Annotated in this window: 48 protein-coding genes (1 of these 48 cut by a window edge); 26 read left to right on the top strand and 22 right to left on the bottom strand. The window is 68.2% G+C overall.

Features of this window, described 5'->3' with window-relative positions; translation table 11 throughout:
- Nucleotides 1-255: 255 nt before the first annotated feature.
- The 6 genes from rpmH (at nucleotide 256) to ACUZUJ_RS22135 (ending at nucleotide 7969) form a co-directional block, all read left to right on the top strand.
- Complete coding sequence (rpmH, locus tag ACUZUJ_RS22160; RefSeq protein WP_005411729.1) at nucleotides 256-396, top strand: 50S ribosomal protein L34; 141 nt, start codon at nucleotides 256-258, stop codon at nucleotides 394-396.
- A 5-nt stretch (nucleotides 397-401) separates the two neighbouring features.
- Nucleotides 402-896 carry a ribonuclease P protein component gene (rnpA, locus tag ACUZUJ_RS22155; RefSeq protein ID WP_074725861.1) on the top strand — a complete coding sequence of 165 codons (495 nt, stop codon included), beginning with the start codon at nucleotides 402-404 and terminating at the stop codon, nucleotides 894-896.
- A complete protein-coding gene (yidC, locus tag ACUZUJ_RS22150; RefSeq protein ID WP_101766358.1) occupies nucleotides 896-2611 on the top strand; it encodes a membrane protein insertase YidC in 1716 nt (571 codons plus the stop codon). Before rnpA ends, yidC begins: the two co-directional genes overlap by 1 nt.
- A 115-nt stretch (nucleotides 2612-2726) precedes the next feature.
- Nucleotides 2727-5399, top strand: a complete 2673-nt coding sequence (locus ACUZUJ_RS22145; RefSeq protein ID WP_458220295.1) for a polysaccharide deacetylase family protein — start codon at nucleotides 2727-2729, stop codon at nucleotides 5397-5399.
- A gap of 3 nt (nucleotides 5400-5402) precedes the next feature.
- Nucleotides 5403-6752, top strand: a complete 1350-nt coding sequence (gene mnmE / locus ACUZUJ_RS22140) for a tRNA uridine-5-carboxymethylaminomethyl(34) synthesis GTPase MnmE (RefSeq protein ID WP_458220296.1) — start codon at nucleotides 5403-5405, stop codon at nucleotides 6750-6752.
- Nucleotides 6753-6853: 101 nt separating this feature from the next.
- Nucleotides 6854-7969 (top strand): glycerophosphodiester phosphodiesterase, encoded by a 1116-nt coding sequence (locus ACUZUJ_RS22135; protein WP_101766354.1) that lies wholly within the window; start codon nucleotides 6854-6856, stop codon nucleotides 7967-7969.
- A 108-nt stretch (nucleotides 7970-8077) separates the two neighbouring features.
- Here the strand turns inward: ACUZUJ_RS22135 and ACUZUJ_RS22130 are convergent, their stop codons facing one another.
- Both ACUZUJ_RS22130 and ACUZUJ_RS22125 read right to left on the bottom strand, forming a co-directional pair.
- Entirely contained in the window at nucleotides 8078-8848 is a 771-nt protein-coding gene (locus tag ACUZUJ_RS22130; RefSeq protein WP_014039034.1) for a rhomboid family intramembrane serine protease, read from the bottom strand.
- Nucleotides 8849-8955: 107 nt separating this feature from the next.
- Nucleotides 8956-9918: a TerC family protein gene (locus tag ACUZUJ_RS22125; protein ID WP_010487446.1), complete on the bottom strand. Its 963-nt coding sequence runs from the start codon at nucleotides 9916-9918 to the stop codon at nucleotides 8956-8958.
- Nucleotides 9919-10266: 348 nt separating this feature from the next.
- On the opposite strand from ACUZUJ_RS22125, the gene ACUZUJ_RS22120 reads away from it, so the two are divergent.
- Both ACUZUJ_RS22120 and ACUZUJ_RS22115 read left to right on the top strand, forming a co-directional pair.
- Nucleotides 10267-11436, top strand: a complete 1170-nt coding sequence (locus tag ACUZUJ_RS22120) for a class I SAM-dependent rRNA methyltransferase (RefSeq protein ID WP_164161470.1) — start codon at nucleotides 10267-10269, stop codon at nucleotides 11434-11436.
- A 220-nt stretch (nucleotides 11437-11656) separates the two neighbouring features.
- Complete coding sequence (locus tag ACUZUJ_RS22115) at nucleotides 11657-12898, top strand: dipeptidase (RefSeq protein ID WP_458220297.1); 1242 nt, start codon at nucleotides 11657-11659, stop codon at nucleotides 12896-12898.
- 93 nt (nucleotides 12899-12991) lie between these two features.
- Here the strand turns inward: ACUZUJ_RS22115 and ACUZUJ_RS22110 are convergent, their stop codons facing one another.
- The 5 genes from ACUZUJ_RS22110 to ACUZUJ_RS22090 form a co-directional block, all read right to left on the bottom strand.
- Nucleotides 12992-14419 carry an amino acid permease gene (locus ACUZUJ_RS22110; protein WP_049446828.1) on the bottom strand — a complete coding sequence of 476 codons (1428 nt, stop codon included), beginning with the start codon at nucleotides 14417-14419 and terminating at the stop codon, nucleotides 12992-12994.
- A gap of 177 nt (nucleotides 14420-14596) precedes the next feature.
- Nucleotides 14597-15286 carry a suppressor of fused domain protein gene (locus tag ACUZUJ_RS22105; RefSeq protein ID WP_458220298.1) on the bottom strand — a complete coding sequence of 230 codons (690 nt, stop codon included), beginning with the start codon at nucleotides 15284-15286 and terminating at the stop codon, nucleotides 14597-14599.
- Nucleotides 15287-15291: 5 nt separating this feature from the next.
- Nucleotides 15292-15720 (bottom strand): hypothetical protein, encoded by a 429-nt coding sequence (locus ACUZUJ_RS22100; RefSeq protein ID WP_432593226.1) that lies wholly within the window; start codon nucleotides 15718-15720, stop codon nucleotides 15292-15294.
- On the bottom strand, nucleotides 15717-16346 hold the full coding sequence (leuE, locus tag ACUZUJ_RS22095) for a leucine efflux protein LeuE (RefSeq protein ID WP_005411716.1): 630 nt from the start codon (nucleotides 16344-16346) through the stop codon (nucleotides 15717-15719). Before leuE ends, ACUZUJ_RS22100 begins: the two co-directional genes overlap by 4 nt.
- A gap of 15 nt (nucleotides 16347-16361) precedes the next feature.
- Nucleotides 16362-17333, bottom strand: a complete 972-nt coding sequence (locus tag ACUZUJ_RS22090; RefSeq protein ID WP_458220299.1) for a LysR family transcriptional regulator — start codon at nucleotides 17331-17333, stop codon at nucleotides 16362-16364.
- Nucleotides 17334-17424: 91 nt separating this feature from the next.
- On the opposite strand from ACUZUJ_RS22090, the gene ACUZUJ_RS22085 reads away from it, so the two are divergent.
- Nucleotides 17425-18432, top strand: coding sequence for a zinc-binding alcohol dehydrogenase family protein (locus tag ACUZUJ_RS22085; RefSeq protein WP_458220300.1), 1008 nt, complete (start codon nucleotides 17425-17427; stop codon nucleotides 18430-18432).
- Between the two features lie 67 nt (nucleotides 18433-18499).
- On the opposite strand, the gene ACUZUJ_RS22080 is transcribed toward ACUZUJ_RS22085, so the two are convergent.
- On the bottom strand, nucleotides 18500-19105 hold the full coding sequence (locus tag ACUZUJ_RS22080) for a glutathione S-transferase family protein (protein WP_458220301.1): 606 nt from the start codon (nucleotides 19103-19105) through the stop codon (nucleotides 18500-18502).
- Nucleotides 19106-19160: 55 nt separating this feature from the next.
- Between ACUZUJ_RS22080 and ACUZUJ_RS22075 the strand changes: the two genes are divergently transcribed.
- The 3 genes from ACUZUJ_RS22075 to ACUZUJ_RS22065 all read left to right on the top strand — a co-directional run bounded on the left by ACUZUJ_RS22075 (nucleotide 19161) and on the right by ACUZUJ_RS22065 (nucleotide 21863).
- The gene (locus ACUZUJ_RS22075; protein ID WP_458220302.1) at nucleotides 19161-20729 is read left to right on the top strand and encodes a DNA recombination protein RmuC; all 1569 of its coding nucleotides are present in this window, start codon (nucleotides 19161-19163) and stop codon (nucleotides 20727-20729) included.
- A gap of 61 nt (nucleotides 20730-20790) precedes the next feature.
- On the top strand, nucleotides 20791-21180 hold the full coding sequence (locus tag ACUZUJ_RS22070; RefSeq protein ID WP_458220303.1) for a hypothetical protein: 390 nt from the start codon (nucleotides 20791-20793) through the stop codon (nucleotides 21178-21180).
- A gap of 137 nt (nucleotides 21181-21317) precedes the next feature.
- Nucleotides 21318-21863 carry a glutathione peroxidase gene (locus ACUZUJ_RS22065; protein WP_014039024.1) on the top strand — a complete coding sequence of 182 codons (546 nt, stop codon included), beginning with the start codon at nucleotides 21318-21320 and terminating at the stop codon, nucleotides 21861-21863.
- 106 nt (nucleotides 21864-21969) lie between these two features.
- Here the strand turns inward: ACUZUJ_RS22065 and ACUZUJ_RS22060 are convergent, their stop codons facing one another.
- The 6 genes from ACUZUJ_RS22060 to ACUZUJ_RS22035 are packed head-to-tail and all read right to left on the bottom strand — an operon-like array spanning nucleotide 21970 to nucleotide 26069.
- Nucleotides 21970-22986 (bottom strand): MlaA family lipoprotein, encoded by a 1017-nt coding sequence (locus tag ACUZUJ_RS22060; RefSeq protein ID WP_049446845.1) that lies wholly within the window; start codon nucleotides 22984-22986, stop codon nucleotides 21970-21972.
- Between the two features lies 1 nt (nucleotide 22987).
- The gene (locus ACUZUJ_RS22055) at nucleotides 22988-23299 is read right to left on the bottom strand and encodes an STAS domain-containing protein (protein ID WP_014039022.1); all 312 of its coding nucleotides are present in this window, start codon (nucleotides 23297-23299) and stop codon (nucleotides 22988-22990) included.
- Nucleotides 23289-23951, bottom strand: a complete 663-nt coding sequence (locus ACUZUJ_RS22050; protein WP_014039021.1) for an MlaC/ttg2D family ABC transporter substrate-binding protein — start codon at nucleotides 23949-23951, stop codon at nucleotides 23289-23291. The genes ACUZUJ_RS22055 and ACUZUJ_RS22050 overlap by 11 nt, the downstream gene beginning before the upstream one ends.
- Nucleotides 23948-24472, bottom strand: a complete 525-nt coding sequence (gene mlaD / locus ACUZUJ_RS22045; RefSeq protein ID WP_014039020.1) for an outer membrane lipid asymmetry maintenance protein MlaD — start codon at nucleotides 24470-24472, stop codon at nucleotides 23948-23950. Before mlaD ends, ACUZUJ_RS22050 begins: the two co-directional genes overlap by 4 nt.
- A 59-nt stretch (nucleotides 24473-24531) precedes the next feature.
- On the bottom strand, nucleotides 24532-25281 hold the full coding sequence (locus ACUZUJ_RS22040; RefSeq protein ID WP_005414955.1) for an MlaE family lipid ABC transporter permease subunit: 750 nt from the start codon (nucleotides 25279-25281) through the stop codon (nucleotides 24532-24534).
- Nucleotides 25281-26069, bottom strand: a complete 789-nt coding sequence (locus tag ACUZUJ_RS22035; protein WP_014039019.1) for an ABC transporter ATP-binding protein — start codon at nucleotides 26067-26069, stop codon at nucleotides 25281-25283. The genes ACUZUJ_RS22040 and ACUZUJ_RS22035 overlap by 1 nt, the downstream gene beginning before the upstream one ends.
- A 189-nt stretch (nucleotides 26070-26258) precedes the next feature.
- Between ACUZUJ_RS22035 and recC the strand changes: the two genes are divergently transcribed.
- The 3 genes from recC to recD are packed head-to-tail and all read left to right on the top strand — an operon-like array spanning nucleotide 26259 to nucleotide 35160.
- A complete protein-coding gene (recC, locus tag ACUZUJ_RS22030) occupies nucleotides 26259-29606 on the top strand; it encodes an exodeoxyribonuclease V subunit gamma (RefSeq protein WP_458220304.1) in 3348 nt (1115 codons plus the stop codon).
- Nucleotides 29603-33283 carry an exodeoxyribonuclease V subunit beta gene (gene recB / locus ACUZUJ_RS22025; protein WP_458220305.1) on the top strand — a complete coding sequence of 1227 codons (3681 nt, stop codon included), beginning with the start codon at nucleotides 29603-29605 and terminating at the stop codon, nucleotides 33281-33283. Before recC ends, recB begins: the two co-directional genes overlap by 4 nt.
- Nucleotides 33280-35160 (top strand): exodeoxyribonuclease V subunit alpha, encoded by a 1881-nt coding sequence (gene recD / locus ACUZUJ_RS22020; protein WP_458220306.1) that lies wholly within the window; start codon nucleotides 33280-33282, stop codon nucleotides 35158-35160. The genes recB and recD overlap by 4 nt, the downstream gene beginning before the upstream one ends.
- Nucleotides 35161-35269: 109 nt before the next feature.
- On the opposite strand, the gene ACUZUJ_RS22015 is transcribed toward recD, so the two are convergent.
- From ACUZUJ_RS22015 to ACUZUJ_RS21990, 6 genes are all read right to left on the bottom strand, one after another.
- Nucleotides 35270-35665, bottom strand: coding sequence for a hypothetical protein (locus tag ACUZUJ_RS22015; RefSeq protein ID WP_101766341.1), 396 nt, complete (start codon nucleotides 35663-35665; stop codon nucleotides 35270-35272).
- A gap of 93 nt (nucleotides 35666-35758) precedes the next feature.
- A complete protein-coding gene (locus tag ACUZUJ_RS22010; RefSeq protein WP_101766340.1) occupies nucleotides 35759-37798 on the bottom strand; it encodes an FUSC family protein in 2040 nt (679 codons plus the stop codon).
- Nucleotides 37799-37801: 3 nt separating this feature from the next.
- A complete protein-coding gene (locus ACUZUJ_RS22005) occupies nucleotides 37802-39262 on the bottom strand; it encodes an efflux transporter outer membrane subunit (protein WP_197587444.1) in 1461 nt (486 codons plus the stop codon).
- The gene (locus ACUZUJ_RS22000; RefSeq protein WP_458220307.1) at nucleotides 39259-40176 is read right to left on the bottom strand and encodes an efflux RND transporter periplasmic adaptor subunit; all 918 of its coding nucleotides are present in this window, start codon (nucleotides 40174-40176) and stop codon (nucleotides 39259-39261) included. Before ACUZUJ_RS22000 ends, ACUZUJ_RS22005 begins: the two co-directional genes overlap by 4 nt.
- Nucleotides 40173-40382: a DUF1656 domain-containing protein gene (locus ACUZUJ_RS21995; RefSeq protein WP_010487502.1), complete on the bottom strand. Its 210-nt coding sequence runs from the start codon at nucleotides 40380-40382 to the stop codon at nucleotides 40173-40175. The genes ACUZUJ_RS22000 and ACUZUJ_RS21995 overlap by 4 nt, the downstream gene beginning before the upstream one ends.
- 109 nt (nucleotides 40383-40491) lie before the next feature.
- Entirely contained in the window at nucleotides 40492-40947 is a 456-nt protein-coding gene (locus tag ACUZUJ_RS21990; protein ID WP_012481667.1) for a MarR family winged helix-turn-helix transcriptional regulator, read from the bottom strand.
- A gap of 612 nt (nucleotides 40948-41559) precedes the next feature.
- Here ACUZUJ_RS21990 and folE point away from each other — a divergent pair.
- The 4 genes from folE to ACUZUJ_RS21970 all read left to right on the top strand — a co-directional run bounded on the left by folE (nucleotide 41560) and on the right by ACUZUJ_RS21970 (nucleotide 47838).
- Entirely contained in the window at nucleotides 41560-42171 is a 612-nt protein-coding gene (folE, locus tag ACUZUJ_RS21985) for a GTP cyclohydrolase I FolE (protein WP_004141296.1), read from the top strand.
- Nucleotides 42172-42283: 112 nt separating this feature from the next.
- Entirely contained in the window at nucleotides 42284-43753 is a 1470-nt protein-coding gene (locus ACUZUJ_RS21980; protein ID WP_014039010.1) for a DUF3375 domain-containing protein, read from the top strand.
- Nucleotides 43740-44441, top strand: a complete 702-nt coding sequence (locus ACUZUJ_RS21975; RefSeq protein ID WP_049446862.1) for a DUF4194 domain-containing protein — start codon at nucleotides 43740-43742, stop codon at nucleotides 44439-44441. The genes ACUZUJ_RS21980 and ACUZUJ_RS21975 overlap by 14 nt, the downstream gene beginning before the upstream one ends.
- Before the next feature lie 16 nt (nucleotides 44442-44457).
- On the top strand, nucleotides 44458-47838 hold the full coding sequence (locus ACUZUJ_RS21970) for an ATP-binding protein (protein ID WP_049446864.1): 3381 nt from the start codon (nucleotides 44458-44460) through the stop codon (nucleotides 47836-47838).
- A gap of 96 nt (nucleotides 47839-47934) precedes the next feature.
- On the opposite strand, the gene ACUZUJ_RS21965 is transcribed toward ACUZUJ_RS21970, so the two are convergent.
- Complete coding sequence (locus ACUZUJ_RS21965; protein ID WP_032960169.1) at nucleotides 47935-48714, bottom strand: sulfite exporter TauE/SafE family protein; 780 nt, start codon at nucleotides 48712-48714, stop codon at nucleotides 47935-47937.
- A gap of 102 nt (nucleotides 48715-48816) precedes the next feature.
- On the opposite strand from ACUZUJ_RS21965, the gene ACUZUJ_RS21960 reads away from it, so the two are divergent.
- Nucleotides 48817-49209 carry a YchJ family protein gene (locus ACUZUJ_RS21960; protein WP_075675803.1) on the top strand — a complete coding sequence of 131 codons (393 nt, stop codon included), beginning with the start codon at nucleotides 48817-48819 and terminating at the stop codon, nucleotides 49207-49209.
- 3 nt (nucleotides 49210-49212) lie between these two features.
- Here ACUZUJ_RS21960 and ACUZUJ_RS21955 read toward each other — a convergent pair whose 3' ends face one another.
- Complete coding sequence (locus ACUZUJ_RS21955) at nucleotides 49213-50493, bottom strand: GGDEF domain-containing protein (RefSeq protein WP_458220308.1); 1281 nt, start codon at nucleotides 50491-50493, stop codon at nucleotides 49213-49215.
- Nucleotides 50494-50644: 151 nt separating this feature from the next.
- On the opposite strand from ACUZUJ_RS21955, the gene egtB reads away from it, so the two are divergent.
- From egtB to ACUZUJ_RS21925, 6 genes are all read left to right on the top strand, one after another.
- Nucleotides 50645-51916, top strand: a complete 1272-nt coding sequence (gene egtB / locus ACUZUJ_RS21950; protein WP_458220312.1) for an ergothioneine biosynthesis protein EgtB — start codon at nucleotides 50645-50647, stop codon at nucleotides 51914-51916.
- Nucleotides 51913-52887, top strand: coding sequence for an L-histidine N(alpha)-methyltransferase (gene egtD / locus ACUZUJ_RS21945; protein ID WP_458220309.1), 975 nt, complete (start codon nucleotides 51913-51915; stop codon nucleotides 52885-52887). The genes egtB and egtD overlap by 4 nt, the downstream gene beginning before the upstream one ends.
- A gap of 84 nt (nucleotides 52888-52971) precedes the next feature.
- On the top strand, nucleotides 52972-54219 hold the full coding sequence (locus ACUZUJ_RS21940) for a lytic murein transglycosylase (protein ID WP_458220310.1): 1248 nt from the start codon (nucleotides 52972-52974) through the stop codon (nucleotides 54217-54219).
- 61 nt (nucleotides 54220-54280) lie between these two features.
- Complete coding sequence (locus ACUZUJ_RS21935; protein WP_049446877.1) at nucleotides 54281-55171, top strand: D-hexose-6-phosphate mutarotase; 891 nt, start codon at nucleotides 54281-54283, stop codon at nucleotides 55169-55171.
- Nucleotides 55172-55197: 26 nt separating this feature from the next.
- On the top strand, nucleotides 55198-55968 hold the full coding sequence (locus ACUZUJ_RS21930) for a GYF domain-containing protein (RefSeq protein ID WP_049447057.1): 771 nt from the start codon (nucleotides 55198-55200) through the stop codon (nucleotides 55966-55968).
- 71 nt (nucleotides 55969-56039) lie between these two features.
- On the top strand, nucleotides 56040-56331 hold the 5' portion of the coding sequence (locus ACUZUJ_RS21925; RefSeq protein WP_049446880.1) for a DUF2628 domain-containing protein. It continues 254 nt past the right edge of the window; 292 of the gene's 546 nt are visible here — the first part of the coding sequence; it begins with the start codon at nucleotides 56040-56042; its stop codon lies beyond the right edge, outside the window.

Below are 56331 nucleotides of genomic sequence, written 5' to 3'. Positions count from 1 at the left end.
CAGCAATAATCGTCCGGTGGCCGGGGCATGGACGCGACAAGGCGCCCAAACACAGGCCGGAAAGGGGGGAAATGGATGGCTCAGACTACCACCGAGCGCCCGCCTTCGGAATGCTTGTCCCCTACTTATTCACAAAAACATCCACAGCTATTGCACAGCCCAGTGAATTCGCGTAGCTGCCAGGGGTTGACGCGGGGTAGGGTACCTCTCTAGAATTTCCGGTTCTTTCCGTCCCATTCATACGAGAGGCCCCCAATGGCCACGAAGCGCACCTACCAGCCCAGCAACCTCAAGCGTAAGCGCGACCACGGCTTCCGTGCCCGTATGAAGACCGCTGACGGCCGCAAGATCCTGTCGCGTCGCCGCGCCAAGGGCCGCAAAGTCCTGAGCGCCTGATTGCCATGCCGCACCTCGCGGCAGACGCAATCCCTTCGACAGTGAATACTGCAGACCCGCGCAAGCGATTCCCTCGCTCTGCGCGGGTTCGCACGCGTGCCGAATATTCAACGGTCTTCAACGGCGCCCGCCGTGTGTCCGATCCGCTGATGACCCTGCACTGGCTGCCGGCTGACCGGCCGGCCAGGCTGGGTCTGGCGGTTTCCCGCAAGGTTGATCCGAACGCCGTTGGGCGTAACCGGATCAAGCGTGTCCTGCGCGACATCCTGCGTCAGACACGTACCGAAATCCAGCCAGGCGACTTCGTCGTCGTGGCTCGTAGTGCTGCGCGTTCCGCCAGCAACGACGAGATCCGCCAGGCCTTCCTGCGCCTGCTGCGTCGCCTGCGTGCATTGCCCGCGCCGGGCGTGGACGGCACAATGCCGCCGCCTGATGGCATCGCAACTCCTTCTTTGACCGAGCCGGCATCGCGTCCCGGCCCCGCCGAGCCTGTCCGCTGATGAACCAGACCCGCGTATTCCTCATTTTTGCCTGGCTGATGGTGGCCGTGCTGCTGTGGATGGAGTGGAGCCGTGAAAAGGCTGCTCCGCCCCCGGCACCGACGACCACGTCGGCCCCGGCTGCTGCACAGAGTGTTCCGGGCGCGACCCCGGGCAGCATCCCCAGCGCGCAGGTCCCGGGTGCCCCGGGCCAGGCCGCTGTGCAGGCCCAGGCCAGTGCCACCCCGGCCAGCCAGCGCGTGACCGTCACCACCGACGTGCTGCGCCTGGTACTGGACGGCGGCCGCGTGCTCGATGCCGAGCTGCTGCAGTTCCCGCAGACCAAGGACGAAGGCAGCCCGCCGGTACGCCTGCTGACCGAAGACCCCGCGCATCCGTACAGCGCGATCAGTGGCTGGGCCAGCGAAGACAAGAACACCCCGGTTCCCGGCGCTGACGGCTTCAAGCTGGTCGGTGACACCCGCGACTTCGTGCTGGCCAAGGGCCAGAACGAACTGCAGATCCCGTTCGTGTGGACCGCCGACAACGGCGTGACCATCAAGCGCACCCTGACCGTCTCGCGCAACGAGTACGCCGTGCGCTTCAAGGACGAAGTCAGCAATGCCGGTGCCGCACCGTGGAACGGCTACGTCTACCGCACCCTGGACCGCACCCCGACCATCCTGTCGCGGAGCATGACCAACCCGGATTCGTTCAGCTTCAACGGCGCCACCTGGTACGACAACGACAAGAAGTACCAGCGTCGTGCGTTCAAGGACTACCTGGACGACGGCACGCTGAACCAGAACATCACCGGCGGCTGGCTGGCGATGCTGCAGCACCACTTCTTCACCGCCTGGATCCCGCAGAAGGACCAGACCGCGCACTACGTGCTGTCGCAGGTAGCCGGTCGTGACCTGATCGAAGCGCGTGGCCCGGCCTTCACCGTGGCCCCGGGCCAGTCCACCAGCACCGAGGCCCGCCTGTGGGTCGGCCCGAAGCTGGTGAACCTGATTGCCAAGGAAGACGTGCCGGGCCTGGACCGCGTGGTCGACTACAGCCGCTTCTCGATGATGGCGGTGATTGGCCAGGGCCTGTTCTGGGTGCTGAACCAGGTGCACAAGCTGGTGGGCAACTGGGGCTGGGCGATCGTCGGCCTGGTGGTGCTGCTGAAGCTGGTGCTGTACCCGCTGTCGGCGACCCAGTACAAGAGCGGTGCCAAGATGCGCCGCTTCCAGCCGCGCATCGCGCAGCTGAAGGAACGCTATGGCGACGACCGCCAGAAGTTCCAGACCGCGATGATGGAGCTGTACAAGAAGGAAAAGATCAATCCGATGGGCGGCTGCCTGCCGATCCTCATCCAGATGCCGATCTTCTTCGCTCTGTACTGGGTGCTGGTGGAATCGGTCGAACTGCGCCAGGCGCCCTGGTTCGGCTGGATCCAGGACCTGACCGCACGCGACCCGTACTTCATCCTGCCGGTGATCAACGTGGCGGTGATGTGGTTCACCCAGAAGCTGACCCCGGCACCGGGCATGGACCCGATGCAGCAGAAGATGATGCAGTTCATGCCGCTGGTGTTCGGCGTCATGATGGCCTTCATGCCGTCCGGCCTGGTGCTGTACTGGGTGGTCAACGGCGGCCTGGGCCTGCTGCAGCAGTGGTGGATGACCAAGCGCCATGGCGGCGAGCCGGTCCCGGCCACCACCGCGCCGGCCCCGGTCAAGAAGAAGTAATCGGTAGAGCCGGCCGCTGGCCGGCTGGCCCCCGCAGAAGCCCGCCGCAAGGCGGGCTTTTCGCATGCGGCGTTAGAATCGCCGGCACACTGTTCCTGCATCCATCGAGTCCGCCATGCCGCGTGCGTCGTCGTTCCGCCTGTTCCTGCCCTCGTTGTTGTTGACCCTGGTCGTTGCCGGCTGTGGCGACAAGGACGCGAAGGCACCGACGACCACCGTCACCCAGCCGAGCGCGCAGGCCGCGGCGGCCGCCGATCCGGCCGCTGCACCGCTGCTGGCGGCGCTGCAGAAGCAGCTCGACGGCTACCGCCGGATCATCGTGCTGCTGGCCGACGAGGAACAGCAGTCGGCCGCCGACCGCGGCACCTCCACGCGCGTCGGCCAGCAGCTGTTCCACGATGGCCTGGAACAGCGCACGGCGATCGCCGAGCAGTTCGACACCCTGCTGCGCGGTTCCAGTCCGCAGCGCTTCGCCACCCTCGGCACCGTGCTGGACTACATCGAATCTGCGCCGGAACTGTTCGATGCCGATCGCCTGGCCTTCCGCGAAGTGCTGCGTGATCTGCATGAGCGGGTCGGCACTGATTCGTCGCTGCCGGCGGTGAAACTGCACCAGCGCATCGGTGAGGACCTGGAGGCGCTCGATGAGATCGAGCGCAACTACAACCAGGAACTGACCCGCATCTTCAGCCGCTTCGAGCGCACCCGCGCCATCGAACTGAAGCGCGAGAAGTGGGACGACTACATCGCCCACCTGCACAAGGACTACAGCCGCGAAGCGATCCTGCGCGACTATGGCGTGATCGAGCCGTACCCGATGTCGATGAAGGACAGCGACCGCGAGATCTTCGGCCGCGACCTGCCGGCCAAGACCGTGGTGCTGACCTTCGACGATGGCCCGCACAAGGCCTATACCGATGAAGTGGTGGCCATCCTCAAGCGCTACGACGTGCCGGGCGTGTTCTTCGAGGTGGGCCGCAACCTGGGCAAGGTCGAGGCCGACGGAAAGGTCAGCCTCGGCCCGATGGCGAAGATCAGCCGCAACCTGATGGAAGAGGGCTATGCGGTCGGCAACCACAGCCTGACCCACGCCCAGCTGTCGCGCACCACCGGTGACGCGCTGCGCCAGCAGGTGCTCGACACCGACACGCTGCTGAAGGATGTCGACAGCAAGCGCGCGCCCCTGTTCCGCTTCCCGTACGGCGCGCGCAATGCCGAGGGCCTGCAACTGCTCAACGAGGCCGGGCTGAAGTCGATCATGTGGAACATCGACTCGATGGACTGGGCCGACCCGGTGCCGGAGTCGATCGTGCAACGCGTACTCGACCAGGTGAACAAGGAACAGCGCGGCATCATCCTGTTCCACGACATCCACGATCGTGCGGTGAAGGCGCTGCCGCAGATCCTCGACCGGCTGATCGCCGATGGTTACCAGTTCGCCGGCTGGAACGGCCGCGACTTCACCGTTGCCCGTGCGCGCAAGGGTGATGCCGGTGCCGCCACGGTCACCACCGGCTACGAGAAGTCCTGGGCGATCGTGGTCGGCATCGACAACTATGCCAAGTGGCCGAAGCTGGAATACGCCAGCCATGACGCACAGGCGGTGGCCGATACCCTGACCGGGCAGTTCGGCTTCCCGTCCTCGCAGGTGATCGTGCTGAAGAACGAGCAGGCGACCCGCAACAACATCCTGGCCGCCTTCCACGACCGCCTGGCCGACGACCGCACCGGCAAGAACGACCGCGTGTTCGTGTTCTTCGCCGGCCATGGCGCGACCCGCCAGCTCGCCTCCGGGCGCGACCTCGGCTACATCATTCCGGTCGATTCGGACCCGAAGGAATTCGCTACCGACGCCATCGCGATGACCGACATCCAGAACATCGCCGAGAGCATGCAGGCCAAGCATGTGATGTTCGTGATGGATGCCTGCTACAGCGGCCTGGGCCTGACCCGTGGTGGCCCCTCGTCGTCGTCGTTCCTGCGCGAGAACGCGCGTCGCAGCGCGCGGCAGATGCTGACCGCCGGTGGTGCCGACCAGCAGGTGGCCGATGCCGGCCCCAACGGCCACTCGGTATTCACCTGGGTGCTGCTGCAGGCGCTGGCCGGCAAGGGCGACCTCAACGGCGACGGCCTGATCACCGGTACCGAGCTGGCCGCCTACGTGGCACCGGCAGTTTCGGCGGTCTCGCACCAGACCCCGGCCTTCGGCAGCCTGCCCGGCTCGCAGGGCGGTGAGTTCGTGTTCCAGGTGCCGGACAGCCAGGAATTCCTCAACGCCGATACGCGCCAGCTGACCGCCGATGCGATCGCGCTGAACAACAAGGTGGATGCGGCCAGCGAGGCCAAGGGCAGCCAGGCGCCGGTGACCGTGGCCGACCTGCAGGGTGGCAAGGCCAAGCTGGTGGTGCCCACCGCCGGCCCGGCGTCCGACCGCCAGCGCGCGCAGCAGGCCAACGACCGCGGCCTGCAGCTGTACCGCGAGAAGCAGTACGACGAAGCGGCCGCGCAGTTCACCGAAGCGCTGAAGCTGCGCCCCGATTTCGCCCAGGCGGCGAACAACCTCGGCTTCGTCTACTACCGTCAGCAGCGCTACGCCGAAGCGGCGCGCTGGCTGGAGAACACGCTGAAGATCGATCCGTCGCGCGCGGTCGCCCATCTGAACCTGGGCGATGCCTACTTCAACGCAGGCGACAAGGCCAAGGCCAAGCAGGCCTATACCACCTACCTGGCGCTGCAGCCGCAGGGCAGCGGTGCCGCACAGGCGCGCGCGCAGCTGGAGAAGCTTTGAGCGATGGACGATACCTTTCGCACTGACACCATCGTAGCCATCGCCAGCGCACCCGGTGCCGGCGGCGTCGGCCTGCTGCGCCTGTCCGGCCCGCGCGCTGCGGCCATCGCCAACGCGCTGGGTGCGCCCGCGCTGCGCCCGCGTCATGCGCACTACGCACGCCTGCGCGATGCCGACGATGAGGTGATCGACGATGGCATCGTGCTGTGGTTCCCGGCGCCGAACAGCTTCACCGGCGAAGAGGTGGTGGAACTGCAGGGTCACGGCAGCCCGGTGCTGCTGCAGCAGCTGGTCGCGCGCTGCATCGCGCTCGGTGCGCGCCAGGCGCGGCCTGGTGAGTTCAGCGAACGGGCGTTCCTCAACGGCAAGCTGGACCTGGCCCAGGCCGAGGCCATCGCCGACCTGATCGCGGCGGGCGACAACCGTGCCGCGCGCGCTGCACGCCGTTCGCTGGACGGCGTGTTCTCGCGCCGCATCGAGGCCGTGGTCGAACAGTTGGTGCTGCTGCGCATCCATGTGGAAGCGGCCATCGACTTCGCCGACGAACCGCTGGATACCCTCGGTGGCGCACAGGTGCGCCGTGGCCTGGAACAGGCGCGCGGCGATCTTGCTCTGCTGCGGCGGGATGCCGAACGCGGCCGTCGCCTGCGCGATGGCCTGCATGCGGTGCTGATCGGTCCGCCGAATGCCGGCAAGAGTTCATTGCTCAATGCGCTGGCCGGCAGCGAGCGCGCCATCGTCACCGACATCGCCGGCACCACCCGCGACACGCTGCGCGAGACCATCCGTCTGGATGGCCTGGAGCTGACCCTGGTCGACACCGCTGGCCTGCGCGACGGCGGCGACGCCATCGAACGCGAAGGCATGCGCCGAGCGCACGTGGAAATCGAGCGCACCGACCTGGCGCTGATCGTGCTGGATGCGCGCGATCCGGCGGCCGGTGAAGTGGTGCTGGGCGATGCCGTGGCGGCGGTGCCGCACAAGGTCTACATCCACAACAAGTCGGACCTGCTGGATGTGCTGCCGGCGCTGGACGATCCGGACCGCGTGTTCGTCTCGGCCGCCACCGGCGCCGGGCTCGAAGATCTGCACGCGCGCCTGCGTTCGATCGCCTCGGCCGGGGCAGGCGAGCAGGTGGACGGCGAATTCTCCGCGCGCACGCGCCATGTGGATGCGATCGAGCGTGCGCAGGAGCATGCACAGCGCGCCGACGGTGAGCTGGCGCATGAACATCTGGAGCTGGCCGCCGAGGAACTGCGGCTGGCGCATGACGCACTGGGCGAGATCACCGGGCAGATGAGTGCCGATGACCTGCTGGGAAGGATCTTCTCTAGCTTCTGCATCGGGAAGTAGGCAGGGGTCGGAGCCCCTTCGGGGATCCGACCCCAGGTCCCCCACCTGTCACATTGCCGCCTCATACTGACGCCCATCACATACCGCTTGGGGAAGTCGCAGTGAAGTCGTGGGGTTGTGCGTTGCTGTTGTCGCTGGCCGTGGCACCATCGGTGGCCATGAGTGCTGAATCCTCCACCCCGGCCGCACCCAAGGTGTCGGTCTACGGCCATCGCGGGGCAAGCGCACTGCTGCCCGAGCACACCCTGGCCTCGTATGCGCAGGCCATCGCCGATGGCGCCGACTACATCGAACCGGACCTGGTCATGACCAAGGACGGGGTGATGGTGGCCCGCCACGAGAACGAGATCGGTGGCACCACCGACGTCGCCTCGCATCCGGAGTTCGCCAGCCGCCGCACCAGCAAGGTGATCGACGGGCAGAAGGTCGACGGCTGGTTCACCGAAGACTTCACCCTGGCCGAGCTGAAGACCCTGTACGCACGTGAGCGCCTGCCGGAACTGCGCAGCACCGCCTACGACGGCCAGTTCCGCATCGCCAGCCTGGACGAGATCCTGGCCTTCCTGGTGCAGCAGGCCGGGCGCGCCAACCGCGGCATCGGCTTGGTGCCGGAGATCAAGCACCCGACCTACTTCCAGTCCATCGGCCTGCCGATGGAGGACAAGCTGCTGGCCGCGCTGCGTGGCAACGCGTATACGAACGTCGGTCCGGTCACCATCCAGTCGTTCGAGACCGCCAACCTGCGCTACCTGCACGGCAAGATCGGCCGGGGCAGCAACATCCGCCTGCTGCAGCTGCTGTGGAAGGGCGATACCCAGCCGGCCGACATCGCCAAGGCCGGCGGCACGCTGACCTACGCACAGATGATGACCCCGGCCGGCCTGAAGGACATCGCCGGCTACGCCGATGGCATCGGCCCCGAGCTGCGCTCGATCATTCCGCTGGATGCCAAGGGCGCGCTGGGCACGCCGACATCGCTGGTACGTGATGCACACGCGGCCGGACTGATGGTGATTCCGTACACCTTCCGCCCGGAGAACCACTTCCAGCCCAGCAACCTGCGCAAGGGTGCCGACACTGCGCGCAACGCGGAAGGCTCGATCGCCGAGATGCGCGCCTACCTTGCGACCGGCATCGATGCCTTCTTCACCGATGATCCTGCGCTCGGCCGGCAGGCGGTGGACGGGATGGGCACGGCGGCGAATGCGGCGAACTGACGGACTCTGGTAGATGCCAACCTTGGTTGGCACACGGCAGGAGTGCCGACCAAGGTCGGCCACTACCGGTTCATGAGGTTGCCGGCCAGCGGCCGGCACTACCATCGCTCAGCCGCGCGGCTCGTCCGGGCGGCGGAACGGGATCACCACGTAGTCCTGGCCCTCGCGCGGCTGCCACAGCACCGGCACGCGCTGCGGTGACGGCGGCTCCAGCTCGTCATCGGCCAGCGGCTCGGCCTCGTCTTCTTCGTCTTCCCAGCTGTAGCGCTGGCGCGGCGGCAGCGGATCGGCGTTGCGGAACAGCAGCGCGGCGATGATGCCGGCGAAGGCCCCGCCCATGTGCGACTGCCAGGACACGCCGTCGGCGTGCGGCAGGATGGTCATCAGCATGCCGCCGTAGAACAGCATGCCGATCAGGCCGGTGGCGATCGCCGCACGGTCGCGGCGCAGCAGGCCCAGGCTGGCCAGCAGGAACATCAGGCCATGGGTCACGCCACTGGCGCCCAGATGCACGCTGCCCGGATTGCCCAGCATCCACGCACCGAGGCCCGAACCCAGCCACAGCAGGGGCAGGGCGCGCACGGTGGCTTTCGGATAGACGCTGCCGGCGAGGGTGCCAAGAATCAGGATGGCGATGCTGTTGGCGGCGATGTGCTCGACCGAGGCATGCAGCATCGGCCCGCCGATCAGGCCGAGCAGGCCCTTGGCTTCCAGCGGTGCGACCGCCCACGGTCGCCAGTCGAACGTGCCTTGCAGGGCGAACACGGCCACCAGCACCAGCACGGCGGCCAGGCTGACATTGAACGCCCGCAGGATGCGCGAGCGGTCATTGCGGGGGGCCGGCACGTCGCCGGCGGGCAGGGGCGCGTTGTTGTCCATACCTCAGCAATGGCGGTGGCTGGCGCGAAACCAAGGCCACCGCGGCGGGAGAGTGGGGTGCGGCCGGCGGGACAATCCCACCGGCCGCGCCGTTCAGCCGGTCAGGTTCAGGCCTGGCCTTCGCCTTCCTTCGGCGGGTACTTCAGGCTCAGCACCACGGTGGCGGCGATGATCACGGCGACCACGCCCAGCGAGACCGGGGTCGGGATCTTGAACAGGTCGATGATCATCATCTTGATGCCGATGAAGCCCAGTACCAGCGCCAGGCCGTACGGCAGCAGGTGGAAGCGGTCGGCCATGCCGGCCAGCAGGAAGAACATCGCACGCAGGCCCAGCACCGCGAACACGTTGGAGGTGAGCACGATGAACGGGTCAGTGGTGATCGCGAAGATCGCCGGGATGCTGTCCACGGCGAAGATCACGTCGGTGACCGCGATCAGGATCAGCACCGCGAACAGCGGGGTGAACCAGCGCACGCCATCGCGCTTCACGCTCAGCGCGTTGCCGGCGTAGTCCGGCAGCAGGCGCAGGTGCTTGCGCATCCAGCGCAGGGCGGGGTTGGTCTCCAGGTCGGGCTCCTGGCCGGCGGCGAACCACATCTTCCAGCCGGTGAACAGCAGGAAGGCACCGAACACGTAGAGCAGCCAATGGAACTGGCTGATCAGCACGCTGCCGGCGAAGATCATGATCGTACGCAGCACGATCGCACCCAGGATGCCGATGATCAGCACCTTCTGGCGCTGCTCCTCCGGCACCGCGAAGTAGCTCATGATCATCAGGAAGACAAAGATGTTGTCGACCGCCAGCGCCTTCTCGACCAGGTAGCCGGTCAGGAATTCGAGGCCGACCTTGTTGGCCACGACCTGGCCGGCGGTCTCATTCAGGTAGTACCAGAGGCCCGCATTGAACAGCAGGGCCAGCGCGACCCAGCCGATGGACCACCACAGGGCCTCCTTGAAGGTGACCTTGTGCGGTCCACCATGGCGCATCAACACGAGGTCGACCAGCAGGGCGATGACCACCACCGCTGCGAAGCCGCCCCACAACCACACGTTACCGATCGTCTGCATTGGGAATGTCCGTTGGAAAGATGAATGCCAGGCCGGACGGCGAGGATCTGCAACGGAGGATCGGGAGGGGATCCAGGGACAGAGCTTCGCCAGTACGGCGAAGGTCTCGCTCGCAGTTCCAGTCGGCTGGAACTGCCGTTGCACCGGAGCCTGCGGGCTCGAAATGACGGCGACAACGTCTGGGAGCTACTCCCCTTCTGGCGCCGATTCTGCGGCCTGGCCGGGCTGCCGTCAAATACCGGGTGACCGGGGTCCCCGCTCTGGTGGACGCCAACCTTGGTTGGCATGCCGGCCGGGGCCAGAGCCCCTGCGGGGATCTGACCCCGGCGCCCGGTTTACAATAGGTGGATGAATACCCCCCTTCCGATTGTCCGCCTCAAGAACGCGTGGCGCTCCAGCCACCCGTGGATCTTCCAGAAACTGGTCGAGAAGCCGACCGTCCGGCCCAAGCCCGGTTCCATCGTCGACGTGGTCGGCATTGATGGCGAGTTCATTGGCCGCGGGTTCTACAATGGACATTCGCGCATTGCCGTGCGCATCCTCGAGACCGACCAGAACGTGCCGGTGGATGCCGGCTGGTTCTCGCGCAAGATCGCCCAGGCGGTGTCGCTGCGCCGTGAGGTGCTCAAGCTCGATGCGGTGTCCGACGCCTGGCGCGTGGTGCACAGCGAAGGCGATGGCCTGTCCGGCCTGGTGGTCGACCGCTACGGCGACCTGGTGGTGGTCGAGTTCTTCGCCGCCGGCATGTTCCGCCACCGCGAGTGGATCTACGACGCCCTGCGCGAGCAGTTCCCGGGCTGCCGCTTCCACAGTTTCGCCGACGAGCACGTGCAGAAGCAGGAAAGCTTCGATTTCCACGGCAACACCACCACCGAAGCGTCGGTGATCACCGAGTACGGCATCAAGTTCCGCGCCGACCCGGCCGGTGCGCACAAGACCGGCTTCTTCGCCGACCAGCGCGAGAACCGCGAATGGCTTAGCCAGCAGGTCGAAGGCAAGAGCGTGCTGGACCTGTGCTGCAACACCGGTGGTTTCGCCGTGTACGCCGCAGCACGTGGCGCCTCGGACGTGGTCGGCATCGACATCGATGAAGACGTCATCCAGATCGCCAAGGGCAATTCGCGCCTGAACAACGTGCGCCCGAAGTTCATCCAGTCCGACATCTTCCCGTGGCTGCGCGATGCCGCCAACCGCGGCGAGCAGTACGACGTGGTGATCCTGGACCCGGCGAAGATGACCCGCGACCGCGACCAGGTGATCACCGCGCTGAAGAAGTACCTGGACATGAACAAGCTGGCGCTGGGCGTGGTCAAGCCCGGTGGCCTGTTCGCCACGTTCTCCTGCACCGGCCTGGTGGCCGAGGACCAGTTCCTCGACATGCTGCGCCGCGCGGCCTACTTCTCCGGCCGCACGATCCAGATCCTGAAGGTCGCTGGTGCGGGTCCGGACCATCCGTTCATGGCCCACGTGCAGGAATCGCGTTACCTGAAGGCCGTGTTCTGCCGCGTGGTGGACTGACCGCGGGACGATGTAGAGCCGAGCCGCGCCACCTGATCAATGGGGCGCCATTCTTGCGAACGCATCGCAATGCGCGGGAAGCTGGCCGCCGGGCAGTGAACATGATTCACGCCCGGCGGATCTGCGTGGAAGCCTCGCGATTCGCCGGGCGCGGCCCGGCGCTACCCAATGCGTGGCCACGGCGCTATGGTCGGGCTCTTCCCATTCGCGGTGAGAGCCCATGCCTTCGTTGCGCCACCTGTCTGTCATGCTTGCCCTGGTGCTGTGCGCGCCGCTGTCCGTCCACGCCGTTGAGTTCAGCGCGCAGGAGCTGGCCCGTGCCAAGGCGCTGCAACAGCGCCTGGTCACCCTCGACAGCCATCTGGATACGCCGGCCAACTTCGGTCGCAGCGGCTTCGACATCGAGCAGCGCCACGACCGCAACGCGCTTTCGCAGGTCGACTACCCGCGCATGGTCGAAGGCGCGCTGGACGGTGGCTTCTGGGCGATCTACACCGATCAGGGCGATCGCAGCGCAGCGGCCCATCTGGCCGAGCGTGACCACGGCCTGCAGCGGTTGTTGGAAATCCGCGAGATGCTGGCGGCCAATCCCGAGCGCTTCGCGCTGGCGCTGACCGCCGATGACGCGGCGCGGATCAAGGCCGCCGGCAAGCGCGTGGTCTACATCAGCATGGAAAACGCCAGCCCGCTGGTGGAAGACCCGAGCCTGCTTTCGTTCTACCACCGCGCCGGCCTGCGCCTGCTCAGCACCGTGCACTTCGCCAACAACGAGTTCGCCGATTCGGCCACCGACCCCAAGGGCGCGGAGTGGAAGGGCCTGAGCCCGGCGGGCAAGGACCTGGTGCGGCAAGCGGTGAAGCTGGGCATCGTGATCGACCAGTCGCATGCCTCGGACGCGGTGTTCGACGACCTGCTGGCGATGATGCCGGTGCCGTTCGTGCTGTCGCACAGCTCGGCCAAGGCCGTGTATGACCACCCGCGCAATCTGGATGACGCGCGCCTGCGCAAGCTGGCCAAGGCCGGTGGCGTGATCCAGGTGAACGCGTATGGCGGCTACCTGATCGACACCGCGAAGACGCCCGAGCGCAAGCAGGCCGAAGAAGCGCTGAGCAAGCAGTTGGGCGGCTGGGAAGGGATGGGCATCGAGCAGGGCGTGGCCCTGTTGAAAGCCGAACAGGCACTGGACCATGAGCACCCGGTGCGGCATGCCAGCCTGGACGACTTCTTCGCCCACTTCGAGCACATCCTCAAGGTGGTCGGCCCCGAGCACGTGGGGATCGGCCTGGACTGGGATGGTGGCGGCGGCCTGAGTGACCTGCCCGATGTCAGCCAGCTGCCGAAGATCACCGCCTGGCTGCTGCGCAAGGGCTATACCGAGAAGCAGATTGCCGGCATCTGGGGCGGCAACCTGCTGCGGGTGATGCGCCAGGCGCAGGATTACGCGGCAAAACAGGGCGGGTGAAACGCCCTGCGGTAGTGCCGGCCGCTGGCCGGCATTGCCCGTATCAACAGGATCCGAGTTGCCGGCCAGCGGCCGGCACTACCGGTGAACCGGTTATTTCGCGATCAGCGCGTGGCGGCGGCTGTACAGGAAGTACAGCACCAGGCCGACCACGTTCCACAGCAGGAAGTACAGCTGCGTGCTGTGCGGCAGGCTGAGGAACAGGTAGATGCAGCCCAGCGCGGCCAGCGGGCCAACCACGAAAGCAGCCGGTGTACGGAAGCTGCGCTCGCGGTTCGGTTCGCGCAGGCGCAGCACCACCAGGCAGACGCCCACTGCAGTGAACGCGGCCAGGGTACCGGCGTTGGCCAGTGCCGCGATCTCGTCCAGGCGTGCCACGCCGGCCAGCGCCGACACCACGACCGCAGTGAACAGCGTGGTCGCCACCGGCGTGCCGGTACGCGCGTTGACCTTGGACAGGCCACGCGGCAGCAGGCCATCGCGGCTCATCACGAAGAAGATGCGGCTCTGGCCGTACAGGAAGGCCAGCAGCACGGTCGGCAGCGCGATGATCGCGATCACGCCGATCACCATTGCCGCGGTCGGGTGACCCAGCTGGCGCATGATCAGCGCCAGCGGCTCGGCGCTGTGGCCGAACACTGCATAGCTCATCGCACCAACGGCCGCGAGCGCGACCAGCACGTAGACGATGGTGCAGCCGATCATCGAGCCGATGATGCCGATCGACAGGTCGCGGCCCGGGTTCTTGGTTTCTTCGGCGGCGGTGGAGATCGCATCGAAGCCGTAGAAGGCGAAGAAGATGATCGCTGCCGCCGCCATTACGCCGTGTTCGACGCCATCAGGGCCCATCGACTTGGCAAAGCCATAGGGCATGAACGGCTGCAGGTTGGCGCTGTCGAAGGCGGGCAGGGCCACGGCCACGAAGATGGCCAGCGCGATCAGCTTGAACACCACCAGGATGGCATTGAGGGTGGCGCTTTCCTTGGTGCCGGCCATCAGCATGCCGGCCACCAGCCAGGTGATGACGATCGCCGGCAGGTTGATCATGCCGCCTTCCACGTGCGGGCCGGCTGCGAGCCAGGCTGGCAGGTGCACGTTCCAGCCGAACTGGGTGTGGACCCATTCGAGGAAGCCGACGAAGTAGCCGGACCAGCCCACCGCCACCGTACTCACCACCAGTGAGTACTCCAGGATCAGGCTCCAGCCCACCACCCAGGCGAACACCTCGCCCAGCGCGCTGTAGCTGTAGGTGTAGGCACTGCCGGCGGCCGGCATCATCGTCGACAGCTCGGCGTAGGACAGCGCCGCACAGGCGCAGACCGCACCGGCGATGGCGAAGGAGATCAGCACCGCCGGGCCGGCCAGGTTGGCACCGACGCCGATCAGCGTGTAGATGCCGGTGCCGACGATGGCACCGATGCCCAGCGCGATCAGGTGCGGCCAGCTGAGCGTCGGGATCAGGCGCCTGCCGGCTTCGTGGACGGTGACGGAATCTAGGGACTTGCGCCGGAACAGGGACATGCAGGCCTCGGAAGGGGTGACTAAGAACGACAAGTTCCCGAGTGTGACCGAACGCAGCGCAGCATTACCACTGACGGGGGTCATACGTGGGTCAGATGCGTCACCGGCGCGACTGTACTCCGAGCATTCTGCCGGAATCGGCACAAATTCTGGCAGGATTCGAAATGATTCGATCCCTCAAGGCGAGCCCGGAGTCGATTGAAGTGCGAGAGCAGGGGCCAGATCGATGCAGACCCGCTGCGGATCGACCACCGGCGCCGCACCTTGGGTTCTCAACTGGGCCACCAGCACTTCGAAGCCCTGCGCGCGGCCGAACGCGTGCTCGTCCAGGGTCAACGGCAGCAGCTGCAGGAAGTCGAATCGTCCCGATGGCAGTTGCTGGGGTCCCGGGAAATGCAATGACGGAACGAAGACGGCCGCCTGCAGCATGCTCCCTGCGTGATCCACCGGCCCCCCCAGCTTCAGCCGGTCCCATGGCGCCAACGGATTGCCGGGCATGCGTGAGTGGCACAGCAGCAGGTGGTACGCAGTGAACCAGCGCAAGGTGGTCAGTGCCCAGGTCGCTTCTTCCTGCGTCTCAAGCATCAGTTCGATGCCCAACCCCGAATCGCCATCTTCGTGCCGCCCTTCCCAAGGGTTGGACAGGCCGGAGCTGACATAGATCCAGTGCCTTCGATCACCGTGCGGAGGGCAGGCATTGACGCCGACATGCAGCCAGCGCGGGTCGATCTGCTCCTGCTTGAAGACGTTGCGCAGCAGATCCATGTCGATCGGATAGATGCCCGGCCCGGTATTGCCGAACAACCGCCGGTACAGCGTCTCCTCCCGATATTCCCAGCTGCGCTCCAGCAGGGTGTCGTCGTCCATGGTGCTCACTCGGCCACCTTGCCGGGCCAGCGGCAGCCGTCTTCCTGCCAGGCCTCGACGTCTTCGTGGAAGGTGGTGCGACGTCCGTCGCGGGTACGCTCATAGCTCAGGTCCAGCACCAGCGCGCCCTGCGTGCTCAGCAGGTAGCGGCCGTTGAGGCGCCCACTGATGCGCTCTTCCCAGACGCTGTCGAACTGGTACGGGCGGTCTTCGGCCAGCACGGTGGTCTCCATCGAAACCTGGCGCAGCCGCAGGCGTTCGCGGTGCCCGGCGTAACGAACGTCGGCCTGGCCATCCTCCAGCCACCGCCATTCCAGGTGGATGCTGTCGTTGCGACCGCCGCTCAGGCAACGATGGTCCTGCGCGCTGGCCGCCGACGCGGCGGTGTTGGCCAGAAGCAGCAGGGCGGCCATGGCCGCCGGCCAGGGTTTCATCCGTTCAGCCCCAACCGGATGCCGAACCCCACCAGGAACAGGCCGGCCACGCGGCGCAGCGCGTCGCTGATCCGCGGATGCTGGATCAGCCGGCGGCGGGCCAGGTTGCCCACGCCGATCAGCATCGAGCAGTAGGCGATGCTGACCACCAGGATGATGCCGGCCAGCGCGGCGAATGTGGCGATGCCCTGGTGTGCCTTGGGATCGATGAACAATGGCAGGAAGGCCATGTAGAATAGGATCGCCTTCGGGTTGAGCAGGCTGACCAGGATCGCCTGCTGGAAGTAGCGGCCCGGCTGCATGCGGATCGGGCCAGCGTCACCGCCCTCGTGCTTGGGCGTTCGCAGCAGGCTGATGCCGACCCATACCAGGTAGGCCGCACCGAGGTACTGCACTGCGTGGAACACCAGCGGGTTGGCCTTGAGCAGCGCCGCCACGCCGGCCAACGCCAGCCACATCAGGATCTGGTCGCCGACCAGCAGGCCGGCCAGCGCGGTATAGCCGCCGCGCACGCCACCACGGCCGGTGGCGGTGAGCAGGGTGAAGGTGCCGGGGCCGGGCAGGGCGAGGAACACCAGCACGGCGACCAGAAACGTCCACAGGTCCTGGATGCCCATCCACGGCATGGCGGCGTTCTCTTGTTACGGGGGGCCGCCATTGTCGGCCAGTGCCGCCGTTGGCGACAGTGGGCGGGTGAGGCCATCGGGCATGCCAGACAGCAGCGGTTGCAGGTGCTGGCGCAGCTGCGCATGCAGTTGCCGTACCGCAGGCGAAAACTGCTTGCGGTGCGGGCATACCAGCTGCAGCGGGATGCTGCTGCCAACACCGTCGAGCAGCAGGTGCAAGCGGCCGGCCCGCACGTCTTCGCGCAGGTCCAGCCAGGACTTGTAGGTGATGCCTTCGCCGGCCACCGCCCAGCGCCGCACCACGTCGGCGTCGTCGCAGACCAGCGGGCCGCGCACCGGAATCACCGTGCGGCGTGCGTCGACCTCGAAGGACCAGCGATCGTAGGCGCGGCCATTGAGTTGATAGACCAGGCAGTCGTGCTCGCGCAGATCCTCCAGGCGCGTGGGCGTGCCACGCCGCTGCAGATAGCCGGGCGAGGCGGCCAGCACGCGCCGGTTGCCTTCCAGCAGCGGCAAAGCCACGTAGTTGGCGTCGTCGAAGTGACCGATGCGGATGGCCACGTCGACCGGGTCGCGGAACACGTCGGCGACCTCGTCGGACAGGCGCAGGTGCAGGCGCAGCCGCGGGTGCGCGGCGCGGAACGCGCTCAACCACGGCAGCAGCAGGTTGCGGCCGAAGTCCGACGGCGTCGACAGCTGCAGGGTGCCATGCAGTTCGGCGTCTTCGCCCTGCACGCGGGCCTGGCCCTCGCGCAGGGTCGCCAGTACCTCCTGTGCATAGGGCAGGTACAGCGCGCCTTCGCCGGTCAGGCGCAGGCTGCGGGTGGTGCGCACGAACAGCCGCAGGTCCAGCTCGCGCTCCAGCCGTGCTACCGCCGCGGCGACCTGGCCGGGCAGCAGATCGGCTTCGCGGGCGGCCTGGGAGAAGCTGCCCAGTGCGGCAGTGCGGACGAACAGCTGCAGGTCGTCGAAGCGGATCATCTTCATTGCCAGAGTGAAAGTGCTGCCCGATTCTGCGCCTTTCTGCGGGAGCGCGCGCGGCGCAACCTGTCGCCTCCTTTCCCACTGGACCGCTGCCATGCGCGCCATTGCCTACACCCACGCCGGCCTGCCGATCGATGATGCCCGGGCCCTGATCGACATCGAACTGGCGCTGCCGCAGCCCGGCCCGCGCGACCTGCGCGTGGCGGTACGCGCGGTGGCGGTGAACCCGGTCGACACCAAGGTCCGCCGCAACATGGCCACCGACGGCCCGCGCGTGCTGGGCTGGGATGCGGTCGGCATCGTCGACGCGGTAGGCAGCGAGGTGACCCTGTTCCAGCCCGGCGACGCGGTCTACTACGCCGGCGTCATCGATCGCCCGGGCAGCAATGCCGAGTACCAGCTGGTGGACGAACGCAGCGTCGGCCGCAAGCCGGCCAGCCTCGATGATGCGGCCGCCGCCGCACTGCCACTGACCGCGATCACGGCGTGGGAGCTGCTGTTCGACCGCCTGCGCATCCCGGAAGGTGGTGGCGAGGGCCAGACCCTACTGGTGATCGGTGCTGCCGGTGGTGTCGGCTCGATCCTGGTGCAGCTGGCGCGGAAGCTGACGAAACTGACGGTGATCGGCACCGCCTCGCGTCCGGATACCCAGGACTGGGTCTACGCGATGGGCGCGCATCACGTGATCGACCACAGCCTGCCGCTGGCCGAGGGCCTGGCGCGGCTGGGCATCAGCGAGGTGCAGCACGTGGCCAGCCTGACCCACTCCGACCAGCACTACGCGCAGATCGTGGAACTGCTGGCGCCGCAGGGCCAGCTGGGGCTGATCGATGATCCCGGCCAGGTCGATGTGATGGCGCTCAAGCGCAAGGCGTTGTCCCTGCACTGGGAGTCGATGTTCACCCGGCCGCTGTACCGCACCGCCGACATGCAGCGCCAGCACGACCTGTTGAACCGGGTGGCCGAGCTGATCGATGCCGGTGTGCTGCAGACCACCCTGGGCGAGCACTTCGGCCGTATCGAGGCGGCCAACCTGCGGCGCGCGCATGCACTGCTGGAGAGCCACCGCGCCAAGGGCAAGATCGTGCTGGAAGGCTGGTAACACCGGTTGTTCCCGCGCCCTTGGGGTCAGATCCCTTTCCCCTTGGGACAGGGATCTGACCCCTGCCTCAGGCCACGCCGTTGTCGACGTGTTCGGTGAAACCCGGCTGCTGTCGCAGGCGTTCGAACCACGCCGCGACGTGTGGCAGCACGGGCTTGTTGCCGGGCGTGCTGCGCCAGCGTTGGGTCGATAGCCCGAGCACGATGTCGGCCAGAGTGAAGGTGTTGCCCGCCACATGGCCGCTGGTAGCGGCCAGCTGTGCATCAAGCACACCCATCAGCCGGTTCCACTGCGCCAGGCTGGCCTCGGCGCGGGCGTCATCCGGATAGTCCGGATGCTGGCGCACGCGCGCCATGAATACATGGCGCCAGGCGCTGTTGAGGTCGCTGGCCTGCCAGTCCATCCACTGCTCGACCCGGGCGCGGTCCTGCGCCGTACCGGGCAGCAGGTCGTCACGGCCAGCGCGTACGGCCAGGTAGCGGCAGATGCTGTTGGATTCCCACAGCACGAAGTCGCCATCGCGCAGTACCGGCACCTGCCGGTTCGGGTTCAACGTGGCCAGCAGGTCCGCCGGCGGTTCTGGCTCGTGGTGAAGTGGCAGGTCGAGGTCGGCGCACAGCCACAACACCTTGCGCACGTTGATGGAGGTGGGCTTTCCGTACAGAGCGAGCATGGGGGCTTCCGGGGCGGACCGACCCAGCCTAGCGCAGCGGGGCTAAACTGATCGCATGAATATCGAAGTCCTCTTGATCCTGGCAGTGGTCCTGCTGCTGGCGACCCTGGTCACGCTGTTGCTGCTGTGGCGTCGCAGTGCCGGCGGTGCACCGTCCGGCGAACTGCAGCGGCAACTGGACAGCGAGCGCGAACAGCATCGCCTCGCCCTGGTCGATGCCGGCCAGCTGCGCGGCCGCCTCGATGCGCTGGGCGCTGAACTGGAAAACGAACGGAGCCGCAGCCAGCAGCACGCGCAGGCCGTCACTACGCTGACCGCCCGGGTGGAGCGCGAAGCGGCGCTGTCGGCCAGCCGCGAAGCACAGCTGGCCGAACGTGAAGCGGCCCTGGCGCAGGCGCGCGCTGCCGTTGCGGACACCAGCAGCGAACTGCAGCAGGCGCAGCAGCGCTACCAGCAGCTGCACGGTGAACATGCCCGCGCGGTGGCCAATCTGCAGCACTCCGAACGCGCCAGTGCCGAACTGCGCAGCTATCTCGATACGGCCAAGGAAAAGCTGTCCGGCGCCTTCGCCGAACTGGCCGGCAAGGTGTTCGACGAACGTGGGCAGCAGTTCGAGAAGAACGTGCGGCAGGCGACGGTGCAGTCGCGCGCGGATATCGAGGGACTGCTCAAGCCGTTCGCCGACAAGCTGGGCGACTTCCGCACCCGCGTCGATACCCTGTATGGCGAGGAAGCGCGGCAGCGCGCCAGCCTGCTGGGTGCGGTGGGCGAACTGAAGACGCTCAACCAGGACATGGCCGCGCAGGCTTCGGCGCTGACCAATGCGCTGAAGGGCAATGCCAAGGTCCGCGGCGACTGGGGCGAGCTGATGCTCGACAACGTACTGCGCGGATCGGGCCTGGAAGAGGGCGTGCACTACCAGCGGCAGAAGCATGCCGTGGATGACGAAGGTGCGCGCCTGCGACCGGACGTGGTGGTGCAGTTCCCCGACGAGCGCAGCGTGGTGATCGACAGCAAGGTGAACCTGATCGCCTGGCAGGAAGCCATGAATGCCACCACCCCGGAGCAGTCCGAAGACGCCTTGCGCCGGCACGCGGTTGCGCTGCGCCAGCACGTGAAGGACCTGGGCGAGAAGAACTATCCGAAGGCGTTGGGCAGCGAGACGCTGGACATCACCATCGCCTTCGTTCCCATCGAAGGTGCCTTGTCGGCCGCACTGGGCGCCGATGGCAGCCTGCAGGCGTTCGCCTTCGACAACCGCGTGGTGTTCGCCTCGCCCAACACCCTGATGGCGCTGCTGCGCGTGGCCGAGCGCCTGTGGACGCGCGACAAGGTGCAGAAGCAAGCGCTGAAGATCAGCGAAGCCGGTGGCCTGGTGCTGGACGCGCTGACCGGGTTCCTGCAGGACTTCACCGCCATGGGCAAGAAGCTGGATGATGCCGGCAAGGCCTACGCCGATGCGCGCAATCGCCTGATCGATTCGCCGCAGTCGGCCATCAGCCGCGCCCGTCGGCTTGCCGAACTGGGCAGCAAGGCCAAGCGCGCGCTGCCACCGGAGCTGACCCCGGACCCGATGCAGCAGCTGGGCGCGCCGGAGGAGGAGGAGGACGACAATGCGGGCTGACACGTCCCGTGCACCTGCGCCTGGCTATGCTGGGCGCCCTGGGTCCGTGGCGGGTATCGACATGCGCTTCCGCTCCTGTGCCGTTCTTCTCCTCGCTGCGTTGCTGGCTGCGTGCAGCAGCACGCCCCCGGTTGCCGACACCACCACGGCCGCTCCCACGCCGGAAGCCAGCGAGGCCTACCGCGAAGCACGTGACGTCGACTGCCAGGCCGCCGGCGGCACCCTGCAGCGGCTCGGCCGCCTGCAGCGCGAGCAGTGCGTGATTCCCTATGCCGACGCCGGCAAGGCCTGCAGCCGCAAGAGTGACTGCACGGGCCAGTGCCTGGCCGGGGGCGAGGTGGCGCCCGGTGCTGTGGCGTCCGGTACCTGCCAGCGCGATGTGCGCCAGAACTTCGGGTGCCGCCAGCGCATCGATGACGGCAAGGCGCAGGGTACGATCTGCGTGGACTGATCGTTGTGCCGGCCGCTGGCCGGCAACCGCATGAACCCCCGGGAACGATCGCAGCATTGCCGGCCAGCGGCCGGCACTACCGGCATCGCGCGGCGCTATGCTGGTGGGCCATTCCCCGCTGTTGCCGGAGCCCCCGCGTGAGCACCCCGATCCAGGACATTTCCCTCACCACCATCGACGGCCAGCCGTCCTCGCTTGCCGACTACCAGGGCAAGGTGCTGCTGCTGGTCAACGTTGCCTCCAAGTGTGGCCTGACCCCGCAGTACGAAGGCCTGCAGGCGCTGTATGCGGAAAAGCACGCGCAGGGCCTGGAAGTGCTGGGCTTCCCCGCCAACAACTTCCTTGGCCAGGAGCCGGGCAGCGAGGCCGAGATCCAGCAGTTCTGCCAGCTCACCTACGATGTCAGTTTCCCGATGTTCTCCAAGATCAGCGTGGCTGGCGAGGACACCCACCCGCTATACCAGCAGCTGACCGCTGCGCAGCCGCAGTCGATCGGTGAAGGCCCGCTGCGCGAGCGCCTGGCCAGCAAGGAGATCCCGATCCATCCGGCACCGGCGGTGCTGTGGAACTTCGAGAAGTTCCTGGTCGGCCGCGATGGCAAGGTCGTCGCCCGCTTTGCGCCGGACGTGGCCGCCGATGATGCGCGCCTGCGCGAGGCCATCGAGGCGGCACTGGCGGCCTGATCGGCCGGGGTCGGATCCCTTTCCACGGGAAAGGGCTCCGACCCCACCCGCAGCGCCAAAGAAAAACCCCGCCGAGGCGGGGTTTTTCATGCGCTGCAGACCGGACTCAGTGGGTCCACTGCGGCATTGGCATCGCATCGACCGGGATCGGCGAATTGGCATCGTCGTGGCCGCGGTCGCGCTTGCTGCGCAGATCGTTCTCGATCTGGTAGTTGCGGCGCTGCATCCAGGCATCGCGGACCAGGGCGTATTCGTCCACTGCGGTGTCGCGCAGATCGTCGATCGCCAGCAGCTGTGCGCGGGTGTCGACCAGCTGCAGGCCCTGCAGGCCGATGCGGATCTTGTCTTCCTCGATGCGGCGCATCGGCGACAGCGGGATGTCACCGGCCAGGCCGAACACATCGCGCACGGTACGCGGGCCGAAGAACGGCAGTTCCACATAGCGCGAACGACGCCAGCCCCAGGCACCCAGGGTCTGTCCGAAGTCTTCATTGCGACGCGGCACCATCGCCTTGCTGGCCGGATCGAACAGGCCACCGATGCCCAGCGTGCTGTTCATCAGGAAGCGGCCGAGGCTGTCCCACGCGTCGGCACCACGGCCCTGCAGCAGCTGGTTGGTGATGGTCACCGGCGCACGCAGGTTGCTGAAGAAGTTGCTGACGCCGGTACGCGCGAAGCGCGGCACCACATGGGTATAGGCGGTGGCCAGGGGACGGGCCACGCCGCGGTCGACCGCGTTGTTGAACTTGTGGACCTTGCGGTTGAACGGTTCCCACGGATCGTAGGCCGCCGCACTGCCGGTGTTGCCGGTGCCGCCATACAGGGCATCGAAATCATCGTCGCCAGCGGCGGCGGTGGACGCTGCGGTCTTCGGTGCGGTGGCCTCCGCGCCCTGCGGCGCAGCCGTCGGCGACGATGTGGCGGGCGCCGCAGGATTGGCCACGGGGGCGACCGGAGCAGCGTCGACCACGCCGGTATCGGCCGTTGCGGCAGGCGCTTCGGCAGCAGGGCTGGGCGCAACCACGGTGCTGGCGACCGGCGCATCGCTGCGCGCGGGCTTGCCGGCACAGGCGGTCAGGGCGGTGGCCAGGACGATCAGGGGGAAAGTGCGTACGACGTTCATGTCAGCTCGCAGCAGAAGTAGCGTTGAAATCCAGGTCGGGCGACAGCCGGTAGGCTGCGCTCAGCTCGTTGTAGCCGGCCGGCGCGCCGGAAATGGCCAGTGCATGGCCGGCCTTGCGTGCACGGGCCGCCAGTTCGGCCAGCAGGGCCAGCCCGGCGCTGTCCACGCGCTCGACCTCGCCCAGCTCCAGCCGCGCCAGCTTGGCCGGCAGGGCCTGCAGCTGCGGCCACAGCGCGATCACCGCGGCACGGTCGAGCACCCCGCGCAGGCGCAGGGTGTCGCCTTCCAGCAGCGCCAGCGCGTTACTTGCCATTGCCCGCGGGCCCGGCCTGCATGCTGCCGCTGTGCAGTTCGCTGGCCACCTGCTTGATGCCCTTCTGGCGCAGCGGGGTATCGAACTGGTTGCGGAAGGTCTGCACGTAGGAGATGCCTTCGATGTTGACGTCGAAGATCTTCCACTGGCCGTTCACGTTGCGCATCCAGTACTCGACCGGGGTCGGTTCGCTGCCGGCGCGGACCAGTTCGGTGCTCACGCGCACGCCGCGGTTGCCCGGCAGCGGGCTCTCACCCTTCAGGCGGAAGCTCGGCTTGCCCTGGATGTTGAGCAGGGTCGAACCGTAACGCTGCATCAGGCTGTCGGCCATGGCATCGGCGAACAGCTTGATGTCGGCATCCGAGGCGCCGCGGGCGTGCGGGCCCAGCACCAGGCGCGCGGCGTAGTCGCGATCGAAGGTGCGGTTCAATTCGCTGTCGATGTAGCTGCGCAGGCTGGCCGGGTTGCTGCTGAACTCGCTCCGGCGCTGCTGCAGGGTGGTGAGGATGCGCGTGCTGGCATCGATCACCACCTTGCCGGCCTGGCCCTGCGTCGCGGCAGCGGCGGGGGCGGCGGCCTGGGCCTGGGCGAGGAACGGCGTGGCCAGCAGCAGCGTCGAGGCGAGCAGGGCCGGGATCAGTTTCATCTTCATGGTTGCGGTTCCGTTGCAGGCGCCTGCGCGCCATCGTTGGGCTTCTGGCCTGCGCCACCACCGGCGCCGCCACTGAACATGTACTTGCCGACCAGCTGGATCAGGTCAACCGCCGGCTGGGTGAAGACGATCTCGTCACCGGCCTTGAGCACGTCCGGGTCACCGCCCGGCTGCAGACCGATATAGCTCTCGCCCAGCAAACCACTGGTGAAGATGCCGGCCGAGGTGTCCGCCGGCAGGTCCTTGACCTTGCTGTCCATGCGCAGGGTCACGATGGACTCGAACTTCACCGGATCCAGGTCGATCGAGGCGACCTGGCCGACGGTGACGCCGCCGATCTTCACCGGCGCCTGCTTGCGCAGCTGGCCGACCTGGGAGAAGCGCGCCTTCAGCTCGTAGCCCTGGCTGCCCCAGCTCCAGCGCTGGTTGGTCGAGGCCACGGCCAGCACCATCAGCGAGGCCAGGGCCAGCAGCAGGAAGGCGCCGACGGAGAATTCGAGTCTGGGACCGCGGATGGCCATGTGGATTACCTGATCGAGTCGTGGTGGCCGCGCGCGCCTGCGCACCGCCGGTGGAGGGGTTAGGTGAACAACATTGCCGACAGCACGAAGTTGAACATCAGCACCAGCAGCGAGGCGTTGACCACCGCACGGGTGGTCGCCACCGAGGTGCCCTCGATGGTCGGCTCGGCGTGGAAACCAACGTAGGCGGCGACCAGCGCGGCGGTGCCGCCGAAGATCGCCGACTTCAGCATCGCCACGCCGAAGTCATCCCAGAAATCGACGCTGTTGCGCAGCGCCGACCAGAACACGCCATTGTCCAGGCCCAGCACGTGCACCGCTTCGAAGTAGCTGGCACTGATCGCCAGCGAACAGAAGATGCCGGTCAGCAGCGGCACGGTCAGCACCGCCGCCCAGAAGCGCGGCGCCACGGCCTTGGCCACCGGGTCGATCGCCATCAGCTCCAGTGCCTTGATCTGGTCGGTGGCGCGCATCAGGCCCAGTTCGGCGGCGATCGAACTGCCGGCGCGGCCGATGAACAGCAGCGCGGTCAGCACCGGCGCCAGTTCGCGGTACAGCGACAGGCCGAGCAGGGTCGACAGCGCGTCGGCCGCACCGAAGGTGGTCAGCGTGCGGTAGCCCTGCAGGGTCAGTACCAGGCCGACGAAGGCACCACCGACGGCGATGATCGGCAGCGAGCGTGCGCCGATCTTGTAGATCTCGCGGGTCAGCTCGGCCAGGAAGTCACGGGTCGGCAGCGAACCACGCAGCACGGTCAGCGAGAACAGGCCGGCGCGGCCCAGCGAGCGGGTGGCTTGGACGAACGGCATCAGGCGACCCTCGCGCGCGGCGCGGCATCGAACGGAATGGGGCCATCGGGCTGGCCATGCAGGAACTGCCGCAGCAGCGGGTCCTGGCTGGACTGCAGCGCCTCGGGCGTGCCCTGGAACACGATGCCGCCATTGGCAATGGCGATGACCTGGTCGCAGATCGGCAGGGTCTCGTGCACGTGGTGGCTGACGATGATGCTGGTCAGGCCCAGGCTGTGGTTGAGGCGCTGGATCAGGCTCATGATCACCCCCGAGGCGATCGGGTCCAGCCCGGTCAGCGGCTCGTCGTAGATCATCAGCGGCGGGTCCAGCGCCAGCGCGCGGGCCAGCGCCACGCGGCGCGCCATGCCGCCGGACAGTTCGCGCGGCCAGGCATCGGCCGCGGCCAGCAGGCCCACCGCATGCAGCTTCATTTCCACCAGCCGACGCAGCACGGCGGTCGGCAGGCGGGTATGCGTACGCAGCGGCAGCGCGACGTTTTCGGCCACAGTGAGGTCGGTCAGCAGGCCATTGCCCTGCAGCAGCACACCCACGCTCTTGCGCATCTCCAGCAGCGCGCCGCTGTCATGCGGAATCGGCTTGCCGAACAGGGTGACCTCGCCGGCGACCGGACGCAGTTCGCCGGTCAGTGCCGCCAGCAGGGTCGACTTGCCACTGCCGGACGGACCCAGTACCGCGGTGATGCTGCCCTTGGGCACCTGCAGCGACACGTCGCGCAGGATCGTGCGCCCGCTCCGGTCGATGCGGACGTTGGATAACTGCACCAGACTGGAGGTGGAAGCCGACATGGGCACCATTAACGTTTTTTAGACATCGAAGGATCGGGCCCGTCGGCTGAACATAAGCAGACTGGACGGTCCAGTATTGTGGCACGGCAAGACCCTTGCCAGGCCGGGACAATCGGCTGGCAGCCCGGAACAATCCGTACCGGCGATGGGCCGGCCATTGAATACTGCCTGCCGTGCTGCACACTGTGCATGATGAGTGACCCGGGCAGCGATTTCCGCCTCTACCATTCCAACTCCCTGGACGTGCTGGCCGCGCTGCTGGCGCGCAACATGCGTGCGCCGGTTCCGGGCCAGCCGTTGCTGGCGCCGGAGGTGGTGCTGATCCCGCAGGTGGCGATGCGGCGTTGGCTGCAAGCGACACTCGCTGCCGAGTATGGCGTGGCTGCCAATCTCGAGTTCCTGACCCCGGGCGAGTTCGTTGCCCGTGCACTCAACGCCAATGTGCCGGGCGAACGCGACGACCTGGACGCGGCCGGCCTGCACTGGAAGCTGTACCAGGCACTGCGCGACCCGGCGCTGCTGGCGCAGCCACCGATGCGCGCGCTGCAGTCCTATCTTGCCGGTGGCGACGCATTGAAGCCGTGGGCGCTGGCCGGTGAACTGGCGTCGGTGTTCGAGAAGTACCAGGCCTGGCGCCGCGACTGGCTGCTGCGCTGGGAGGCCGGCGCCGACCCGGCCGACCCGCAGGCGATCCTCTGGCGCACCATCGCCGGTGGTCACGACTACCGCGCGCGCCGCATCCAGGCCTACCTGGACCGCTTCGAGGGCGCCGGCCAGCCATTGCCACAGGGCTTGCCGCCGCGCATGTCCGCGTTCGCGACGCTCAACATCTCGCCCGACGTGCTGCGCGTGATGGCCACCCAGGCGCGGGTGGGCGAGCTGCACTTCTATATGCCTACCCCCGTGCAGTCGTACTGGGGTGACCTGCAGACGCTGGCCGAGCGCCTGCGCAGTGGCGCGCCCGATCCCTTCGGTGAAGCGGCCGGTGAGAACCGCCTGCTGGAAGCCTGGGGCGCGGCCGGCCGCGACTTCATGGCGGTGCTGGGCAGCTACGAGGTGGTGCACCCGGCCGGCGAGATTGCGGCCTATTCCGATCCGGAGGAGGACACCCGGCCGACCCTGGACGAAGGTGGCCTGTCCGACAGCCTGCTGCATCGCCTGCAGCGCGACCTGTTCCATCGCCGTGCACTGCCTTCGGGGCAGCTGCGCGACGGGCTGCGTCGCGACGACCCCAGCCTGCAGGTGCATGCCTGCCATACCCGCCTGCGCGAGTTGCAGGTGCTGCACGACCAGCTGCGCAGCCTGCTGCAGGACCCGCGCTTCGATCCGCCGCTGCAGGCGCGCGAGATCGCGGTGCTGGCGCCGGACATCGATCCCTATGTGCCGTACCTGGAAGCGGTGTTCGGTGGCCGTGGCGGCGAGGAAGAGCACATTCCCTATGCGCTGGCCGACAGCAGTCCACTGGCGGGTGAGCCGTTGGCCGATGTGTTCGTACACCTGCTGGGCCTGCCGGTCTCGCGTTTCGGCCTGAATGAAGTGCTGGACCTGCTGGCCAGCGCGCCACTGGCCGAAGCGGCCGGTCTGGAAGCGGTGGACTTCGACCGCCTGCATGGCTGGCTGCAGCAGGCCGGCGCACGCTGGGGCCTGGATGCGAAGCACCGCAACCAGCACCAGGCACCGGCCGACGACGCCTACACCTGGCAGTTCGCGCTGGACCGCCTGGTGCTCGGTCACGCGACCGGCAGCGAGGCCGACCTGGCCGGTGTTGCACCGTGGATCGAGCTGGAGGGCGGCGCATTGGAAGCGCTCGACCGCCTGCTGCGCCTGCTGCGCGTGTTGGCGATCTACCAGCGCCGCCTCGGCGAGCTGCTGACGCCGGCGCAGTGGCGACAGCGCCTGCTGTCGCTGCTGGACGCGCTGCTGCCGACCGCGCCCAGCTCGCCCAACAGCCAGCGTGCGCTGGAGCGCCTGCGCAAGCTGCTCAACCAGTTCGCCGACGATGCCGCCAAGGCCGGTTTCGAAGACGGTGTGCCACCGGAGGTGGTGCGTTCGCACTTCGCCGGCGCGCTGGGCGAGGCCGATACGCGCGCGCCGCTGCTGACCGGTGGCATCAGCTTCGGCCGCATGGTGCCGATGCGCCTGCTGCCGTTTCGGGTGATCTGCGTGCTCGGTCTCAATGATGGCGATTTCCCGCGCCGCGACCCGGCGGCCGGTCTCAACCAGCTCACTGCCGAGCTGGACACGCCGCGCCGCCGTCCGGGCGACCGCTCCACCCGCGAGGATGACCGTTTCCTGTTCCTGCAGCTGTTCGCTGCCGCGCAGGAGGTGTTCTACCTGAGTTACCTCGGTGCCGATCCGCGCGATGGCAGCGTGCGCGAGCCGTCGGTGCTGGTCAGTGAACTGATCGATGCCGCGGCCGCGTATCACCTCGATCCGCCTGCGGCGGTCCGCGACTTCACCGTGCGCCACGCACTGCAGCCGTTCTCGCCGGCGGCGTTCGGTGATGGCGATCCACGCCGCTTCAGCTATCGCCGCCAGTGGCATCCGGCCGCTGGTCGCCTCACCGGCGAGCGTGGGGGCCTGCAGCCGTGGTTCGATGCACCGTTGCCGCCGCCGCTTGACGATGCGGTGGAAGACGACGTTGCACTCGATACCCTGCGCCGCTTCCTGTGCGACCCGGCCGGGCAGTTCCTGGCGCAGTCGCTGGGCCTGCGCCTGGCCGACGACGTCGAGGAGGTCGACGACCTGGAACCGCTGGTGCTGTCCTCGCGCGGCCCGGAGAAGCGCAGCGTGCAGGCGGCGGTGGTGCGCGCCACGCTCAGCGGTGACACCGAGCCGTTGTACCCGCGCCTGCGCGCACGCGGCCTGCTGCCCTCCGGCCCCTTGGGCGAGCGCCAGTTCGAGGTGGAGCAGTTGAAGACCCGCCCCTATGCCAGCGCATTGCTGGGCTGGATGCAGGGCGAACCGCTGGAAAGCCGCCGCTATGAGGTGGAGATCGATGGCATACGCCTGCATGGCCGGGTGGCCGATCGGCATCCCGACGGGCTGGTGCGCCTGCGCGCCGGTACCCTCAATGGTAATGCGGTGATCCGCCAGGGCCTGGACTGGCTGCTGGCCAACGCTGCAGGCGATGCGTTGCCGCTGGTGCAGTTCCACGATGGCGGCGACGCCGGTCCCGGACCGCATGTGTTGCCGGCGTTGAGCGTTCCTGCTGCACGCGCCGCGCTGCGCGCACTGCTGCAGCTGCGCCAACGCGGACTGCGTGAACCGCTGCGCTTTGCCCCGTACACCGGCTGGGTGCTGTACAACGCGCCGGCCGAAAAACAGCGCAGCGAAGGCTGGAAGCAGTGGCACGGCAGCGACCGCAGCTGGGGTGAGTCCAGCAGCGATGCCTGGCAGCTGCTGCTGCGTGGCGCCGATCCGTTCGCCACCGACGCCAGCTATGCCGACCTGCTGCGCAACAGCCAGGTGGTCTTCAGCGCGGTGCGCGAAGGCCGCACCCTTGGCGCCGACGCACGCCAGGAGGGCAACGCATGAGCACCGCCATCGTTGATGAGGGCTCCCGGCGCATGGCGGGCGATCCCTATCTGGCGCTGCCGCTGCATGGCATCCGCCTGATCGAGGCCAGCGCCGGTACCGGCAAGACCTTCACCCTGGCCACGCTGTTCACCCGCCTGGTGGTGGAGCAGGGCCTGCGCATCGGCCAGATCCTGGCGGTGACCTTCACCGATGCCGCCACCCAGGAACTGCGCAAGCGTATCCGCGAGCGCCTGGCGCTGGCCGCGCGCCTGGTCGATCTGGAACCGGCCGAGGGCGAAGCACCGGACGCGAGCTTGACCCGCGACGTGCTGCAGCGCCATCTGCAGAGCGGCACCGAGAGCGCTGCCGCACTGAAGCGCCGCCTGCAGGTGGCCGCCGACGAAATCGACCTGGCGTCCATCTTCACCATCCATGGCTTCTGCACCCGGGTGCTGCGCGAGCACGCGCTGGAAAGCGGCCACACCTTCGATCCGCCGGAACTGCTGGCCAGCGACCGTGAGCTGCTGGAGGAGCTGGCCGCCGATCTGTGGCGGGTGCACGCCAACGACCCGGCCACGCTGGAACCGCTGACCTGGCTGTGGTCCAACCCGGACGCGCTGGCCGCCGATCTGCGCGCGCTGCTGGCTGCGCCGCCTCTGCACCCGTTGCCACGGCCGGTGGCGCTGGCCGATCCACACCCGGCATTGCAGGCCACCGCCGCCGAACTGCAGCTGGCGCTGCGCGAGCATGGCGAGCAGTTCCTCATCGACCTCTGCGATGCCGTCGACAACAAGTGGATCAACGGGGTGTCCTACAAGCTGGGCTGGCTGCACACGCTGGGCCGGCAGCTGCTGGCCTGGGCCGGGCGCGCCGACCCGCGCGAGCTGCTGGCCAGCGAACGCCTGCCGGCACTGCTGCCGGACGTGTTGGCCGACAAGACCAACAAGAAATTCCCCGACCGCACGCCGTCGTCGCCAGTGCAGGCGCCGTTGGCGCGCTATGTCGCGCTGCTGGCCGAACGCGATGCCTGGTTGCGTGCCACCGCGCTGAATTTCCTGCACGCGCTTCGCGCCGAAGCCACGCAGCGCCTGCAGGCGCTGAAGCGCACCCGCCGGGTACAGACCTACGACGATCTGATTGATGGCGTAGCGCTGGCCCTGGAAGGCCCGCAGCGGCAGGCGCTGGTCAGGCAGCTGCGCGCGCAGTATCGCATCGCACTGGTCGATGAGTTCCAGGACACCGATGATCGCCAGTGGGGCATCTTCCACACCGTGTTCGGCGATTCGCCGGAGGTGCGCGAACTCGGCCTGGCACCGGCGCTGTTCCTGATCGGCGACCCCAAGCAGGCGATCTACGGTTTCCGCGGTGGCGACATCCACACTTACCTGAAGGCCAAGCAGGTGGCGCGGCAGGCGCCGGTGCTGGACCAGAACTTCCGCTCGCGGCCGGCTGTGCTGCGTGCGCTGCAGGCGCTGTACGACAACGGTGGTGAAGACGCCTTCCTCGAACGCGACATCCAGTTCGAGCCGGTGCGTCCCGGTGGCGTGCGCAGCGATGAGGACTACCTGCGCGACGGCCACGCCGCCACGGCACTTACCCTGCGCGTGCTGCGTAGTGGCGGTGACAAGGCGATGAGTGCGGACGCCTCGCGTGAGGCAGCGACCCAGGCCTGCGTGGCGGCGATCCACCGGATCCTGGTCGAGGCGCGTGCGGGCAGTGCCGTGCTGCGTGGTCATCCGGTGCGGCCGGGTGACATCGCGGTGCTGGTGCGCTCGCATCGCGAAGCGACGCTGGTGCAACGGGCGCTGGCCGCGGTCGGTATTCCTGCGGTGGCGGCCGGCAAGCAGAGCCTGTTTTCCACCCCTGAAGCGCGCGATCTTCGTGCGCTGCTGCTAGCACTGCTGCAACCGGCCGACGAAGGCCGCCTGCGTGCAGCGCTGGCCACGGTACTGCTGGGCCAGCGGGCCAGCGCGATCGCGGCGATGGAACGCGAGGGCGACCTGCAACGCGATTTCCAGGCACAGCTGCTGCACTGGCGCGAGCGCTGGCAGCGCGGCGGACCGTTCGCGGTGATCGCCGATGTCTGTGCCGCGCAGGGCGAACGCCTGCTGGCGCTGATCGATGGCGAGCGCCGCCTGACCAACTACCTGCAGCTGGGCGAACTGCTGCAGGAAGCCTCGGCGCAGGCGCTCGGCATGCATGGCCTGCTGGACTGGCTGCAGGGGCAGATGGCCAGCGCCGACCAGGATGACGAGCAGCAGCTGCTGCGCCTGGAATCGGATGCGCGCCGCGTGCAGATCATCACCCTGCACAAGAGCAAGGGCCTGGAGTACCCGCTGGTGTTCCTGCCGTTCGTCGGCATCGACGGCGGCGCACCGAACACCGCCTCGCACTGCACCGTGCACATCGGTGGCGAGCGCCAGCTGCACTGGAAGCTGGACAAGGACGAAGCCTGGGAAGCGGCCAGTGCCCAGCGCGAGCGCGAGCAACGCGCCGAGGATGCACGCCTGCTGTATGTGGGACTGACCCGCGCCGAACACGCGCTGTGGATCGCCGTGGGTGATCTGGCCGGGCTCGGCAGGACACGGCTGGCACCGTTGCTGGGTGACCTGCAGGCGCTGCGCGCCCAGGCCGACGTGCACATCGATGACAGCGAGACACCGGCTGCGCTGCCGCAGCTGGCGGCCGAAGTGGAAGGTGACCTTCCGGCGGTGCGTGCCCTGACCCGGCGCGTACCGCACGACTGGTGGGTGTACAGCTTTACCCAGCTGGCACATGCCGACGCGGGCGCCGGTAGTGATATCGAAGCCGCCGCCACCGAGCTGCCGGCGCCGGCAGCCGACGAACCGGCCGGCCCGGAACTGCCTCTGGAGCCCGCGCTGCCGGAACCCGCTGCGGCGGCCGAGGACAGCGTGGCGGTCGACCCGCGCTTCATGGGCAGTCGCTTCGGCAACGTGCTGCACGAAGCGATGGAGAACGTCGACTTCGCTGCCTGGGCTGACTGGCAGCCGGGTCTGGAAGCTCCAGAGGGCCAGGCCGAGGTGCTGCGCAAGGCGCTGCACGACGAAGGTTATGCCGACGTCGACCTGGACGATGGCGTGGCGGTGCTGGTGCCGCTGGTGGGCCACACGCTCACCGTGCCGCTGCCCGAGGGCGGTGCGCTGCACAGCCTGGGCGAAGGCGAGCGCCGCGCGGAAATCGACTTCCATTTCGCCATCGAACCGACCACGGTACCGGCGCTGTTGCAGGTGCTGCATGCACATGGGGTTTCCAGTACGCGTCGCGGCTTCGGCCAGCGCCGCCGCCTGGAAGGGCTGATGACCGGCATGATCGACCTGACCTACGTGCGCGACGGGCGCTGGTACGTGCTCGACTACAAATCCAACCGCCTGCCGGGCTACAGCCCGGACCTGCTGGCCATTGCCATGCGCCACAGCGAGTACGACCTGCAGGCGCTGATCTATACGGTGGCTCTGCATCGCTGGTTGCGTTTCCGCCTGGGCGCGGCCTATGACTACGAGCGCGACATGGGCGGCATCCGCTACCTGTTCTGTCGCGGCCTGGATGCTGCCGGCAACGGCGTGCATGTGGACCGGTTCCCGCTGGCTCTGGTGGATGCGCTGGATGCATTGTTCGCCGGTGGCGAGCAGGCCCAGGCCGAACTGGCCGCGCGTGCGCGTGGAGCCAGCGCATGAGCCTGCTGAAGGAACTGCACCAGAAGGGCCAGCTGCGCACCCTCGACCATGCACTGGCGACCAGCCTGCAGCGGCTGCGCGACGACACGCCCGACAGTGTGGCGTTGGCGGCCGCCCTGGCTTCCTTGGCGGTGTCGCAGGGCCACGCTGCGTTCGATCCGACACAACCGCAGCGGTTGCTGGAAGGCGTGCCCGAGTGGCCTGCCGCGCAGGACTGGCTGGCGCAGCTGCGTGCGTCGCCCTGGGTGGCGACACCCGAGCAGGCCGATGCCATCGCCGAGGATGCACCGCTGGTGCTGGAAAACGGGCTGCTCTACCTGCGCCGCTATCGCGAGTACGAGCGTCAGCTGGCGGCCGGGCTGCAGCGCATTGGTCGGCATCCGCTGCCGGCACCGGACATGGCCGCGCTGGCACCGCTGTTCGCGCAGCTGTTCCCGCAGGCATCGGGCAGCGAGGACCACCAGGCACGCGCGGCCGGCGTGACCCTGCGCCATCCGCTGGCGCTGGTCACCGGCGGTCCCGGCACCGGCAAGACCACCACCATCGCGCGCCTGTTGCTGCTGCTGGCCGCACAGGCCCGGCACGCTGGCCAGGCGCTGCCCGAGGTGGCGCTGGCCGCGCCCACCGGGCGCGCCGCCGAACGCATGGCCGAGAGCCTGCGCGTGGCCGTGCAACGGCTGCAGGAACAAGGCCTGGATCCGACGCTGTGCGCGGGGTTGCCCAGTACCGGCACCACCCTGCATCGCCTGCTCGGGGTGATTCCCGATTCACCGCGCTTCCGCCACCACGCCGACAATCCGCTGCCGGTGGACGTGGTGGTGGTCGACGAAGCGTCGATGATCGATCTGCCGATGATGGCCAAGCTGGTCGACGCGATTGCCAGCGGTACCCGGCTGATCCTTCTCGGCGATCCCGATCAGTTGCCCTCGGTCGAGGCCGGCGACGTGCTCAGTGCGATCCTGCGCGCCAGCGGTGATGGCATCGGCACCCGCGCCGATGACGCGCAGGCACTGCATGGCCTGCTGGCACCGGCTACCTTGCAGCCGCAGGCCACGCCACGCGCCTTCGCCGGGCGCCGCGTGCAGCTGCAGCGCGGCTACCGGCAGAGCAATGCGCTGGACCTGGCACCACTGGCCCATGCCGTGCGCGAGGGCGACAGCAGCACCGCGCTGCAGCTGCTGCGCAGTGGTGAACTGGCCGGCGTGCATTTCCACGAAGGCGAAGCCGATCCGCTGCGTGGCCAGCGCGAGCACCTGCTGGGCCACTGGCGTGCACTGGCCGACGCGGCCGATCCAGTGCTTGCCCTGCAGCAGGCCGGGCGCTTGCGCGTGCTGACCGCGTTGCGCGAAGGCCCGCAGGGTGCGCGCGGGCTCAACAGCCGCATCGAACAGTTGCTGGCAGGCAACACCCCGGGCTACTTCCAGGGCCGCCTGCTGCTGGTCACCGAGAACAGCTACCGGCATCGCCTGTTCAACGGCGATATCGGCATCTGCCTGCGCGATGGCAGCGGTGCGATGGTGGCCTGGTTCCCGGGCGACAGCGTCGATCAGCCGCGCGCCTTCCACCCGGCGGCACTGCCCGCGCACGAAAGCGCCTTCGCGATGACCGTGCACAAGGCACAGGGCTCGGAGTTCGACGAAGTGTGGTTGCAGCTGCCGCGCCAGGACAGCCGCGTGCTGTCGCGCGAACTGGTCTACACCGGCCTGACCCGCGCCCGCCAGGTGCTGCACGTGGCGGGCAGCGCGGACGTGCTGCAGGCCGCGCTGAAGCGCCACGCCAGCCGATTGGGTGGCCTGGCCTGGCGGCTGGGTGCGGAAGCGGTGGCCGAAGCACCGGCGCGCATTGAACAGCCCACGGTGCAGGGCACGCTGTTCTGAATCGGGGTCGGATCCCGTTCCCAATGGGAACGGGATCCGACCCCCGTCGCCGAGGCACGCATGCTCCGGGTCAGAGCCCTCCCTCCGGGAGGGATCCGACCCTGCGTCATTACGCGATCAGTACCAGCCCATCGGGGAACACGATCGCTGCTTCATCGGCACTCACATCGAAGAAGCCCACGCCGTGCTTATCGGCCAGGTCCTGCACCCGCCCGTGCGCGCGCTCGGCCACCGAATAGGCGAACGCACCGTAGATCACCTGACTACCGATGCTGTACTCGGTCACCTCGGCACGGTCGTCCTCGTCATTGCTCAGCGGCCCGTTCATTGGCGGGAATTCCTGTGCCATCTCGGCGAACCACGCTTGCAGCGCCGGGCTGCTGACCGCCGGGTCGTCGTACTCGTGGCGCTCGTTCCACTGCGTCTGCTTCTCGAACCAGGCGATGAAGGCCGCCGCTTCGCGCGGGGCCACGCTCGCCTCGAACACCATCATGTCGTAACTCATTGGAGCTTCCTGTGCTGAGCGGGGGTCAGAGCCTTCGCCGGGGGCAAAGGATCCGACCCCGGCGCGGAGTCTGTGGACGCACAGGGTAGCGCGCTACGGCTGCGTCGCCGCACTCATCGCCAACCCCGGCGCCAATGCCTTGGCCTCCGGGAACAGCGCGAAGCGCAGGCCGATCAGGCCCATCAGCGCTTCGTCGCGCGCCTTGCACGCGGCCACGCTGCCGACCCGGCCCAGCGAGGTATCCAGCCGCTCGCGCAGCGCTTCGGCGGCCACAATCGGTTTGCGCGCGGCAATCTGCCGCCGGTAGTGCGCGGCGATCTCTTCCAGGATGTGCTCGACCGCTTCGCGGCTGCGCTCGGGCAGTTCCAATCGTGCGCGGCGCAGCTGCAGGATGTTCAGGCCGATGCGCGCTTCATTGAGCATGTCCACCGAGGCGATGTCGCTGCCCTCCGGCGTTGCCGCCAGGCGCGGGGCGAGCAGGCCCAGCAGGTCGAGCATGCGTGCGGCGAAGCGCTGGCGGTCCTGCTGGCCACGTCCTTCGGCGGCTTCGGCCAGCGTGGTCCAGCCCTGCCGCACCAGCCGGCGCGCGGTCCACTCGGCACCCACCGAACGGAACAGGCGGGTCATCACCACCGCAAAGCCAATGCCGATGAACATCGCGATCGACGAGTTGAGGAAGGTCTGGATGTTGGCGCTATAGGTGTTCTGCAGACTCAGCAGCGCGGCCAGATTCACCGTCAGCGGCAGCGCGAACAGCGCGCTCTTGGGGTGGTGCAGCATCAGCCCCAGTGGCAGGAACACCACTGCCAGCACCAGTGCCAGCAGGCCGAAGTCGTGCACCGCGGGGAACACACCGAACAGGTACACACCGGCCACCACCGAGGCGACCATCGCCCACACCAGGAACGACACCATGCTCGGTGCCGGGTCGTCCTGCGCGGCGAAGAACGCGGCGGTTACCGCGGCCATCATCGCGCCGTTGCCACCACCTTCCCAACCCAGCGCGATCCACAGCACGCAATAGCTCATCAGCGCCACGCCGGCACTGAGCGCGGAAAACAGCGCCATGCCGTAGTCGACGTGCTTGTCAGCGGCCACGCGCTCGGTGCGGATGCGGTAGTGCGCGCGGTCCAGCGGCGCGGTGCCGTGGTCGATCGCGTGCTGCAGCGTGCGGCAGTCCTGCCACAGGTCCACCAGCTCTTCCAGGCGCAGCAGCAGGCTGGCCAGTTGCAGGTGCTGCAGGTCGCGGTCCACCTGCGGCTTCAGTGCGCTGATGCGCGCGCGCAGGCGGGCGTATTCGCTGGCGTTGGTCGGGCCATCCAGCCAGTCGTGGATGTCATCGACCAGTGCCGGCAGCCCTTCCGGCAGGGCCTGGCCGTCGCTGCGCAGCGCACTCAGGCGGTCGGCAATCGACGACAGCACCGGCAACAGCAGCAGCATGCGCTCGCGCAGGCGCTCCATCGACACCGCCGAACCGGCATGGCGCGGATCATCGCGGCGCAGGAACTCGATCAGCGCCTCGAACTGCACCAGGTCGGCGGCCAGCCGGTTGCGCGGCGCATGCGCGCGGCCACGTTCAAGGATCTGCCGGCACCACTGCGCGGCGTCCTCCATCCAGTTGCCGATGCGCGCGCGCAGCATCGGGCGCACCGAGGCCGGGAACAGCAGCGAGGCGAACATCACCGCCACCACCGTGCCGAGGATGATCTCCTCGCTGCGTGCCACCACCGTGTCGAAGATGGTTTCCGGCGAGGTCACCGCCGGGAAGCCGATGAAGGCGGTGGTGTAGCCGGCCAGCAGGAACGCGTAGCCGCGCGGTCCGCGGTTGAGCAGGGCCATGAACAGGCAGCCGGCCAGCCAGATCGACATCGCCGCGCTCAGCACCAGCGGCGTTTCCACCAGCGCCGGCAGCACCAGCAGGGTGGCCAGGCCGGCCACCAGGGTGCCGACGATGCGGTACACGCCCTTGGCCCGGGTCGGGCCCAGCAGCGGCTGGCTGACGATGTACACCGTGCCCATCGCCCAGTACGGGCGCGACAGGTTGCCGGCCATGGCGATGTACAGCGCGGCCACCGCGGCCAGGTAGGTCTTGATCGAGAACAGCCAGGCCTGGCGGTCGGTCAGCGCGTTCATGGCTTACTTCGCTGCGGTCGAGGCGTTGGGCGCGGCGGCGCTGGCCTGCCAGCCACCACCCAGCACCAGGAACAGGTGGATCTGGTCGCGCGAGACCTGCGCTTCGGCGGCGGCCAGGGTGGCGTCGCTGGTGGCCAGGCTGCGGTCGGCATCCAGGCTGGACAGGTACGGCGTGCGGCCGCCCTGGTACAGCCGGCGGTTCTGCTCGGCGGCCAGTGCGGCCTGCTCCTGCGCAGTGCGCAGCGACTGCAGCCGGCGCAGGTCCTGCGCGTAGCGATCCAGTGCGGTCTGGGTCTCGCGCAGCGCCTGCAGCACGGTGTGGTCGAACTCGGCCAGCGCCGCATCGGCACCCGCCTCGGCGGCGTGGATGCGTGCGTGGGTGCCGGACGACGGCAACGTCCACGAGATCAGTGGACCGATCGACCACTGCTGGGTCATCGGCGTGCCGAAGTCCTCAAGCAGGCCGGCGGCACCGAGCGAGGCCCCCAGGCGGATGTCCGGGTACAGCTCGGCGGTGGCCACGCCAATCCGTGCCGTGGCGGAGGCCAGCTTGCGCTCGGCCTGGCGCACGTCCGGGCGGCGCTGCAGCAGTGCGCGGCCATCACCGACCGGCAGCGGCTGCGCCAGGCTGGGCGCGTGTGCACAGTCGATCACGCCGGCCGGCAGCTGGCCCGGGGTCTGCCCGAGCAGCGCGGCCAGCGAATAGGCGGCCGCCGAACGCTGCGCGCGCAGCGGCGGCAATGCAGCTTCCAGCAGCGCCACCTGGGCATTGGCGCGGGCCAGCTCCGGCGGCGTGCCGCGACCGGCATCGATCAGGCGCTGGGTGACCGAACGGCTGCGCTGCTGCAGCTGCAGCGAATGCTCGGCCACGTGCAGCTCGTGGTTGGCGTGGCAGATCTCCAGGTAGCTGTCGGCCACCTGCGCGACCACGCTGACCTGGGCCAGGTCACGTGCTGCGGCAACCGACTGTTCGTCGGCTCGCGCCGCTTCGGCGCCGCGCTTGAGCTTGCCGAACAGGTCGAACTGGTAGCTGACCGCGAACTTGCCATCGGCCAGGTTGATCACCGGCAGCTCGTGTTCCTGCAGGAACGATTCGGCCGACAGCTGCGCGCGGCTGACCCCGGCCTCGGCCTCGTACTCGAAGCCGCCGGCGTCCAGCGCCTGTTCGTACACCGCTGCGGCACGGCGAAGGTGCGCATCAGCGGCCTTCAGTTCAACGTTGTCACGCAGCGCCTGGGTGATCAGCCCGTCCAGCACCGGGTCGTTGTACAGCGACCACCAGCGGTCGGGCAGCGCCTGGTTGGCGGCCACCTGCGGGTTCTGGGTATCGATGAAGGCCGCATTGGCCTGCGGGCGCTTGAATGCCGAGCCTTCCGGCAGCGCGTAATCCGGGCCAACGGTCCTGCAGGCGGCCAGGCTGGCCAGCGCGACAATCAGGCCGAGACGGGGCAGGGCGGCGTTCACAGGCCCGCCTGTGTCGGCGCGGCGCCGGCCTTGTCGTTGTGCGGGTGGCGGCCGGTGTCCACGGTCGCCGTGGCGGTGCGGCCGGCGATCAGTTCCACGCCCCTGGGTACTTCGTCGATGGCGATGCGCACCGGGATGCGCTGCGCCAGCCGCACCCAGTCGAAGGCCGGGGTCACGTTCGGCAGCAGGGTGCTGCCATTGCTGCGGTAGCGGTCCTCGATGCCGGCGGCGATGCTCTCGACATGGCCGCGCAGCGGCGCCGATTCACCCATCAGGCGGATGTCCACGCGCTGCCCCGGCGCCACGCCGCGCAGGCGGGTTTCCTCGAAATAGCCATCGATGCGGAACGAGCCGGTATCCAGCAGCGCCAGCACCGGCTTGCCGGCCACCACGTAGTCGCCCACGCGCATGGTGCGGTCGTTGACGCGGCCATCGGCCGGTGCGCGCACCTCGGTGCGGCCCAGGTTGAGCTCGGCCAGGTCGACCGCCGCCTGTGCGGTGGCCAGCGCGGCCTGTGCGGCCTGCAGCTTGGCGCGGCGCACTTCGGCGTCCTCGGCGGCGACCAGGTCCTGCAGGCTGTGGTCACGGCCGATCTCGCGGCGCAGCTGTGCCACCGAGGCCTGGCGCTCGGCCAGGCTGGCCTTGGCCTGCTCCAGTGCGATGCGGTAACGGGCGCGGTCGACCACGAACAGCAGGTCGCCCTTCTTCACCGCCTGGTTGTCGGCCACGCTCACCGTTTCCACCAGCCCGGACACGTCCGGCGCCACCTGCACCACGTCGGCGCCGACATGGGCATCGCGGGTCCACGGCTCGTCCATGTAATAGACCCACAGCTGGCGCAGCACCAGCAGGGCGACGATCACGGCTGCGCTGGTGAGCAGCACCGGCAGGGTCTTCTTCAAGATCTTGTTCACGATTGCATCCAACGCAGGAGGTGGAACAGCAGGCCAAGCACGATCCCGTACAGGGCCAGGTTGAACAGCGCCGGGTGCCATACATGGCGATAGGCGCCGGCACGCTGCAGCAGCGCGTGCAGGCCGCTGTTGACCAGATAGGCCAACAACATCAACCCGAGCAGGGTCGGGACGAACACTCCGTGGAGACTGAATTCACCGGGCATCGGTAGGGGCGAGGTGGGGGAGGGGGAGGGGGAGGAACAACGAAACAACAGCAACGGGCAAAAGCCGCTGGCGTGTGCACGGCAGCGGCGGTATTCGGGGGCAGCGCTCTTACGTGATGCGGTCGGCGGCCTCGGCCAGCAGGCGCCATGCCTTCAGCACGGCGTGCAGTTCATCCATGGAAAGCTCGCCGAACACGTCCTGGCGCAGGCCGATCAACTGGTCTTCCAGCTCGCTGACCAGCGCGTGTCCCGCATCGGTCAGCCATAGCAGGTTGGCGCGGCGGTCGCTGGCGTCGCTCTCGCGGCGGACCAGGTCGCTGGCGCACAGCTTGTCCAGCAGGCGCACCAGGGAAGGCCCTTCCATGCCCAGCTGCTGGGCCAGCGCCACCTGGCGGATGCCACCGCCGGAGCGGCCGATCATCAGCAGGGGCATGGTGCAGGCGGTGGAGATGCCGTAGCTGCCGAGCCGGCTGTCGGCCAGGCGCTGCCACTGCCGCCCTGCGTACAGCAGGCCGGAGCTGAGCTGCATCTGCAGCACGGTGCGCTCGTCGAGGGGTCGGTCCATAAGAGATAGATAGGATACTACTAATTTCATTCCTATCAATGAGTTTTTATGAATGGGCGGGATGTAGTGAGGAAAGCGTTGCGCCTGCTGGCTATCGGCTGGGGTGGCGGAGGGCCGGACGGGCCAGGGCACGCTGCAAGTACGTCCATGTAAGCTCGATCGGCGCATCCATGCGCCTCACGGCCCTGCCCCGTCCGGCCCTCCGCCACCCCGCCACATCCCGCGAGCGCGGTGGGTTGGCTCTTTAAAGGCAGAAGCAGATGCAGTGCGGACCAAGGTCCGCACCCACCAAAGCAGAAAAAACCACAGCAGCGGCGCGCTGCTTCCGAAGCCATGAACCCCAGCTTCTGACCCCGCTTTCAGGCGGTCCGGCCGCACCCGCAGGAAACCGTCAGGGAGTGGGAAGGGCGGCAGGGCAGGACCGTGAGGCGCATGGATGCGCCGACCGAGCCCCCAGGGATGGGTTTACGGCGTGTCCTGCCCTGCCGCCCTTCCCGCTCCAAATCGATAGGAGTTCGGCGCCGCGCGTCACCCCCGATGAACCGTCCCAACAGGACGACCCACCCCCCGGTCGGGTACGATGCTCGCCCCCCGTTCGGGACGCTGTACGCAATGAGCAAGAACAACGAAAAGGCCGCCCCGCAGGGCGACGTGACCCAGGACCAGGCCGAGGATGCCGTGCGCACCCTGCTGCGCTGGGCCGGTGAGGACCCGTCCCGTGAAGGCCTGCTGGATACCCCCCGCCGCGTCGCCGAAGCCTATGGCGACTGGTTCAGCGGTTACCGCGACGACCCCCGCGCCTACATGGAGCGGACCTTCGAGGAAGTGGCCGGCTACGACGAACTGATCGTCCTGCGCGACATCGAGTACGAAAGCCACTGCGAACACCACATGGCGCCGATCATCGGCCGCGTGCACGTCGGCTACCTGCCGGCCGGCAAGGTGGTGGGCATCAGCAAGCTGGCCCGCGTCGTCGAAGCCTACGCCCGCCGTTTCCAGGTGCAGGAGAAGATGACCGCGCAGATCGCCCAGTGCATCCAGGATGTGCTGCAGCCGATCGGCGTCGGCGTGGTCGTCGAAGGCGCCCACGAATGCATGACCACCCGCGGCATCCACAAGCGCGGCGTCAGCATGGTCACCTCCAAGATGCTGGGCAGCTTCCGCGACGACGCGCGTACCCGCGCCGAGTTCCTGCGCTTCATCGAAGTGGGCGGCAAGCGCTGAGCCGCTTGCCCGCACCCCGCCGGCCGCTGCGGGCCGGCATGCCCACGGCTGCCCGCGCGGCCGCCGTGCGTGGCGGCTCGTCCCTGTCAGCCCAACAGACCTCTTTCGCTGCATGAAGCATCGCGAACGCATCTCCCGTTACCGCCATCTGCGCGAACAGCCCCAGTGGAAGCTGCTCGCCGCCGACCACGCTCCGGAAATCATCGGCCTGCTGCAGGGGCTGCTGATGGACGGCGAGCGCACGCTGTCCTCGTCGGTGCTCAACGAGCGCCTGCAACGCGCGCTGGACCAGCTCAACGGCGATGAACTGTCGCGCGACCTGCCGCGTACCGCGCAGGCCTACATCGCGCACTGGCTGGCCCAGGGCTGGCTGGAACGCCGCCTGCCCGAGGGCGCCGACCAGGAGCAGTACGAACTGTCGACCGCGGCGCTGCAGGCGATCCGCTTCGCAGATGGCCTCGAGCAGGCCCGCGTGGCCGCCACCGAAAGCCGCCTGGCGCTGGTCATCGAACAGCTCTCGCAGCTGGCAGCGCAGACCGAGTCGGACCCGGATGCACGCCTGTCGGCGCTGCGCGACGAGCGCGACCGCATCGACGCCGAGATCGCCCGCGTTGGTGCCGGCCGTGTGATCGCGCTGGATGGCAAGCGCGCGCTGGAACGTGCGCGCCAGATCATCGGCCTGGCCGACGAGCTGACCGAGGACTTCCGCCGCGTGCGCGACGACTTCGAGCAGCTCAACCGCGATTTCCGCGAACGCATCATCGACGATGAGGGCGAGCGCGGCGACGTGCTGTCGCAGCTGTTCGAAGGCGTGGACGTGATCGGCGAGAGCGATGCCGGCCGCAGCTTCCAGGCGTTCTGGCGACTGCTCAACGACGCCGAACAGAGCGCCCAGCTCGATGCTGCGCTGGAAGCGGTGCTGGCGCGTGGCTTCGCCCGCCGCCTGGACCGCAACGAACGCAACTTCCTGCGCGGCTTCACCAGCACCATGCTCGAGCGCGGTGGCCAGGTGCACGACGTGCTGCAGAACTTCGCGCGCAGCCTGCGCGGCTTCGTGCAGAGCCGTGGCTACCTGGAACAGCGCCGCCTCAACCAGCTGCTGAAGCAGGCGCAGTCCGAAGCGCTGGCGCTGCGCGACGAGTTCCCCGCACAGCGCGGCATCGGCCGTGACCTGCAGCTGACCACCAGCCGCCTGCGTTCGTGGTCGCAGTGGAAGCTGCACGATCCACGCAGTGCCCAGGTCGATGGCAACGTCGAGTACAACGACGCGGCCGCGATCAGCCTGGAGAGCGTCGGCGACCTGGTCGCTTCGTCCGAAATCGACTTCCGCACCCTGCGCCGCGACCTGCACGACCTGCTCGATGCACAGCCGCGGCTCAGCATCGCCCAGGCCCTGTCGCAGCGCGAGGCGCCGCAGGGTCTTGGCAGCGTCATCGGCTACCTGTCGCTGGGCACGCGCTTCGGCAACGTGGTCGCCGGCGAGCAGGAGCTTGCGCAATGGCGTGGTGGCGACGGCCAGGTCCGTCGCGCCCGCATCCCGCTGGTTTGGTTCACCCAGGAGAGACGCCATGAGCTGGCATGAAGATCCCATCGACGCACCGCTGGCCGACGTGGCGGAAGACGCCTACGAGGCCGAGCCGGTGGCGACCGTGGCGCAGCCCCGCCGTGGCAACGACGTGTATTACCTGGGCGATACCGGGCGCCTGCCGCTGGATGCGCGCCGCGCGCTGTGCCAGCTGCTGATCGGCCCCAGCATCGACCAGCTGCGCCACGCCAAGCTGTGGCCGGCGCTGATCCGCAGCGAGGCGGCCATCCGTTCGTCACTGGCGGACCTGTTCCTGGAACTGGTGCTCGACCGCGACAGCGGCGTGGCCTTCACCCGCCAGGCCGACACGGAAGACGTTGATGCGCCGGTGCTGCTGCGTACCTCGCCGCTGACCTTCATCGATTCGGTGCTGCTGCTGTACCTGCGCCAGCAGCTGGCCGAGGCCGATGCGCGCGGCAACCGTGCGGTGGTTGCCGACGCCGAGATGGCCGAAGCGCTGGCCATCTACGAGAAGAACCTGTCCACCGACCGCGCCGGCTTCAACCGCCGCGTCGCTTCGGCGGTGCAGAAGATGAAGGACAACCACATCCTGACCCGCCTCAGCGGCCAGGAAGACCGCCACGAAGTCTCGCCGGCGCTGAAGCTGCTGTTCTCCGCCGAAGACGTGTCCCAGCTTTCGGCGGTCTACCGCCAGCTGCGCGAAACCCCGGCCGCCGAGGCCTGAGAGACCCGACCATCGCATGGCTATCTCCAAGCACACTCCCGCCCTGTTCAACGAAGGCCTGCCGGACCCGCGCCTGCAGCAGTTCCGCATGCGCCGCCTGCAGGTGCACAACTGGGGCACCTTCAACGGACTGACCGAAGTACCGATCGCCGAGCGCGGCTTCCTGTTCGTCGGCCGTTCCGGCTCGGGCAAGTCGACCCTGCTCGATGCCATGTCCGCGCTGCTGACGCCGCCGGCCATCGTCGACTTCAATGCCGCCGCGCGTGAAGCCGAGCGCAGTGGCCGCGACCGCAACCTGGTGTCCTATGTGCGTGGCGCATGGGCCGACCAGCAGGACAGCGGCACCGGCGAAATCGCCACCCAGTACCTGCGCAAGGGCGCGACCTGGACCGCACTGGTGCTGGAGTACCGCGCCGGCGATGGCCGCGTGGTCAGCCTGGTGCGCCTGTTGTGGATCTCCGGCAACGGCACCTCGGCCGGCGACGTGCGCAAGCACTACATGATCGCCGAGCGCCCGTTCGACATCGCCAAGGACCTCGGCGGCTTCGATCTGGACCTGCGCAAGCTCAAGCAGAAGCTGTCCGACCTGCACCACTTCGACACCTTCTCCGGCTACGCCGAGCGCTTCCGCGACCTGCTCGGCATCGACAACGAAATGGCACTGCGCCTGCTGCACAAGACGCAGTCGGCGAAAAACCTGGGCGACCTCAACGTCTTCCTGCGCGACTTCATGCTCGACACGCCGAAGACCTTCGACGCCGCCGAGCGCCTGGTCAGCGACTTCGCCGAGCTCGATGGCGCACACCAGGCCGTGGTCACCGCCCGTCGCCAGGTGGAAACCCTGCTGCCGGCACGCGCCTACTACAACGACCTGAAGGAAATGCACCGCCAGCGCGGCGACGACGAAGCGCTGAAGCTCGGCGTCGACAGCTTCCGCGAAAGCCGCCGCCAGGCGCTGATCGAAGCGCGCCTGCGCGAGATGGACGTGCGTGACCGTGGCCTGCTCGGCGAAGAGGCCCAGCGCCGCGCCGCGCTCGACAACCACACCGAGCGCCTGGCCGAACTGGAACTGCAGCGCCGCCAGCAGGGCGGTGAACGCATCGAGGAACTGGAACGCGAGCAGGGCCGCGCCGAAGCCGAGCGCGACCGCCGCAAGGCCAAGCGTGACCAGGCCCAGGAAGCGGCACAGCAGCTGCAGGCCGAACTGCCCGACGATGCCCATGGTTTCGCCGAGCTGGTCGAGCGTGCGCAGAACGAACTGCAGGACCGCCAGCGTGCCTCGGCGGCACTGGACGACGCGATCAGCGATCGCCTCGGCGGCAAGCGCGATGACGAGCGCCGCTTCGGTGAAGTGCGCAGCGAACTTGAAGCGATGCAGCGTACGCCGTCCAACATCCCGGCGCCGATGCAGAAGCTGCGCGCGCGCCTGGCTGAAGAAACCGGCATCGCCGAAGCGGCACTGCCGTTCGTTGGCGAGCTGATCCAGGTCCGCTCGGAAGAGCAGGGCTGGCAGGGCGCCATCGAACGCGTGCTGGGTGGATTCGCGCTGTCGCTGCTGGTCGATGACAAGCACTACAACGACGTCGCCGAGTGGGTGAACCGTACCCATCTGGGCATGCGCTTCACCTACTACCGCGTGCGCCGCAACGATGATGCGTTCGCGCGTGAACCGTCGGCCAAGTCGCTGCTGCACAAGCTGGAGCTGCGCGAGCACGTGTTCGAAAGCTGGCTGCGCCGCGAGCTCGGCAAGCGCTTCGACTACGAGTGCGTGGATGCCAAGCAGCTGCGCAACGTCGACCGCGGCATCACCCGCGAAGGCCAGGTCAAGCATCCGGGCGACCGTTTCGAGAAGGACGACCGCAGTGCGGTGGGCGACCGTCGTCGCTGGATCCTCGGCTTCAACAACCACGACAAGGTGGGCGCCTTCGAGCGCGAAGCACAGGAACTGGCCAAGCGCATCGCCAGCTGCGAGACCGACATCGCACGCCTGCGCGGCCAGCGCGACCGCGACAATGAGCGCCGCCTGGCCTGCCACGAGCTGGTCAGCATCAGCTGGAACGAGATCGACATCGCTGCCCCGCAGCAGCGCCTGAGCGATATCGAAGCGACTCTGCGCGACCTGCGTGAAGGCAACGCCGACCTCGCCAAGCTGGCCAAGCAGATCGACGCCGTGCGCGCCGACATCGAACAATCCCGCCGCACCTATGAAGACGTCCGTGTCGAGCGTGGCCAGCTGGTCAAGGAACGTGATCGCCTCGACCGCGCCCGCCAGCAGAGCCGTGCGCTGGTGCTGCCGAGCCTGGCCCAGGAGCAGGAAGCCGGGCTGGCCGAGCGCCTGCAGGAGCAGGGCCCGCTCAGCCTGGAAACGCTGGAAGCGCACATGCGCCAGGTCAGCAACGCGTTGAATGAGCAGCTGTCGTCCTCGCAGCAGGACCTCAACCGCATCGAGAACCAGCTGATCGGCTGCTTCCGTCGCTTCATCCAGCAGTGGCCGGAGGAATCGGGGGACTTCACCGTATCGGTGGCCTCGGCCGAGGACTTCCTTGCCCGCCTCGAACGCCTGGAGCGCGACGGCCTGCCGCAGCACGAAGAGCGCTTCTTCGATCTGCTGCAGAACCAGAGCAAGAACAACCTGCTGGCCCTGCAGCGCCACAGTGCAGAGGCCCGCAAGTCGATCGGCCAGCGCCTGGATGAAGTGAACGCCAGCCTGGAGCAGGTGCCGTTCAACCGTGGCACGCTGCTGACCATCGAACTGAGCGACCGCCGTCTGCCGGAAGTCGGTGAGTTCCACCTGCAGCTGCGCGAGGTGCTGTCGCAGCAGCAGACCGAGCAGCGCGAGCTGGCCGAATCGCAGTTCACCGTGCTGCGCCAGCTGGTCAACCGCCTGGGTTCGCAGGAAGGCGAGGACAAGCGCTGGCGCGAACTGGTGCTGGACGTGCGCATGCACGTGGAGTTCATCGGCGTCGAGCTGGATGCGGAAACGCGCCAGCAGGTCGAGATCTACCGCAGCGGTGCCGGCAAGTCCGGTGGCCAGCGCCAGAAGCTGGCCACCACCTGCCTGGCCGCGGCACTGCGCTACCAGCTCGGCGGCGCCGACAGCCAGCTGCCCAGCTACGCCGCGGTCGTGCTCGACGAAGCCTTCGACAAGGCCGACAACGAGTTCACCGCACTGGCGATGAACATCTTCGACAACTTCGGCTTCCAGATGGTGGTCGCCACTCCGCTGAAGTCGGTGATGACGCTGGAGCCGTTCATCGGTGGCGCCTGCTTCGTCGAAATCAGCGGCCGCCACGACTCCGGCGTGCTGCTGATCGAGTACGACGAAGAAGGCAAGCGCCTGAAGCTGCCCGAGCGCAGCCGCCAGCAGGCCAACGAACCGGAAGAAGCGGAGGCCTGACCCGGCCGATCGAATGGGAATGCCGGCCAGCGGCCGGCACTACCCATGGGCGGGGTTCATGACCCGGTAGTGCCGGCCGTTGGCCGGCAACCGCATTCACGCGCCACGGAACGTATCCCACGCCATCCGCGCGATCAGCACCACCACCAGCCCCACGAACAGCTTGCGGATGAACGGCGTACCGCCCTTCAGTGCCAACCGCGTGCCCACCACCGAACCGATGATGTTGGCCGCCGCCATCGGCAGCGCGAACAGCCACAGGATGTTGCCGGTCGGTACGAAGAACGAGATCGCCGCAACATTCGTCGCCAGGTTCACCACCTTCGACGCGGCCGACGCGCGCAGGAAATCCAGGCCGAAGAAGCGCACGAACAGGAAGATCAGGAAGCTGCCGGTGCCCGGCCCGAAGAAGCCGTCGTAAAAGCCGATTGCCGCACCGATCGCCAGCGCGATCGCCAGTTCGCGGCGGCCGATCTCCTGTGGCCGGTGCAGCGCGCCGAAGTCCTTTTTCCACAGCGTGTAGGCCAGCATCGCGATCAGCAGCACCAGCACCAGTGGGCGCACCGCGTCCTTGGGCAGCAGGCTCACCGCGGTGGCCCCAGCGAAGGAGAAGATGAAGGCGGTGCCGGCCGCGAACAGCACCGGCTTCCACGGGAAGCGCACGTTGCGCGCATAGCGCCAGGCGGCCGCGCCGGTACCGAACATCGAACTGAACTTGTTGGTACCGAACAGCATCGCCGGCGTCTGCTGCGGCAGCACCGTGAACAGGCCGGGCAGCTGCACCAGGCCGCCGCCACCCACGGCGGCATCCACAAGACCGGCGATGAAGGCGATCACCACCAGCCACCACAACTCAGGGGGAACCAGTTCCAGCACGGCGATCAATCAAGGTGGGGGCGCGACAGCATACGCCTGTCCTGCTTCAGCTGGCCCGTGCCGCGCGTGGATCAATCCGCACAACCCGGCGACAATGCCGGCATGAGCCGAAAACCCGCCGATCCCTGCCCCTGTGGCCTGCCTGCCGACTACGCCGCCTGCTGCGGCCGTTTCCACGCCGGTGAGGCCGCACCCGATGCCGAGCATCTGATGCGTTCGCGCTACAGCGCGTATGTGCGGGGCCTGGCCGACTACCTGCGCCAGACCTGGCACCCGGACACGCGTCCGGCCGAGCTGTCACTGGATGAAGCACCCGGCCAGCGCACGCATTGGCTGGGCCTGACCGTGCACGAGCACACCGTCACCGGTGCCGACAGCGCCGACGTCCGCTTCACCGCGCGCTACCGCATCGGCGGCGGCAGCGCGGTGAAGATGACCGAGCACAGCCGCTTCCAACGCATCGACGGCCGCTGGTACTACCTCGACGCGGTCTGAGCCCTACGCGCTGCGCGCAGCCAGCACGCGCTGGCCGCCGTGCGCGCGCACCTGGTTGCGGCCGCCGTCCTTGGCCACATACAGGGCCTGGTCGGCGGCCTTGACCACCGCCATTGGCCGCGGATCCACGCGGCTGTCGGCCAGCCCGATGCTCACCGTCACCTGCACCACCTGGCCGCTGCCACCGCGTCCGCGCTGCTGTCGGCCGGCTTCGTCGTCACGGCTGCGGGTGCTGCGATCGCGCAGCTGCATGCGGGTGTCCTCGATGCTCTGCCGCAATGCTTCCACGGCATCGACACAGGCCGCCGCCGGGCGGTCCAGGAACACCACCGCGAACTCCTCGCCGCCATAGCGGAACGCACGGCCACCGTCGCCCACCCGCGCCAGCCGCGAGGCCACCAGGCGCAGCACATCGTCGCCGGTGTCGTGGCCATGGGTGTCGTTGAATGACTTGAAGTGGTCCACGTCCACCATCGCGATGCTGTAGGTGCCGCGCGCCCGCTGCAGGGTCTCGTTGAATGCCCGTCGCCCCGGCAGGCCGGTCAGCTCATCGCGGAAGGCCATGTGGAAGGACTCCTGCAGCATCGCGCCCAGCATCAGCAGCAGGGCGGCACTGCTCAGCGCTGGCAGCAGCACCGGCTGCAGGAAGATCCGCGGCAGCATCCACCACAGGCACAACAGGGCCAGCAGCATCGCCGTGTGCAGTGGCCGCGGATGCTGCCACGCCTGCCAGCCCAATGCTGCGGTCGCCAGCAGGAACAGCAGCGCCGGCAACTGCGCCAACGCGTTCCAGTCGGCGGGAATCCAGGCCCAGTGACGGTTCGACAGCAGATCGTGCATGCCCTGCGGTTGCTGTGCCGCCAGCAGCAGGAAGATCACCAGCGCCGCGCCGCACACCACGCTGCGCAGCAGCAGGTCCTGGCGTCGGCGTCCGCGTTCCGGCCACAGCGCCAGTCCCGCGAACAGCAGCGGCACCCACGCCGAGATCGCGTGGAAGCGCAGCGGGGTCAGGGCGTCGACATGGCCGCTGCGCAGGTAGACACCGAGGTCCCGGTGCAGCAGCGCGAACACCAGTGCCACCACCAGCAGCAGGCACAGCGTGCGCATCTGGTGGTAAAGCAGCGCCAGCCCCGCGCCGAGGCAGGCCAGCAGCCAGGGCAGGATGCGCTGGCCCGGGCTGGCCACATCCTCGGTGCCCAGCGCCATCCACAGCACCAGGACGACCAGCACGGCGGGCAGCACGAACAGGTAATGCGCAGGCTGGCGGAGCGGATGCAGGGGCACGCAGTAAGTCCAGTGCGGTGACGATGCGGCCGCAACATTGCCGTTAGCGGCGTCCCCACGCGCTTCTTGAATGGGCGCGCCCGCTGTCATGTGAACGTGCTGGTGCGGTGCCATGACGTCGCACTCACCGTCCTGCGCCGATGCTGCCCGCATGGACAGCGCACCCGCCGCCGTCGCTGCCCCGCAGCGCGATCTCGCCCGCCGCTTTGCACAGGTGCGGGCGCGCAGCCTGCAGCTGGCTGCGCCGCTCAGTGCCGAGGACGCCATGCTGCAGAGCATGGCCGACGCCAGTCCCAGCAAATGGCACCTGGCGCATACCACCTGGTTCTTCGAACGCTTCGTGCTGGCCGGTTTCGCCACCACGCCGGCGCATGACCCGGCCTGGGACTACCTGTTCAACAGTTACTACAAGAGCATCGGCCCGGCGCATGCGCGGCCGCAGCGCGGGCTGCTGTCGCGGCCCTCGCTGCAGCAGGTGCGCGATTACCGGCAACAGGTCGACCTGCAGGTGCAGTCACGGCTGGCGGCGGGTGACCTTGATGAGCAGGCGATGCACCACCTGCAGCTGGGATTGCAGCATGAACAGCAGCACCAGGAACTGTTGCTGACCGACATCAAGCATGCGTTCTGGTGCAATCCACTGCAGCCACCGTATCGCGAAGACCTGCGACCCGTCGCCAGCACCGCGACGACGCAGGGCTGGATCGAATCACCCGAACGCATCGTCACCGTCGGTGCCGCGGTATGGCCCCGGCACGCCGCCTTCGCCTACGACAACGAATCGCCGCCGCACCGTGTGCTGCTGCCCGCGCATGCGCTGGCCGAACGCCCCGTCAGCAATGCCGAGTACCGCACCTTCATCGAGGCGGGGGGGTACCGCGAACCGCGCTGGTGGCTCAGCGAAGGCTGGGCGCTGCGTGAAGCCGAAGGCTGGCAGCACCCCCTGTACTGGGATGATGCCCTGCAGCGCGAGTACACCCTGGGGGGTTGGCGTGAGCTGGATCCGCATGCACCGGTCTGCCATCTCAGCTACTACGAGGCCGATGCCTGCGCCCGCTGGGCCGGTGCGCGCCTGCCCAGCGAGTTCGAGTGGGAAGCGGCCGCCGCATCGCAGCCCCTGCGCGGCCACTTTGCCGATGACGATCATCTGCATCCGCAGGCCGGGCAGGGCAGTGGACTGCGGCAGCTGTTCGGCGATGTCTGGGAGTGGACCGCCAGTGCCTATGGCGCCTACCCGGGCTTCCGTCCTTTTGACGGCAACCTCGGCGAATACAACGGCAAGTTCATGTGCGGCCAATGGGTGCTGCGCGGCGGCAGCTGTGCCACGCCCCGCGACCACGTGCGCGCCAGCTACCGCAATTTCTTCATGCCGCCGGCGCGCTGGCAGTTCTCCGGGCTGCGCCTGGCCAGAGACCTCATATGAGCACGGTGCATGACGCGCTGCAGGCGCTGACCGACCTGACCCCCAGCCGCCAGCAGATCCTGGCCGATGCGGTGGCCGGGCTGTCACGCGCATCGCGGCAGCTGCCCTCCAAGTACTTCTACGATGCGCGCGGCTCGCGTCTGTTCGAACAGATCACCCAGACCCGCGAGTACTACCCCACCCGCACCGAGCTGGCGCTACTGGCCCGGGTGCTGCCCGATATCGCGCGCGTGGTCGGCCCGCGCCTGCACGTGGTGGAGCTGGGCAGTGGTAGTGGCCGCAAGACCGCGCTGCTGCTGGCTGCGCTGCAGGATCCGGTGGCCTATACCCCGATCGAGATCTCGCGGGCGGCACTGTTGTCCAGCATCGACCATCTGGCACCCGCGCTGCCCGAGGTCGAGATGCTGCCGGTCTGCGCCGACTTCACCCGCGCCGTCGCCGTGCCCACGCCCGAGCGCGCGCCGGCCCGTCGCCTACTGTTCTTCCCCGGTTCCACACTGGGCAATTTCGCCGACGAGGATGCCGTCGCCCTGTTGCGGGCGATGCGCCAGACCATGGGCCGCGACGGCCTGGCCCTGGTCGGCATCGACCTGCACAAGGACCCGACGCTGATCGAGGCGGCCTACAATGATGCGCAGGGTGTCACCGCAGCATTCACCCTCAACCTGCTGGCCCGCCTCAATCGCGAGATCGGCAGCGATTTCGATCTCGACGGATTCCGCCACCGCGCCCGTTACAGCACCGCACGGCTGCGCATCGAAACCGACCTGGTCAGCCAGTGGGCGCAGGACGTCCACCTGGAGGGCCGCACCTTCCACTTTGCTGCCGGTGAACCCATCCGCGTCGAGTACAGCCACAAGTACACCGATGACAGCTTCGACGCGCTGTTGCAGCAGGCGGGCCTGCAGGTCGCGCAGCGCTGGGATGCCGAAAGCCCCGCCTATGGCCTGCGCCTGCTGCGCGCTGCCTAGGGTGGGCGGCCAGCCGGTGCCCCTTCAGGTTCGGCCGCACCGCTGCCCCTAAGATGGCCGTGCAACGGCAACACGGAGGACGCCATGCCCATTCTGACCACGCTCGGCCTGGCGGCCGCCCTCGCGTCGACGCCGACGCTGCCTGCGGCCCCCGCCGCCACCATCGATCCGGCATTCAGCCGCTGCCTGGCGAGCCTGCAGGCCACCGCCGCGACCCAGGGCATCAGCGCTGAGCGATTCAACGGGATCACCGCCGGACTCACGCCGGATCCGAGCGTGCTCGGGCTGTTGGACGCACAACCGGAATTCACCACGCCGATCTGGGATTACTTGGCCGCGCTGGTCGACCGCCAGCGCGTCGATGATGGCCGCACCCTGCTGCAGCAACATCGCGATCTGCTCGATCGCGTCTCCGCACAGTACGGCGTCGATCCGGCCACCATCGTCGCGGTCTGGGGGGTGGAGAGCGACTATGGCCGTGTCTTCGGCAAGCGCCCGCTGCTGCAGTCGCTGGCCACGCTGTCCTGTGCCGGCCGCCGCCAGGCCTTCTTCCGGGGCGAACTGCTGGCGCTGCTCAAGCTGATCGACCGCGGCGACCTGCAGGCCCAGGGTCTCACCGGTTCCTGGGCCGGCGCCTTCGGGCATACGCAGTTCATGCCCAGCACCTACGCACGTATCGCGGTCGATGGTGATGGCGATGGCCGCCGCGATCTGGTCGGCAGCATTCCCGACGCGCTGGCGTCCACCGCCAATTACCTCAAGCGGGCCGGCTGGCGCAGTGGCGAACCGTGGGGCATGGAAGTACGGGTTCCCGCCGGCTTCAACGCCAGCCAGGCGGGCCGCACCCAGCGCCGGGCCCTGGCCGATTGGCGCGCGCAGGGCGTGACTGCGCTGGATGGCAGCGTGCTGGCGCCGCCCAACCTGCCGGCCGACGCGCGTGCCGCCCTGCTGCTGCCGGCGGGCATCAAGGGCCCGGCACTGCTGGTGTTCCGCAACTACGACGCGATCTACAGCTACAACGCTGCCGAAAGCTATGCGCTGGCGATTGCCACCCTGGCCGACCAGCTGCGTGGCGGCACCGGCCTGGCCACCGCCTGGCCGACCGATGATCCCGGCATCGGCCGCGATGAACGCCGCCAGCTGCAGACCCTGCTGCTGGCCCGGGGCCACGACATCGGCAGCGCCGACGGCATGATCGGCACCGCCACCCGTCGCGCGATCCAGGCCGAGCAGCAGCGCCTGGGCTGGGCCAATGCGGATGGGCGCGCCGGCCAGCGCATCCTGCGCGCATTGCAGCAGGAGGCAGCAGCAGGGGCGCCTGCCACCCGCTAGACCTTGCCGATCGCAGGCTGGCCGCGACATCATCGCCGCGGTCTTCAAGGAGCGTCATCGCATGCAGTCGAACCCGGACGTCAGCACCGGCCTGTACCACGGGCTCGAGGCCTGGCAGGTACGCACCCCCAGCGCCACCGCGGTCATCAGCGTGTTCGGCGGACAGCTGCTGTCGTTCATTCCAGAGGGGCAGCCGGACCTGCTGTGGCTGTCGCCGAAACGTGCCGGGCTGCCCACGCCGATCCGGGGTGGCGTCCCAGTGTGCTGGCCGTGGTTCGGTCGCCAGGGCCAGCGCGATGACGTGCCGGCACACGGCCTGGTGCGCACCGCGCGCTGGGAACTGCTGCAGGCCCGCCAGGGCGATGACGGTGAGCTGGAGCTGCAGCTGGCGCCCCTGTCGATTGCCGAATGTGGCCTGCGCCTGCAGATGCAGCTGCGCATCGGTCGCCAGCTGCACCAGCAGCTGACCACCGAGAACACCGGCACGTCCCCGGTGACCTTCACCCAGGCCCTGCACAGCTACTTCCGGGTAGGCGATGCCCGTCGTGTCGAGGTCGATGGCCTCGATGGCCTGCACTATCTGGACAAGTACGAGGACTACACGCAGCTGCACCAGCAGCAGGGGCCCTGGTCGCTGCGTGACCCGCGCGATCCGGGGCGAAGCGACCGCATCTATACCGGTGCCGGCGGCCACTACGTGCTGCGCGATCCCGTCCTGCAGCGGCGGATCGAGATCCGCAGCGAAGGCAGCCAGACCCTGGTGGCCTGGAATCCGGGCGCGGCGGCGGCGGCGAAGATGGCCGATGTCGGCGACGGTTGGCACGACTACGTGTGCCTGGAAGTGGCCAATGCTGGGCCAGAGCAGATTACCCTTGCACCCGGCGCGCGCCACCAGCTGGTGCAGGTGCTGGTTAGTGAACCGCTGCAGGACGTAGCGGGATGTTCAGAGTAACGATGGGATCGACAGGAATGGATGGCATGCAGGACGCACAGTGGTGGTACGCCAACAGCAAGCAGAGCGAAGGGCCGGTGGACCTGGCCGGGCTGCGCCGCCTGCAGCAGGACGGCACCGTAACCGCCCGTACGCTGATGTGGCGGGAAGGAATGGCATCGTGGCGGCCGTTGGCCGAGCTGGATCCTTCGGTGACGCCGATGGAACCGACCCCGCCGCCGGTTGAACCGGTGCAGGCCGTCAGCGGCGGTGACGCACCGACCGCTGATCCGTCCGACCCCTATCGTGCGCCGGCTGCTTCGCCGGTAGCAGCGGCCGCGCCGCAGCTGGAAGGCGACATCGCCTTGTACGCCGCCGTGGTCGGCGGCAACTTCCCGATCTATCGACAGCGCTGGCGGCTCGACCAGGGTGTTGCCGACGGCAACGGCACCTGGCACTGGCCGGCGTTCCTGATCGGCGTGATCTGGATGGTGTACCGCAGGATGTACCGGCTGGCGGCGATCTGGGCCGGCATGCTGGTGTTCTTCAGCATCGCCGAGGCGTTGCTGGGCGTTCCGGAAGGCGTGTCGATGGTCATCACCTTTGTCATCAACATCACCGCCGCGGTGTATGCCAATCGCTGGTACCTGGCGCATTGCCAGCACGAGATCGCCCGTGCCCGTGCGCTGGCCGGAGACGACGAGCCACGCCTGCGCAGCGAGCTGGCCAGGCGGGGTGACACCAATGCACTGGCAGCGGCGGTGGTGGCCATCGCCGTCGTTGTGGTGATGCTGGTGGGGCAGGTGATGGCAGGCTGAGGCCGGAGCGGCTTCAGATTCACCGGTGGCTGCCGCTACCGCGGGATCATCCCGGGCAAGGAATCGCCGACATGAATCATCTGGATACCCCGCCGGTTTCCCCGGCGGACGACAATCCCTATCTCGCGCCCGCCGCAGAGGTGGGAGACGCGCCTGCTTCGTCCGACGCGGACTACCTGAACCTCCTCGTGGGCCCCAACGCGGCGCTCTACCGCCAGCGCTGGCACCTGGACAGCCCGGTGCCGAAGCCGCCGCGGCCGTGGCACTGGCCCGCCTTCCTGGTGCCGACCTACTGGCTGCTGCACCGGAAGATGTACCTGGCGGCCATCCTGTTCGAACTGGTCCTGTTCGGCATCGCGCTGC

The sequence above is a fragment of the Stenotrophomonas sp. S4 genome (assembly GCF_054187805.2).
Note: the sequence above shows the minus strand (reverse complement) of the source record. Positions and strands in the feature narration are given on the sequence as shown.

What these genes read in the sequence shown, in the direction of transcription:
- ACUZUJ_RS22060 (WP_049446845.1), bottom strand. Translation starts at nt 22,986, where the DNA reads ATGAACGTCGTACGCACTTTCCCCCTGATCGTCCTGGCCACCGCCCTG.
- ACUZUJ_RS22130 (WP_014039034.1), bottom strand. Translation starts at nt 8,848, where the DNA reads ATGGACAACAACGCGCCCCTGCCCGCCGGCGACGTGCCGGCCCCCCGC.
- ACUZUJ_RS22115 (WP_458220297.1), top strand. Translation starts at nt 11,657, where the DNA reads ATGCCTTCGTTGCGCCACCTGTCTGTCATGCTTGCCCTGGTGCTGTGC.
- ACUZUJ_RS22050 (WP_014039021.1), bottom strand. Translation starts at nt 23,951, where the DNA reads ATGAAGATGAAACTGATCCCGGCCCTGCTCGCCTCGACGCTGCTGCTG.
- ACUZUJ_RS22075 (WP_458220302.1), top strand. Translation starts at nt 19,161, where the DNA reads ATGAATATCGAAGTCCTCTTGATCCTGGCAGTGGTCCTGCTGCTGGCG.
- ACUZUJ_RS21990 (WP_012481667.1), bottom strand. Translation starts at nt 40,947, where the DNA reads ATGGACCGACCCCTCGACGAGCGCACCGTGCTGCAGATGCAGCTCAGC.
- mlaD (WP_014039020.1), bottom strand. Translation starts at nt 24,472, where the DNA reads ATGGCCATCCGCGGTCCCAGACTCGAATTCTCCGTCGGCGCCTTCCTG.
- ACUZUJ_RS22110 (WP_049446828.1), bottom strand. Translation starts at nt 14,419, where the DNA reads ATGTCCCTGTTCCGGCGCAAGTCCCTAGATTCCGTCACCGTCCACGAA.
- recD (WP_458220306.1), top strand. Translation starts at nt 33,280, where the DNA reads ATGAGCCTGCTGAAGGAACTGCACCAGAAGGGCCAGCTGCGCACCCTC.
- ACUZUJ_RS22125 (WP_010487446.1), bottom strand. Translation starts at nt 9,918, where the DNA reads ATGCAGACGATCGGTAACGTGTGGTTGTGGGGCGGCTTCGCAGCGGTG.
- ACUZUJ_RS21940 (WP_458220310.1), top strand. Translation starts at nt 52,972, where the DNA reads ATGCCCATTCTGACCACGCTCGGCCTGGCGGCCGCCCTCGCGTCGACG.
- egtB (WP_458220312.1), top strand. Translation starts at nt 50,645, where the DNA reads ATGGACAGCGCACCCGCCGCCGTCGCTGCCCCGCAGCGCGATCTCGCC.
- ACUZUJ_RS21995 (WP_010487502.1), bottom strand. Translation starts at nt 40,382, where the DNA reads ATGCCCGGTGAATTCAGTCTCCACGGAGTGTTCGTCCCGACCCTGCTC.
- ACUZUJ_RS22015 (WP_101766341.1), bottom strand. Translation starts at nt 35,665, where the DNA reads ATGAGTTACGACATGATGGTGTTCGAGGCGAGCGTGGCCCCGCGCGAA.
- ACUZUJ_RS22055 (WP_014039022.1), bottom strand. Translation starts at nt 23,299, where the DNA reads ATGGCAAGTAACGCGCTGGCGCTGCTGGAAGGCGACACCCTGCGCCTG.
- ACUZUJ_RS21970 (WP_049446864.1), top strand. Translation starts at nt 44,458, where the DNA reads ATGGCTATCTCCAAGCACACTCCCGCCCTGTTCAACGAAGGCCTGCCG.
- ACUZUJ_RS22100 (WP_432593226.1), bottom strand. Translation starts at nt 15,720, where the DNA reads ATGAAACCCTGGCCGGCGGCCATGGCCGCCCTGCTGCTTCTGGCCAAC.
- ACUZUJ_RS21975 (WP_049446862.1), top strand. Translation starts at nt 43,740, where the DNA reads ATGAGCTGGCATGAAGATCCCATCGACGCACCGCTGGCCGACGTGGCG.
- ACUZUJ_RS21980 (WP_014039010.1), top strand. Translation starts at nt 42,284, where the DNA reads ATGAAGCATCGCGAACGCATCTCCCGTTACCGCCATCTGCGCGAACAG.
- ACUZUJ_RS22040 (WP_005414955.1), bottom strand. Translation starts at nt 25,281, where the DNA reads ATGCCGTTCGTCCAAGCCACCCGCTCGCTGGGCCGCGCCGGCCTGTTC.
- ACUZUJ_RS22035 (WP_014039019.1), bottom strand. Translation starts at nt 26,069, where the DNA reads ATGTCGGCTTCCACCTCCAGTCTGGTGCAGTTATCCAACGTCCGCATC.
- rpmH (WP_005411729.1), top strand. Translation starts at nt 256, where the DNA reads ATGGCCACGAAGCGCACCTACCAGCCCAGCAACCTCAAGCGTAAGCGC.
- folE (WP_004141296.1), top strand. Translation starts at nt 41,560, where the DNA reads ATGAGCAAGAACAACGAAAAGGCCGCCCCGCAGGGCGACGTGACCCAG.
- ACUZUJ_RS22090 (WP_458220299.1), bottom strand. Translation starts at nt 17,333, where the DNA reads ATGAAGATGATCCGCTTCGACGACCTGCAGCTGTTCGTCCGCACTGCC.
- egtD (WP_458220309.1), top strand. Translation starts at nt 51,913, where the DNA reads ATGAGCACGGTGCATGACGCGCTGCAGGCGCTGACCGACCTGACCCCC.
- ACUZUJ_RS21960 (WP_075675803.1), top strand. Translation starts at nt 48,817, where the DNA reads ATGAGCCGAAAACCCGCCGATCCCTGCCCCTGTGGCCTGCCTGCCGAC.
- ACUZUJ_RS22070 (WP_458220303.1), top strand. Translation starts at nt 20,791, where the DNA reads ATGCGCTTCCGCTCCTGTGCCGTTCTTCTCCTCGCTGCGTTGCTGGCT.
- recB (WP_458220305.1), top strand. Translation starts at nt 29,603, where the DNA reads ATGAGCACCGCCATCGTTGATGAGGGCTCCCGGCGCATGGCGGGCGAT.
- rnpA (WP_074725861.1), top strand. Translation starts at nt 402, where the DNA reads ATGCCGCACCTCGCGGCAGACGCAATCCCTTCGACAGTGAATACTGCA.
- ACUZUJ_RS22105 (WP_458220298.1), bottom strand. Translation starts at nt 15,286, where the DNA reads ATGGACGACGACACCCTGCTGGAGCGCAGCTGGGAATATCGGGAGGAG.
- recC (WP_458220304.1), top strand. Translation starts at nt 26,259, where the DNA reads ATGATGAGTGACCCGGGCAGCGATTTCCGCCTCTACCATTCCAACTCC.
- ACUZUJ_RS22080 (WP_458220301.1), bottom strand. Translation starts at nt 19,105, where the DNA reads ATGCTCGCTCTGTACGGAAAGCCCACCTCCATCAACGTGCGCAAGGTG.
- ACUZUJ_RS22085 (WP_458220300.1), top strand. Translation starts at nt 17,425, where the DNA reads ATGCGCGCCATTGCCTACACCCACGCCGGCCTGCCGATCGATGATGCC.
- ACUZUJ_RS22145 (WP_458220295.1), top strand. Translation starts at nt 2,727, where the DNA reads ATGCCGCGTGCGTCGTCGTTCCGCCTGTTCCTGCCCTCGTTGTTGTTG.
- ACUZUJ_RS22010 (WP_101766340.1), bottom strand. Translation starts at nt 37,798, where the DNA reads ATGAACGCGCTGACCGACCGCCAGGCCTGGCTGTTCTCGATCAAGACC.
- ACUZUJ_RS22120 (WP_164161470.1), top strand. Translation starts at nt 10,267, where the DNA reads ATGAATACCCCCCTTCCGATTGTCCGCCTCAAGAACGCGTGGCGCTCC.
- ACUZUJ_RS21930 (WP_049447057.1), top strand. Translation starts at nt 55,198, where the DNA reads ATGCAGGACGCACAGTGGTGGTACGCCAACAGCAAGCAGAGCGAAGGG.
- mnmE (WP_458220296.1), top strand. Translation starts at nt 5,403, where the DNA reads ATGGACGATACCTTTCGCACTGACACCATCGTAGCCATCGCCAGCGCA.
- leuE (WP_005411716.1), bottom strand. Translation starts at nt 16,346, where the DNA reads ATGCCGTGGATGGGCATCCAGGACCTGTGGACGTTTCTGGTCGCCGTG.
- ACUZUJ_RS21935 (WP_049446877.1), top strand. Translation starts at nt 54,281, where the DNA reads ATGCAGTCGAACCCGGACGTCAGCACCGGCCTGTACCACGGGCTCGAG.
- yidC (WP_101766358.1), top strand. Translation starts at nt 896, where the DNA reads ATGAACCAGACCCGCGTATTCCTCATTTTTGCCTGGCTGATGGTGGCC.